General features: G+C 45.7%; 36 protein-coding genes and 2 pseudogenes. 10 read left to right on the forward strand and 28 right to left on the reverse strand.

What is annotated here, in order from left to right:
- Positions 1-134 (reverse strand): annotated as a pseudogene (locus DU53_RS12085) (IS256 family transposase); the annotation flags it as partial.
- Positions 135-849: 715 nt separating this feature from the next.
- Here DU53_RS12085 and DU53_RS00830 point away from each other — a divergent pair.
- From DU53_RS00830 to DU53_RS00845, 4 genes are all read left to right on the forward strand, one after another.
- Positions 850-2013 (forward strand): ATP-binding protein, encoded by a 1164-nt coding sequence (locus tag DU53_RS00830; RefSeq protein WP_063726988.1) that lies wholly within the window; start codon positions 850-852, stop codon positions 2011-2013.
- A gap of 313 nt (positions 2014-2326) precedes the next feature.
- Positions 2327-3061, forward strand: a complete 735-nt coding sequence (locus tag DU53_RS00835) for a cytochrome c biogenesis CcdA family protein (protein ID WP_012744708.1) — start codon at positions 2327-2329, stop codon at positions 3059-3061.
- Positions 3062-3073: 12 nt separating this feature from the next.
- Positions 3074-3751, forward strand: coding sequence for a thioredoxin fold domain-containing protein (locus tag DU53_RS00840; protein ID WP_063726990.1), 678 nt, complete (start codon positions 3074-3076; stop codon positions 3749-3751).
- Positions 3752-3972: 221 nt separating this feature from the next.
- The gene (locus DU53_RS00845; RefSeq protein WP_012744710.1) at positions 3973-4788 is read left to right on the forward strand and encodes a VIT1/CCC1 transporter family protein; all 816 of its coding nucleotides are present in this window, start codon (positions 3973-3975) and stop codon (positions 4786-4788) included.
- On the opposite strand, the gene DU53_RS00850 is transcribed toward DU53_RS00845, so the two are convergent.
- From DU53_RS00850 to DU53_RS00905, 12 genes and pseudogenes are all read right to left on the reverse strand, one after another.
- A complete protein-coding gene (locus tag DU53_RS00850; RefSeq protein WP_082853724.1) occupies positions 4772-5335 on the reverse strand; it encodes a macro domain-containing protein in 564 nt (187 codons plus the stop codon). The two genes, DU53_RS00845 and DU53_RS00850, sit on opposite strands and share 17 nt — an antisense overlap.
- A gap of 349 nt (positions 5336-5684) precedes the next feature.
- The gene (locus tag DU53_RS00855) at positions 5685-6509 is read right to left on the reverse strand and encodes a sulfite exporter TauE/SafE family protein (RefSeq protein ID WP_063727024.1); all 825 of its coding nucleotides are present in this window, start codon (positions 6507-6509) and stop codon (positions 5685-5687) included.
- Between the two features lie 952 nt (positions 6510-7461).
- The gene (locus DU53_RS00860; RefSeq protein ID WP_235599642.1) at positions 7462-8745 is read right to left on the reverse strand and encodes a replication-associated recombination protein A; all 1284 of its coding nucleotides are present in this window, start codon (positions 8743-8745) and stop codon (positions 7462-7464) included.
- Positions 8732-9674, reverse strand: a pseudogene (locus tag DU53_RS13290) (SDR family oxidoreductase). The gene DU53_RS00860 and the pseudogene DU53_RS13290 overlap by 14 nt, the downstream one beginning before the upstream one ends.
- A gap of 10 nt (positions 9675-9684) precedes the next feature.
- The gene (locus DU53_RS00870) at positions 9685-10308 is read right to left on the reverse strand and encodes a uracil-DNA glycosylase family protein (RefSeq protein WP_063726995.1); all 624 of its coding nucleotides are present in this window, start codon (positions 10306-10308) and stop codon (positions 9685-9687) included.
- Between the two features lie 18 nt (positions 10309-10326).
- Positions 10327-14745 carry an LptF/LptG family permease gene (locus DU53_RS00875; RefSeq protein ID WP_082853726.1) on the reverse strand — a complete coding sequence of 1473 codons (4419 nt, stop codon included), beginning with the start codon at positions 14743-14745 and terminating at the stop codon, positions 10327-10329.
- A 24-nt stretch (positions 14746-14769) separates the two neighbouring features.
- Positions 14770-15405, reverse strand: coding sequence for a phosphate uptake regulator PhoU (locus DU53_RS00880; RefSeq protein ID WP_082853727.1), 636 nt, complete (start codon positions 15403-15405; stop codon positions 14770-14772).
- A 46-nt stretch (positions 15406-15451) separates the two neighbouring features.
- Entirely contained in the window at positions 15452-16276 is an 825-nt protein-coding gene (locus DU53_RS00885; protein WP_063726997.1) for an NAD(+)/NADH kinase, read from the reverse strand.
- A 9-nt stretch (positions 16277-16285) separates the two neighbouring features.
- A complete protein-coding gene (locus tag DU53_RS00890; protein WP_063726999.1) occupies positions 16286-16603 on the reverse strand; it encodes a YggT family protein in 318 nt (105 codons plus the stop codon).
- A gap of 12 nt (positions 16604-16615) precedes the next feature.
- Positions 16616-17644 (reverse strand): Holliday junction branch migration DNA helicase RuvB, encoded by a 1029-nt coding sequence (gene ruvB / locus DU53_RS00895; protein WP_012744720.1) that lies wholly within the window; start codon positions 17642-17644, stop codon positions 16616-16618.
- 9 nt (positions 17645-17653) lie between these two features.
- On the reverse strand, positions 17654-18952 hold the full coding sequence (gene asnS, locus DU53_RS00900; RefSeq protein ID WP_063727001.1) for an asparagine--tRNA ligase: 1299 nt from the start codon (positions 18950-18952) through the stop codon (positions 17654-17656).
- A gap of 104 nt (positions 18953-19056) precedes the next feature.
- A complete protein-coding gene (locus DU53_RS00905; RefSeq protein ID WP_063727002.1) occupies positions 19057-20457 on the reverse strand; it encodes an S-layer homology domain-containing protein in 1401 nt (466 codons plus the stop codon).
- A 101-nt stretch (positions 20458-20558) separates the two neighbouring features.
- Here DU53_RS00905 and aspS point away from each other — a divergent pair, with 101 nt between their 5' ends.
- From aspS to plsY, 6 genes are read left to right on the forward strand one after another with little or no spacing between them, the layout of a single operon-like run.
- Positions 20559-22334 (forward strand): aspartate--tRNA ligase, encoded by a 1776-nt coding sequence (gene aspS, locus DU53_RS00910; protein WP_063727004.1) that lies wholly within the window; start codon positions 20559-20561, stop codon positions 22332-22334.
- A complete protein-coding gene (gene cmk / locus DU53_RS12365) occupies positions 22331-22981 on the forward strand; it encodes a (d)CMP kinase (protein WP_063727005.1) in 651 nt (216 codons plus the stop codon). The genes aspS and cmk overlap by 4 nt, the downstream gene beginning before the upstream one ends.
- Positions 22978-23874: a 4-hydroxy-3-methylbut-2-enyl diphosphate reductase gene (gene ispH, locus DU53_RS12370; protein WP_063727007.1), complete on the forward strand. Its 897-nt coding sequence runs from the start codon at positions 22978-22980 to the stop codon at positions 23872-23874. The genes cmk and ispH overlap by 4 nt, the downstream gene beginning before the upstream one ends.
- Positions 23858-25576 carry a S1 RNA-binding domain-containing protein gene (locus DU53_RS00925; protein WP_063727009.1) on the forward strand — a complete coding sequence of 573 codons (1719 nt, stop codon included), beginning with the start codon at positions 23858-23860 and terminating at the stop codon, positions 25574-25576. The genes ispH and DU53_RS00925 overlap by 17 nt, the downstream gene beginning before the upstream one ends.
- The gene (der, locus tag DU53_RS00930; RefSeq protein WP_012744727.1) at positions 25576-26904 is read left to right on the forward strand and encodes a ribosome biogenesis GTPase Der; all 1329 of its coding nucleotides are present in this window, start codon (positions 25576-25578) and stop codon (positions 26902-26904) included. The genes DU53_RS00925 and der overlap by 1 nt, the downstream gene beginning before the upstream one ends.
- The gene (gene plsY / locus DU53_RS00935) at positions 26901-27524 is read left to right on the forward strand and encodes a glycerol-3-phosphate 1-O-acyltransferase PlsY (protein WP_063727011.1); all 624 of its coding nucleotides are present in this window, start codon (positions 26901-26903) and stop codon (positions 27522-27524) included. Before der ends, plsY begins: the two co-directional genes overlap by 4 nt.
- 17 nt (positions 27525-27541) lie before the next feature.
- On the opposite strand, the gene atpC is transcribed toward plsY, so the two are convergent.
- The 15 genes from atpC to DU53_RS01010 form a co-directional block, all read right to left on the reverse strand.
- A complete protein-coding gene (atpC, locus tag DU53_RS00940) occupies positions 27542-27958 on the reverse strand; it encodes an ATP synthase F1 subunit epsilon (protein WP_012744729.1) in 417 nt (138 codons plus the stop codon).
- A gap of 5 nt (positions 27959-27963) precedes the next feature.
- Positions 27964-29367: a F0F1 ATP synthase subunit beta gene (atpD, locus tag DU53_RS00945; protein WP_063727027.1), complete on the reverse strand. Its 1404-nt coding sequence runs from the start codon at positions 29365-29367 to the stop codon at positions 27964-27966.
- A gap of 63 nt (positions 29368-29430) precedes the next feature.
- Complete coding sequence (gene atpG / locus DU53_RS00950) at positions 29431-30273, reverse strand: ATP synthase F1 subunit gamma (RefSeq protein ID WP_063727012.1); 843 nt, start codon at positions 30271-30273, stop codon at positions 29431-29433.
- Positions 30274-30283: 10 nt separating this feature from the next.
- Entirely contained in the window at positions 30284-31792 is a 1509-nt protein-coding gene (atpA, locus tag DU53_RS00955; protein WP_012744732.1) for a F0F1 ATP synthase subunit alpha, read from the reverse strand.
- A gap of 30 nt (positions 31793-31822) precedes the next feature.
- Positions 31823-32350 carry an ATP synthase F1 subunit delta gene (gene atpH / locus DU53_RS00960; protein WP_063727014.1) on the reverse strand — a complete coding sequence of 176 codons (528 nt, stop codon included), beginning with the start codon at positions 32348-32350 and terminating at the stop codon, positions 31823-31825.
- The gene (gene atpF, locus DU53_RS00965) at positions 32347-32832 is read right to left on the reverse strand and encodes a F0F1 ATP synthase subunit B (RefSeq protein WP_063727016.1); all 486 of its coding nucleotides are present in this window, start codon (positions 32830-32832) and stop codon (positions 32347-32349) included. Before atpF ends, atpH begins: the two co-directional genes overlap by 4 nt.
- 33 nt (positions 32833-32865) lie before the next feature.
- Positions 32866-33111 carry a F0F1 ATP synthase subunit C gene (locus tag DU53_RS00970; RefSeq protein ID WP_012744735.1) on the reverse strand — a complete coding sequence of 82 codons (246 nt, stop codon included), beginning with the start codon at positions 33109-33111 and terminating at the stop codon, positions 32866-32868.
- Positions 33112-33146: 35 nt separating this feature from the next.
- Complete coding sequence (gene atpB / locus DU53_RS00975) at positions 33147-33983, reverse strand: F0F1 ATP synthase subunit A (RefSeq protein ID WP_063727017.1); 837 nt, start codon at positions 33981-33983, stop codon at positions 33147-33149.
- Positions 33958-34320: an ATP synthase subunit I gene (locus DU53_RS00980; protein WP_153020787.1), complete on the reverse strand. Its 363-nt coding sequence runs from the start codon at positions 34318-34320 to the stop codon at positions 33958-33960. The genes atpB and DU53_RS00980 overlap by 26 nt, the downstream gene beginning before the upstream one ends.
- The gene (locus DU53_RS00985; RefSeq protein ID WP_012744737.1) at positions 34256-34543 is read right to left on the reverse strand and encodes an AtpZ/AtpI family protein; all 288 of its coding nucleotides are present in this window, start codon (positions 34541-34543) and stop codon (positions 34256-34258) included. The genes DU53_RS00980 and DU53_RS00985 overlap by 65 nt, the downstream gene beginning before the upstream one ends.
- Positions 34544-34560: 17 nt before the next feature.
- Positions 34561-37251, reverse strand: a complete 2691-nt coding sequence (polA, locus tag DU53_RS00990) for a DNA polymerase I (RefSeq protein ID WP_063727019.1) — start codon at positions 37249-37251, stop codon at positions 34561-34563.
- Positions 37252-37253: 2 nt separating this feature from the next.
- Positions 37254-37598: a carboxymuconolactone decarboxylase family protein gene (locus tag DU53_RS00995; RefSeq protein ID WP_063727020.1), complete on the reverse strand. Its 345-nt coding sequence runs from the start codon at positions 37596-37598 to the stop codon at positions 37254-37256.
- A gap of 14 nt (positions 37599-37612) precedes the next feature.
- Positions 37613-38422 carry a TatD family hydrolase gene (locus DU53_RS01000; RefSeq protein ID WP_235599644.1) on the reverse strand — a complete coding sequence of 270 codons (810 nt, stop codon included), beginning with the start codon at positions 38420-38422 and terminating at the stop codon, positions 37613-37615.
- A complete protein-coding gene (locus DU53_RS01005) occupies positions 38385-39464 on the reverse strand; it encodes a DUF933 domain-containing protein (RefSeq protein ID WP_063727021.1) in 1080 nt (359 codons plus the stop codon). Before DU53_RS01005 ends, DU53_RS01000 begins: the two co-directional genes overlap by 38 nt.
- Positions 39465-40996: 1532 nt before the next feature.
- Positions 40997-41779 carry an IS256 family transposase gene (locus DU53_RS01010; RefSeq protein ID WP_063727022.1) on the reverse strand — a complete coding sequence of 261 codons (783 nt, stop codon included), beginning with the start codon at positions 41777-41779 and terminating at the stop codon, positions 40997-40999.
- Between the last annotated feature and the right edge of the window lie 55 nt (positions 41780-41834).

Consider the following 41834-nt stretch of genomic DNA (forward strand, 5'->3'; position numbering starts at 1 on the left):
TCAAGTTCCGTTTCCAGCATCTCTTTAATGATGTCTCCAAATAATTCTTTTACAAGATTTTCCGCGTCTTCTGTTGTCTTTAATTTCCTCTCTCGTACCAATCTCTTCATTGCTTCTTTGTCAAAGTTTCCCACTGTTCTCCCTCCTTAGCTTTTTGTTATTTTCTCATATTTCGGAGGGAGTTTACACAAAATTGCTAACAGACCCTGTTTTTTTGCATTTTTGGTTGATGTTGACATCCTCAATCCTTCCCCCCTTCGCAAGTAACAGGCCCTTTCGGTTCCTGTTACCCCCATCGCTCAAGGCGATAGTCCCTACTCCTTTCAGAGAGGTTCAACACTACTACGGGTTCATCTGCCATCCTCCTCCGCTTCACCGGTCCTTGGGTCTCCCCTTGTTCCGGCTTACCCATCTTGGGACGAGTGAGGACTTCCCCGGGTAAGACATACAGCTTTCATCCGAATCCTGCCATCCCAACCTGTAGAGTTGGAGTTCGGGCTTCCCCATGTAAGGCAAGGTTACCCTCTCTACCGGCCAACACTGGTTCACTTTCGTTCAGTTCCGGATTTTGCCTTAGGCTTCCTTCAGATTCACCGTTACCAGTGACACCCTTGCCCTCAGCTAATGCTTATCTCGCTCCCCGCATTCGGGACTTTCACCCTATAGTTGTATGTCATGCCGGGCACACCTTACCCACGCGCAGCGTGCTCACCAGCCGCGTAGCGGCACTCTCGGATCTCGATTCTCGGCTCTCGGTTTTTATACAGCATGCTGTGCCCTCGTGTGGTTCCATCGTGGTAACATCTTATGTTATAATGGTATCATCATGACACCAGCGAGGTGAACTATATGGACAAAAACGAAATCGTTGAACGTCTGGAAAGTTTTCAACAAAGGTTATTACAGCTGCTTCCACAGAAATTCAGGCCTGTATTCGATTCAATTACCCTCGACGCAAGAGCTTATTTAATAACCGGACCAAGAGGTGTTGGAAAAACCACATTTTTGCTATCCAGTATAAAAAACGTTCATGGTTTATATTTTTCCGCAGACAACCCAATTACACTTTCTATTCCTCTCTTCGATCTTGTCGAAGCAATCTTTATGCTAGGATACGAACAGGTTTTTATCGATGAAATACACAACGCTAAAGACTGGAGCATACATGTAAAAGCATTGTACGATTCTTTTCCAAACAAAAAAATCGTTATAAGCGACAGCAGTAGCGTGCTTCTCAGAAGAGGATTAGGTGATCTCTCAAGAAGGTTCCTGATAAAACGAATCCCTTTAATGTCTTTAAGAGAATACATCTATCTGAAGACAAATGTAACCCTGCCATGTTTTGACCCCTTTAGCTCAACACCTTCGGAAATGCTCACAAGCGTAAAAAATATCAACATAATGAAGGCATACCGGGATTATCTGAAAGAAGGGTTCAGACCAATTTTCTTAGAAGACTCCTATCCTGAAAGGCTCTGGAATATAATCGAAAAAATCATCTACAAAGATATCCCCTTCTTTGTCCCTCAACTTGCCGAAAACCACCTCCGTTTCATGAATGCGGTCATTGGACATCTCGCAGTATCTAAAATACCGACAGTCAATGTCAACAGCCTGTGCAGCAAATGGGAACTCGGAAAGAGGAAACTATACCAACTGCTCACCGCTATGGAACATACAGGATTGATAAGGATCATAAGAAAGAAAAACGACACAAAGGTAAACTCAATCGGTGCAAAGATCTTTCTCGAAGAGCCATCGATTTATTACCTTTTCGATGGCGAAATCGGAAACATCCGTGAATGCTACGTAACCACTCTTCTGCAAGAAAGCGGTAAAGCGGTATACGCATCAGATAATGAACAAAATGCTGATTTCATCGTCGATGGAATAAAACTTGAAGTCGGAGGAAAAAACAAAAACATAAAGGAAGCAGACTTCGTTATAAAAGATGATATCGATGTTCCCGTAAGAAACACCTTGCCAATGTGGACCCTCGGTTTTATGTATTAAGATTCACTTCGCGAAGCCTGTGCTCTGCCTCTCATCCCTTCACCCCCTTTTCTTTCATACTATCACTTCGTTATCTCTTGTCCTATTTCTTTAGGGGGTGATTACGGAGACAACCACGTAGTGGTTCGGAACAACTCCGAAGGAGTTCGCGTCCGCTGCCCTGCAGCGCACAGCGTCCGCAAGCGTCAACGTCGTGAGCCTCCTGAGCGCTGCTCACACTTCCGCCGCGTAGCGGCACTCTCGGATCTCGGTTCTCAGATTCTCGGTTTTATGTAGTATAATAGATATAAACCATAATACCGGGGGTAGGTATATGAACGAATTTACTCTGGCTGCAACGGCATCAAACCTCTTGCAAAGCCCGGGAGGTATTTCACCACTCATAAGTGTGAGCGTCAGCTATAGCAGCGCGATTCTCGGTGGGCTGCTTTCCTTTTTCTCGCCGTGTGTTTTGCCGCTGATCCCCATTTTCTTCGGGGTTCTGATGGCAGGTGCAGAAAGCGCAAAAGTGCGGTTTTTTAGAGGTTTGTCGTTCACCATTGGAATGTCTCTCTTTTTCTTCCTGTTGGGTACAGGTGCCGGAGGCCTGGGACAATTCATAAGAAGAAACGAAACGCTGATGAACATCCTCTCTGGCTCGCTGTTCATCGCCTTTGCTTTTATGTACTTATTTGAGGTAGGATTTAAGGGAGTGAGGGTAAACGCGTGGAAATTCAGCGGCAGTGTCTTTAGCGGTTTTCTTTTAGGTTCAGTTCTCGGCCTGATCTGGGTTCCATGTGCTGGCCCGATACTCGGCTCAATCCTGGTACTTGCTGCCAATCAGGGAACAGCTGCTAAAGGCGGAATGCTTCTTCTCACTTACTCTCTTGGTTTGAGCATACCTTTTCTGACCCTGAGCGGCGTTGTAGCAAAAATAACGTCCAGATTAAGTTTTGGAGGGGAATCGAAAGCCAGAAGGATTGTGAGGATCATCGTTTTCATACTGCTATTCGGTGCAGGAATTTTGACTCTCTTTGGCAAATTGAATCTATTGCAGTTTACAGCTTAGGAGGTAGGTAGAATGAAAAGGATAATGGTTCTATTTTCAGTGCTGGTTATTGCAACACTATCGCTGGCATACATCGGAAAACTCGATGATTTCAATGTTGGTATGAAACTCGCAAAGCTTGAAAAAAAGCAATTGATTGTAATGTTCTCGGACCCTTCCTGCTTTTACTGCACGAAATTCCAGAAGGAAACGCTTGTGAACGATAAAGTACAAGAACTCCTCAAAGCCGGGTATATATTCGTGGAAATATACCCCGGAGAAGAAGAGGCTACCATAGAGGTTAACGGAAAGACCTATAACTTTTCGTACTCAGAACTCTATGCCGCTTTTGAGGTCAGAGGCACACCAACGTTCTGGTTCTTCGATGAAAACGGTACTCCTATAACAAACCTACCGGGTTACGCTCCAGCGGATATCTTTGTAAAGGTACTACAATATATGGGTGAAAAGGCGTATAAGAAAGGCATTACCTTCGATGCCTATACAAAGCAGAATAGCGACTATATTGGAGAAAGTAAATTGATCAAGCTCACAAAGAAAGAAGCGGATTTCGTTCTTGAAAATGATCCTTTAGCCAGGACGCACACCGGAGAGTTTGACAGATACACCATCTGGGTAACGGAAAATGAAGCGCTTGCCAGTGAACTCATATCCAAAGGAGCTTTCAGGGTTATCCTGGTAATTGAATAACAACTCAATACTGTACGGCTTTCCCTCGAAAAAACACCTATAACTAGCTATTACTCCTGAACACACAGCTGTTGTGTTATACTACATGTGTGAGAAAAATTGTTCTCACACTTTTATTGCTGTACATCAACAAAATTGACAAACACCGTATCCTGAAAATAACAGCAAAGATATTATGCAAAAAAATACGTCAATAGAAAATCCAAAGGGGGAGAAAACAAATGTCCTTCAAGAAAACCAGGATTCAACTTGCACGGGAAGCCTTCAAGAGAAGAGACCTTTCCTTACACCAGATGGCCCACGACCCCAAAAAGATCGGTCAGGAGCCCTGGCACAAAACGGAAGCGGGAAGATACATAGGATCCGCTGTATATGGTGCCAGTGATGGCATAGTGACTACCTTTGCAGTTGTCGCCGGTGTCGCCGGAGCTCAGCTTGACCCAAAAATAGTTCTCATAATGGGGTTCGCCAACCTCTTCGCTGATGGATTTTCCATGGCTGTTGGAGATTACCTGTCAGAAAAATCCGAACAGGACTATATAAAGAGTGAACGTGAGCGTGAAGCCTGGGAAGTGGATGTTAACCCGGAAGGTGAACGCGAAGAAATAAGAGAGATATACAAACGAAAAGGTTTGAAGGGTGAAAAGCTCGAACAGATGGTTGAATTGATCACATCGGACAAAGAATTGTGGATTGATACCATGATGAAGGAAGAGCTCGGGATCATGGAAGATGAAGGAAGTTCTCCACTGAAAAGCGCTATCGTAACCTTCCTCTCTTTCGTTATCGCGGGATTCATGCCTTTAGTGGCTTACGTCTTCGCTTCTCTCGTACCCTTTTTCTCTCAGAACATGTTTTTATCAGCGAGCTTAATAACGGCAGCAACTTTGTTTGTCGTTGGATCGCTGCGGCAGATGGTTACTGGAGTAAACTGGCTCATAGGCGGGCTTGAAATGTTGCTTGTGGGCGGACTTTCGGCAACGGTGGCTTACGGTATCGGGTATCTTTTAAGAACGGTATTCAACGTTGTAATTTGAAAAACTCCTCCGATACCTTTTCAAAAACCTCCGTCGTAGCTCTATCGATATTACAGACACGTATCAGCGATAAGGGCGTATCCCTGTAATTTTCAAAGTAATATTCGACAGCCCTGAAAAAGCATCGTGCGCAAAGATCCTTTGGAACACCAAATATACCTGAAGATACCGCTGGAACTGACAGGGTTTTGACACCGAGTTTTCCGGCGGTTTTAAACGCATTTAAAAAGCTCTCATAGAGAAGCTCTTCCACGTTCTCCTGTCCGTAACGGGGACCGTAAACGTGAATGATGTACTTAGGATGAAGACTCCCGGCACCGGTAACAGCCACCTCTGAAACCTCAAGAGGGCCGTTTTTTCTGATAATCCTATCACTCTCCTCCTGTATTATCTTCCCCCCAGCCCTTAAAATGGCGCCAGCAACCCCACCGCCATGCCTGAGATAACCGTTGGCGGCGTTCACTATGGCATCCACTTCCTCTTTAGTTATATCGCCCTGTACTATCTGAATTATTTTTCCATCCTCCAATACAATACTCTTCACCATCATCATCCCCCCAAAGAATCGATAAGTTCAGAAACGAGCTATCAGCCCGCCGCGGTAAAACACTGGTGCAATCCTCATTCGCTCTTTCTCCTGAGATTGCTAACCATCTTAAAATATATTATCCATCCAACTTTTCTTTTCGATTGCTTTCTTTTCCCTCATCTCAAGCCTTGTCTGTTCAATTCTTATTATAAGATATTCCGTTACATAAATGAACAGTAAAAACGTTCTCTATCTCAGGCGATGATGTGTTGTATCCTGCCAATGAAACCTCTACTTTTCGGCAACTAAAATAAAAAATCTGGCGAACCACTCTATGAGTGACTCGCCAGATATGTTCTACTCTCAATCATAGCGGTAAATGCAGCCAGCTGAACACCCCTATCATCTTTAAGCTCATGTAGATCATTACAACTATGAAAGCGTATTTCAACTGTTTGGCTGGCAGTTTATGGGCAGCCTTTACCCCAATTTGAGCCATGGGAACACTCGTTCCCGTTAACAGAATCCATTGCAGAAGGTTAACATACCCTATGGAGTATGCAGGCAATCCCGAAACGTTCAGGCCATTGATCACGTAAGATAAAATTCCACCGATCGAAGTAAATATCATTAAGGCTGTCGATGTTCCAACCGCCTGATGCATCTTGAATCTTAAAGCAATAACCATTACTGGTATCATCAATACACCGCCACCTATCCCGATAATCCCGGACACTATACCTAGTGGAAACCCCCATAGTATGTAAGTCAGAACACTGTCAACAGGTTTACTTTCCACCTTGATAGGTTTAGCCGTTAGCATCCTGATAGCACCCGCCAGGATCGCCAACCCAAAAGCTATTTTTAGGAAGTTACCGGGCACATGTGTGGCGATAAACCCGCCAACAAACGCTCCTGCTAGTCCCGTCAATCCAAGAACGATACCCGCTTTCCATAGAACCGCTTCTTTGCGGTGATGCCCAAATGCACCGCTGATCGCCGTAGGCAAAACAACCAAAAGATTCGTCCCGAAGGAAACTCGAATAGCTATTGTGGGATCAACTCCTATGGAGGTTAACACCCAGAACTGAACGGGTACCATGAGAAAGCAACCACCTACGCCAAGAAGCCCGGAAGCAAAGCCAACACCAGCCCCGGTAATCAGAAGAATCACAATATGTATCATTTGCATCTGCACAATTAGCTCCTCCTTTCAGTTATCTCATCAAATTCGTTGCCTTTTCAGCCAGACTCTTCGGAGGAGCTCATTCCCCAACCATCCCACCAGCATTTACACACACACGCATGCATTATCCTTATTCAGACTTCCTCCCTTTTTTCACAAGATGTTTATACTTATGGTGGTTTGCATCAAAAACATATATATGTTAATTTCACCCTTCTATATTTTATTCCCTCAATGTTTTCATTTTTGTTTTGATTTTTAGAACAAAAGAGAAAAAACAGCGAGAAGGCTGCTATGCAGCGACATAAAACGTTGTGGGTTGTAGGTTGTACGTAAAAAACGAGAATCCGAGAACCGATAGCTGCTGCGCAGCCGAGGCTTGCAACGCTGTCAGCTGGTAGAGCGACGCTTGCGAGGCTGAGGCTTGCGGACGCTGATTAAAAGCCGAGATTCGTTCGCGTGGGTAAGCCCTGCTATGCTGGGGTAAGCCTGACTACGTCAGGGGTGCGAACTGCTTCGCAGTTGAAAAAACCGTCATTCTGGAGATGTTCTATCCAGAATCTTGTTTTTCAAGTACAAGATCCTGAATCAAGTTCAGGATGACGGGTGTACGAAAAATCGTAGATTCGACCGGCTGCGCCGGTGCTTCGAACTCCTGGTAAGAATCGAGAGTCCGAGAGTCGGAGAACCGAGAGCTGCTGCGCCGCCGAGGCTTGCAACGCTGTCAGATGGTGGAGCGACGTTCGAAGACTGTAAAAAGCGAAAATGTTTGTCGTCTTTACCATCTCGGATTCTCGGTTCTCGGCTCTCGGTTTTTATACAGCATACTGTGCCTTTTATTATGCCAGATTTTCTGCAAACCTGATAATACAAGACGTTTGCGAAGGCTGGGCACTGCTACGCAGCTCTCGATCCTCACACGCAATCTACAACCCACAACGGTTCTATACCCTGTGCATCACTCGAATTTCTTCAACCCTTTCCATAGCTGTTCGAGACGGGCTTTTACGCTCTTTTCCCTGCCGTTTTCCGTGGGTTTGTAGAAAACCATGTTTTTTATTTTATCGGGAAGATACAGCTCCCGGGAAAAGCCACCGGAGTCGTGGGGATAGTTGTAGTCTTTCCCGTAGCCCATTTTTTTCATCATGTCTGTAACCGGGTTTCGCAGTTTCAAGGGAACCTCTAAGTTGGGATATTTTTTTATAACTTCCCGAGCGGCTTTCTGCGCGAGATATACTGAATTGCTCTTTGAAGCAACGGAAAGATAGATCGCAGCTTCTGAAAGATTCAGGGTACATTCCGGAAGCCCCACCCTCTCCACAGCCTGAAACGCCGATACAGCGACCAGCAGCGCCATGGGATCGGCCAATCCTATATCTTCGGAAGCGAGTATAACCATCCTTCGGGCTATGAATTTGGGATCCTCACCAGCTTCGATCATGCGCATCATGTAATAAACGGCAGCATCTGGATCGCTGCCGCGCATACTTTTTATGAATGCTGAAATAAGGTCATAATGTTCTTCTCCGGCTTTTCTGTAACGCTTATGGGAGATGATGGGCAGTTCGTCGAGTATGTCAACATCCAGTTCTTTGTACCCCATCGCGGCGGCGTTTTCATAGAGCGTTTCAAGGAAATTCAGTGCGACCCGCGCATCACCGCCAGCATTTTCTGCCAATATCCTAACAAGGTCTTCCGATATGGCTATGCCCAGCGATGAAAGCCTTTCGTCTTTCTCAAGGGCTCTGTGAAGGAGTTGAACCGTATCTTCCGGTGAAAGCTGCCTCAACACGAGCAGCCGGCACCGGGAAAGGAGCGCTGGATTGACTTCGAAACTCGGATTTTCCGTAGTAGCACCGATCAGGGTAACTGTTCCATCTTCAACCACTGGAAGGAAGACATCCTGCTGCGTTTTGTTGAGCCTGTGAATCTCATCTACGAAGAGGACGAGATGTTTACCGTATTTCCTTAGTTGCCTCGCCCTCTCGAAGATTTTCTTTAGATCCGCTGTTCCCTGCAGGCTTGCGCTGAAAGCGACGAACTCGTATTTGTCATCTGCCAACGACTCTTTAATGAGCCTCGCGATCGTTGTTTTACCCGATCCCGGAGGGCCAAACAGGATCATTGAGAACACATAGCCGCTTTCTACTGCCCGGCGGATTATCCCGTTTTTTCCGGTAAGGTGTTCCTGGCCAACCAGATCGTCAAAGTTGCGGGGCCTCAGGCGCTCACTCAGAGGCACCCATTTCTGTTCTGAAGAACTCAACTGTTTTCACCAGCCCATCTTCGAGTTTCACAGTGGGTTCCCAGCCCATGAGCTCTTTCGCTTTGTCCCACTTCAAAATGGATTTTCTCAAATCGCCGGGTCTCGGGTCAGCATACACCGGTTCTTTCTGGTAGCCTGTAATCTCTTTTAACAAAGCGAAGAGTTCGTTTACAGATGTTCCGATACCCGTGCCTATGTTTATCACTTCGTTTTCCACTTTCTCCATGGCGAGGACGTTCGCGTGTGCAACATCGCCGGCATAAACATAATCCCGGACATTTTCACCGTCACCGAAGACAATGACCTCGTCGTTAGCCAGCATCCTCTTTGAAAAGATCGCGACCACGCCAGCCTCGCCGTGAGGATCCTGCCTTTCGCCGTAAACGTTGGCGTATCTCAACGCAACGTATTTGAGCCCGTACTGCTCGCTGTAAAACCTCAGATAATTCTCAACGGAAAACTTGGCTATGCCGTACGGACGAAAAAGGCTTCGGGAATTCTTTCTCCGATGTGGGAATTTCCGAGACATCGTCTCCATAGATAGCGCCGCCGGTAGAAGAAAAGATGAATTTCTCGACACCGTACTTAACCGAAAGGTTGAGCAGGTTCAACGTCCCTAATATGTTGATCCTTGCATCTTCGATGGGATCTTTCACGGATTGCGATACGCTTATCTGTGCCGCCAGGTGAAAGACATAACGGGGCTTATGGAGCATGAAGACGCGTTCCATCATCTCGAGATCCGTTATATCCTGCTGGTAAAACAACGCTCTTGGGTCGAGATTTTCGATTTTTCCTGAGGAAAGATTATCGATAACGATGGGCCCCATATTCATCTCAATCAGCTCGTTAACAACGTGAGATCCTATAAAACCTGCACCGCCTGTAACCACAATATTTTCCATTTTAACCCTCCTAATCCTCCAAAGAAATCTCTCTTCCGTTTATCACCTGATCGTACATTTTTCTCACCTTCTGTATATCCTCCCAGGTAAGCCTTTTTGGGGAACCCGGTGCCGTGGACGGGTTCCTCAAAAGATAGCTGGGATGGAACATTCCAAAGACCTTTATGCCCCAATGCCAATCGAAGAGTTTTCCCCTGTATTTGGTAATCTGGACCTTTTCCGATTCGAGAAATGCTGCCAGAGCAGTCGCGCCAAGACACACGATGAGTTTGGGTTTTATCACCGCAAGCTGTGATAAAAGATAAGGCTCACAGGCCTTCATCTCCTGGAGGGTTGGTGTCCTGTTGTTTGGCGGTCTGCATTTCACTATATTGGTGATATAAACATCCTCTCTCGAAAGTCCCACTGATTCCAGTATTTTTGTGAGGAGTTTTCCCGCTCTACCAACAAAAGGGCGTCCGGTGGCATCTTCATCTGCTCCAGGGCCTTCTCCTACAAAGACCACCGGCGAATCCAAAGAGCCTTCACCCGGAACAACGTTCGTTCTGGTCAGATGGAGAGGGCACAAGTTGCACTCCTCGATTTTTCGTATTATTCCCATCATAAGTTCTTTCTTTTTCACATATTCGGTCATTATACTTCCACCTCTCGATCAGAACTTGAATTTAAAGAACGGTTTATAGCCTTGCGAAAGCCCAAAGACGAGGTATCTGTCGGGCATCGCTTTGATGTAATATTTTAACCCGAGGAAATTCAAAACATCCGCTAAAGAAGTAGGACTGAGGTTAAGTTCCAGAATTCCTTCTAAAGCCATACAATGCAAATCTATATACAGAGGTTTTTCTTTTCTGTAAAGCTCAGACCAGTCTAAATATGATCCCGGAGATAGCCCTATCTGGAGATAACTTTCTCCTTCTTTTAACTGCAATTTGATATGCCGGAGCAGGCTCTTTCCCAGTCGAAGATCGTTCATACTCAATATAAAGTAATTCTTCAGGGTTTCCTCTTTTCCAAAACTAACGCTAATACCGTAATCCTCAAAGGATTTGCCTGTACCGCTAACAAGGGTTTTGCCATCGAAAACAACCTTCTGAACGCCTATCGCATATTCGTATTCTCCTGTCGGCTCTCCCGTTGAGGAAGCTGAAGCGCTTGCCAGATAAAAACCTTCCAATTTCACATTGCTAAATTTGAGGCTCGCGATATCCGTATAGAAAAACTTTACGTACTTTGGCGTGGTGGTATATAACACCTCAAAGGTGCTGAAATACTTCGCAGGGAAGGCTTTATAATTGTCGTATTTGCTGAATCTCGCATACCCCGTCGTAAAATCTATAACGGCTTTATTTATCGAGAAAGCTGGCGTACTGAATTCACCCAGCTCCAACCTTATCCTATCAAAATAATTCTTTTTTCTGTACACGTATGGATAGGAAAACTTCAGGGATGTTTTGAAATCATCACCGATACGCAGTGTGGTATTCAGGGAGATCTTATTTTCATCTTCACCATCCTGATCGATATCAGCTGTCCAGCCAAGATTGAAGGTGAAACCATAAGATCCTTCTTTATATTCTATCTTCTCGTTTCCCTCAATATTTCCAAAACTTCCTGTTGACCAGTCGTAAACGGTCTTCATTTTGTGACTAAAGGATCCGGCGGCAAGGCTAAACTCCAAAGAGGTTTCCGTTGCACTCAATCCCTGCAATTCACTATCGGTCTTGTAACTTAATGAAACCGGATCTTTAGCTATTTTTCCTGATATCTCCAGTGTTCCCGTACCGAAGAAGGAAGCATCTCTTGTGGGGAAGAGTCCGCTGTAATCTACATTCATGTTGTAATTTACATCAACAATTCCTGTTTTGAGCTTTGCAGTTAACCTGCCTGGATGGGTCAACTCCATATCATTGAATATCCCGGAGAATAGATCCGATGGGCTCGCAACAGCGGTGGGATTGTACTCAATACCGGCAGAAAAGCCCTTCAACGGGGTTAAATTGAAAGAATTCTTCAGGCTCAATTCCATTCTATCTTCGCTGAGATAATCTGAAATACTGGAAAGATCAAAGCTAGCCGGTGCATCCTTTGTCAGTTTCCAGCTGAACTTCGGAACAATGGAACTGGAAAACCCTCCCCCTTTAAACTCGTAATCCAGCAGTTTAAGCGTTCTGGATAGAGCATTATCCGCTGTTAACGCCCAGCTGTTGTCTTGATACAGGGCATAGATTATACTGGAATTGAAGTCTAACCAGCCTTTGTAGCTTATCTTAAAGGGTTCTATCCAGAAGAGTTTTGGGTGTTCCTGTTGATAAGAGCTGTCTGTGGAATAGTCCAGAGCGTAGTTACCGCTGATCATTAATTTCGAGTCCTTCGACGTGTAACTGAATCTGTTCTTCCCTATGTTTTTCGTTGTATAAGGCATTTTGATATTCACGGTCATATCAGAAGCATCGAAGGTACTCTCAATATCACCGGTTGTGGTAAAACGCCCTAACTTCACCTCATAACGTTTGGCCTCGAAAATGAAGTCTTCGATGTTCTCTGGTGCTAAAATCTCTCCCCAACTTGAGGATGTTGACTCAAGCTTGAAATTGAATGACTGCAATTTTGTGGTTAATATATCTGTATCCAGTTTCAAACCGGTCAATGACAACGTCCCGGTGACAGTGTATGTTGGAGCCGGTATTGTTATCGATGTCGATACATCAGATGTTTGATCTTCTGTATATTCAATAAATCTTTTTGCATTCAGGGATCCAGAAAGCGTTTTCATGGCGAAAGAACCTGAACCGACTTTCATCGAAAAGTTCGCCGGTACCGAAAGTTTTGTCAGGGCTGCATTCCAGAGATAAAGTTCCGCATCTTCTCTTTCAAACAATGCTCCGGAGAATCCAAGGTAGTACTCAAGATCCTTTGAACGATTGCTACCGGTGATGTTAAAGAGATAAAGCTTATCCATTCCAAAATCGCCCTTCAAAGTGAAAGCGTCTGCAGCAACGGATTTGCTGCCCACTTTTTTATTTGCAAAAGAGATCCTCTTAAAAGGTTCTTTTAGTAGTTCTGAAGGTGTTCCAGATACGGCGAGAAGGTTCAGCCTGTAATTCGGAAGGAATCCAGGTTCATAAAGTGCGTATCCACCCCAGCTTGCCGGTGAGCCATCTCCGTACTGACCGAGTAATCTCAATGTTCCAAATTCTTGCGCCGGCTCAACCTTCGCGGAAAGAGTGAAGATATCATCAGTTGATTCCCAGTCCCTTTCCCAGGATAGAGCAAGAAGCAACCAATCGATATCGAGATAGCGCAGGGTTGTGATCGTTTTCTTTTCCTGAATCGAGCTCAAATCAACCTGAAACGGCCGTCTTTCAGGATCATCCAGAGGAAAATAGTACCACGGAAGATAAAAGACCGGCACATCGAGAATCTTCATAAGCAGGTTTTTCACGATCACGTATTTTCCCGGTTCAACCTCAGCAGAACTGACGACAAAGCGATAATGAGGATGATCTTTGAGGTCACATGTCGTTAGATAGCCTTCTTTGAGCATCAACGTAGGAGTGGGTTCCATGGTGGATTCGGCAAGTTCCCCATAAACAAAAAAAGGGATCTTCTCCTCACTTTTATCGGATATTTTGAATTCGGTACGGGTTCGTACCTTCATCACTTCGATGGTCTCTTTGGTAAGATCAATTATAAGCCTCTGAGCTTCTATTATCTTTTCATCGCTGTGCATCACGACATTTCCCCAGAAGGAAATGGAAAGAGGTGTTTCATCTTTGAGTAATATAGAAGCATTTGAAGCACTGACTGTAGCGTTGAAACCCTCTGAAGTATATGTGAATTCCACACCATTGGTAAGGTATATCTCCCTACCCGAACCACTGACATCCCCGGCGGTGATACTCACCTTAGCACTAAAAGCAACTGTAAAAGAGAATATGAAGAGAAGCAGTACACCGAATCTGAAAAACCTCGAGAGGAATTCCCCCAATCTGTAAGAAGCCCTTGTGTCTATCAACAAGTATGTGATGATGCCGGTGATGGCAAAGATTATATTCGGAATCCAGGGGGCAAAGGCTGGATTCAAAAGATCCTCTTTTCCCATGGCGCTCAACCACGCACCCGATCCTTGATAGATGACGATCAAAATAAAAGTCAGGATAACCGACCAGGACTTTGAACGAAGGTTGAAGATCAACGAAAGGGGAACACCTATCATGACTATGACGAGCGGAGCAAGGGATAGAGAGTATTTTTCCTGAAGTGCAACTATCAGCGATGATGTTCTAACACCCAGTCTTGAAAAGGACGCGATTTTCTTTTTCAGCTCCGCACTTGTCATTTCCCTGGGGGATTTCGATTGCCTTATGTATTCCTGTATATCTGAGCCAAAATCCAGTTCGAGGGATTCAAAGCTCATATCGAAAGTCAGAAATCCTTTGGAATCCAGCTCGAATACCCTTCCGTCGTGCATTATCCACTTATCGCCCTCTTTGGTCGCGCTTTTTGCACTGGTTACGCGCGTCTTTCCCCCGGAAAGGTCATAGAGCAATATTTTCTTCAGTTCGCCGGTTTCAGGATCTATCTTCTTTATATACAAATATCTCCCTTTACCGTCTTCCATGAAAGCGTTCTCCTTTAATGTAACCTCGGGTCTACGGTATATAAATCTCGCCTGCGCTTCGTAGGCTTTTCTGTTGGCGTAAGGTACAATATAGTCGTTAAAGAGATAAGTAATACCGCTCAAAAGAACCGCAAAAATGACAAAGGGCAAAACGACGGTTTTCAAGGTAATACCGTGGGTCTGAAGGGCAATCAATTCATTATCCGATTGCATCCTCGAAAGTGTCCAGAATATAGCAAGCAAAACACCAACCGGTATCCCGAGAACAATAAAGTAAGGGAGATTGTAGTATATAAGCAGAAAGAGTTTATCTATTCCAACCTTGTACCTGACAATTAAGTCTGAAAGCTGATAAAGGAGTTCCAGACTCACAAAAATCAGAAATCCCCCGAGACCTATAAAAAAAGCACCCATGGACTGCTTGAAAATATATTTGATGAGTATCCGCAAGATCCGTCCCCCTCTGAATCCAGCCTATACACTACCGTTTTCCGATACTTCTTCCAGCGTGTCGTTAGCGCAGTGGTAGTATTTTCCCTCTGCTACATACATACTGCTCTCTATGATTTCAGTGCAGAGATCTCCTATCTCTTCAAGAAGCCTGAATATAGTCAGCAATTCGATTGCCCTTGAAACAAGTTTGGGAGATTCTTCCATAACGATCTTGAGCTCTTTTTCAACCTTATCCAGCATTTTATCAACCCTGTCGTCCTGCTCGCAGATCATTTGAGCATCGCTGAGGGAAGGATTTATAAGGTTATCTACCGCGTCAGCCAGCATCTTGTCCACTGTATCTATCATCTTTTTCAGGGTTTCATAAAAACCGATTGGTGGGTGCTTCGTAAGAAGAAGTGATTTGTTCGCCAGCGTAATGCACTTCTCCCCGATCATCCTCAACGTACGGGTTATATTGGCAGCCATTACAAGAAACCTCAATTCCCTTCCCATGGGCGTCAGCGTTCCCACAAGCCCGACGACTTTATTCTCAACAGAAAAGGCATGCTGATCCAGTATCGAAATGGAGTATAGGACATCCCGCGCATGATGTTCATTTCTGCTTAAAATAGCCAGAGAACATTTAGAAAAGAGGTTCTGGACGTAACGCGCCATATTTATTATTTCATGCTTGGTTTCCTCGTATCTTTCTCAGCCCTTTTTAGAGATCATCTTTAAGCCTCCCGCCAAAGGCAAGCTTTCTCTTCAATACACGTACAAAATCAAAACCGGCATCCCTTAAGAGTTTCACTTTTTTACCGGAAATTCCCGCAACGATCTCATCGCCGTCCCGCAGCACGGCTGTCAGTATTCCATCAAGGTAGAGTTTCATCGGGGCATTCTTTCCGTCAATCACTGTAACCTTTGTTTTTCTTGTGGAATCCACTATTATCGACCCGACAAAGGGGTTGTGAGGGGCAACGGGTGTTACCTGATAAACCTTTGCCATCGGATCTACCAGAGCACCGCCAATAGAAAGGTTGTAAGCCGTTGAACCAGTACCCGTGGACAGAATCACGCCATCACCGACGATTTTGTAAGCTGAAAAACCTTCTATTTCTACCTCTAAAGAGGTTGTACGGCTCGGATCGCCCCTTTCCACGGCACAATCATTGAGAACCTTATAACGTTTCTCCTTAAAGCTCACCTCAAGGAGATAGCGCTCTTCCATATGAAGCCTGTTGTCAACGAACTTTCCTATGGCACTTTCCAGTTCTCCGAGCTCAAAAGCCGCTAAAAAGCCAACACTACCGACCTTAAAGCTCAAAATCGGGAGATCGCGCTCAACAGCAAAGGGAACGGCTCTCAAAACCGTTCCATCGCCACCAAAGGTCATGATCACTTCTGGTTCGTAATCGTGATTTTGTTTCCCGGAAAAGGTATCGCCGATGAAAACATCTATGTTGAAAGATCCCAGAAAGGAAATTATCTTCTGAATCATCTCTTCATCGAGTCGTTTGTGGTTGAAAAACACAATGGCTTTCAATTGATCACCTCACAAACCGGAAGCAGCACGGATAACATACGACAGGTCAAAGAGAGAACCCACCAGGAACTGATCTATAAAAACCAGCACGAGTATGGCAACAAGAGGCGTATAATCCACAATTCCACTTCTCAAAAAAGGAAAGACCTTTCTCAATGGTCTTTCAACAAGGTCACTCAAGGCCTGAAAAAACATTCTGAAATTGCCGTAGTAATTTGGATTCAACCAGCTGAACAGAGCTGAAGCGATAACCGCGAAGATCTCAAACTCCACGAGAATCCTCAACACAAGAGCAACAGCATAAACAAGATTCGCAAGGACGAACATTTTCCCTCCTCCTTAGTCCCCTGTACTATCCCATAATGGACCGATCCCGTTAAATCTCGCAATACCGAGATGGCGGTAAGCTTTTTTCGTTGCCATACGGCCTCTGTTCGTTCGAACTATGAAACCGCTTTGCAACAGGTACGGCTCATATACCTCGCTTATCGTATCAGCTTCGATACCCACCGAGGCCGCGATGGCTTTGAGACCAGCAGGTCCACCTTCGTAATTCTCAATAAGAACCCTCAAGATCTTCCTGTCCATATCGTCGAGGCCTTCAGCGTCGATCCCCATGATCTTCATGGCATCCTCTACGGTCTTAGAGAGAATCTTCCCCGTACCGTCAACGGTGGCCAGATCCCTGACTCGTCTCAAAAGCCTGTTGGCGATTCTCGGCGTGCCTCTGGACCGGGAAGCGAGAAGCTCGGCAGCTTCGTCATCTATCTTCACTTCAAGCAGTCGCGCCGATCTCTTTATTATCTGCTTCAGCTCATCCGGGGTATAAAACTCGAGTTCGAGAACCATGCCGAACCTGTTCCTGAGCGGTGCGCCGATCAAACCTGAACGCGTTGTTGCCCCTACGAGCGTGAAAGGAGCGAGATCGAGCCTTATGGAACGCGCACTGGGGCCTTTCCCGATCATAATATCCAGCTTAAAATCTTCCATCGCAGAGTAAAGGATCTCCTCGATAGCACGGCCAAGGCGATGTATCTCATCGATAAACAACACATCGCCTTCCTCAAGGCTGGTAAGTATGGCAGCGAGATCGCCCTGCTTTTCTATGACGGGCCCGCTGGTAACGTAGATGTTCGTTCCCATCTCGTTGGCGATGATGTGGGCTAAGGTAGTTTTACCGAGCCCGGGCGGCCCCGCGAGCAAAACATGATCCAGGGCTTCGTTCCTGACTTTCGCTGCCTCTATGGAAATCTTCAGCCTCTGTTTGACGTTCCTTTGGCCTATATATTCATCCAGCCTCTGAGGCCTTAATGTCCGCGTTAACTGTTCCTCACCAATATCTTTTGGAGTAAGAAATCGTTCTTCCATTTTATCTCCTCACGGATGAATTCTGTAAAGTGTTCTTGCAAAGGGGATCGCTTCCCTTACATGTTCCAGCCCGGCTATCCAGGCCACGACCCTCTCGATCCCCATGCCGAATCCGCTGTGCGGCACAGAGCCGTATTCACGCAAATCGAGATACCAGCTGTAGGATTCCACATCAAGGCCAAACTCCTTGATGCGCTCTATAAGCAGTTCTTTATCCCAAATCCTCTCAGAAGCGCCGATTATCTCGCCGTAGCCTTCCGGAGCCAGCATATCGTCACAGAGAACCACGTCGGGATTCTCAGGATCGGGCTGCATGTAAAAGGCCTTCATCTTTCTCGGGTAGCGCTCGACTATAACAGGCTTATCGAATTCCTCAGCTATTGCCGTTTCCTCGTCACCGCCGATGTCGTCTCCCCAATCAACGTTAAATCCCTTCTTCTGAAGGAGCTTTATCGCGTCGGTGTAGGTGATTCTGGGGAACGGCGCTTCGATCTTCTCGAGTTTAGAGATATCCCTTCCAATGGCGTGCAGATGATTAGCAGCACGTTCGATGGTCTTCTGGACAACGTACGAAACGAGTTCTTCCTGAAGTTTCATGTTGTCCTCATGCTGGTAGTAGGCAACCTCCGCTTCGTTCATCCAGAATTCTATAAGATGCCTTCTCGTTTTTGACTTCTCCGCCCTAAAGGTCGGTCCAAGGTTATAAACCTTCCCGAGAGCCATACAGGCGGCCTCAAGGTAAAGCTGCCCCGTCTGGGCGAGGTACGCCTTGCCGTAGTCGAAATAATCGATTTCGAAACAGTTTCCCGCACTTTCACCGATAGATCCGGTGAATATTGGTGTGTCGATGAGCACAAAACCGCGCTCGTTATAGAAATCCCTCACGGCCCTGATTATCTCATGCCTGATGTGCAGGATGTGGAATTGCCTCTTTGATCTCAACCAGAGATGTCGATGGTCCATGAGATAATCGATCCCGTGGTCGGGCTTGTTTATCGGGAAATCCTTTTCAGGCTGGTGAACCACTTCTATTTCATCAATGAGCAGTTCAACACCTTCGGGAGCCCTGGGATCTTCCCTGACGATTCCGCGAACGATTATGCTCGACTCCATCTTCAGCTTTTTCGCCAGTTTGAAGAGTTCCTCGGATACCGAAGAGCGTTCGACAATTCCCTGAACGAACCCGGAACCGTCTCTCAAAGCGAGAAAGTGTATCTTACCACTCGAACGTTTTCTCCTGAGCCAGCCGCGTATCTCGACCCTTTCGCCGATGTGGTCTTTCAGATCACGTATATAAACCCAGTTCATTCAAACACCTCCAGATCCGCGTTCTTTTCCCGTTCCTTTCTTAGATTATAACAAAAATCCCCGGGACATTTCCCGGGGATTTTTGTAGTATGAAAATCTTGTGATTATGGAATAGCGTTAAAAGCTTTCAAAGCAGCCACAATACCAATAAGAGTTCCTAAAATTCCAAACCCAAAAGCCCACTGCGCCATGCTTTCGGCATTATTTACCCTTACGTTCGACGGTACGTCCTTTTCAAGAGCCTTAAGCTCACTGTCAAGCTGTTCAATTTTGCTGTTCAATTCGGCAACGGCTTTGTTCAAAGCCGCAACGTCAGCCTTTGATCCATTAAGGGTGGTAACGCTGGCTTTCAGGTTTTCAACCTCATCTTTTAGAGCAGCAAGATCTGCTATTTTACCTTCGAGATCCTTTATTTTCTCTCCCTGATTCGCAACATCTTCGTTTAGACTGTCAAAGTACGCGTAGCCGTCACCGAAGGTTTCTTCAAGGGTTGCTATAAGATTATTAAGCTTTCCTTCAATCTTGTTTACAGAAGAGAGCATTTCTTCGGAAGCTAAGGATTTCTCCATATCATCCAGGCGCTTCTTTAATCCCAGAACCTCCATCTGAAGCCCTGAAATGCTCGTGTTCATTTCTTCAAGATCTTTGACTGTGGCGTAGTCTTCGAGTTTGCTGCCAAGATCCTTCCAGGTGACAAACTCAGAGAGCTTAGCCTCTACCCCGGCCATCCTGTCTTCAAGGGCCTTGAACTCTTCTGTTTTAACAAAACTGCCCGTTAAATTCCAGAGCGACTCAACCTTGTTTTCCAGGGTTGCGACTCTATTTCCAGCAGCTGTGATTCTTTTGGAAAGCCCACTGATCTCATTGGAGTGGCCGAGAACGCTTTCATTCAGCGTTTTCAGATTGACCTCGATCTCTGATAACGTGGCATTCAGTGTCTTTTCGAGAACATTGACGTTTTCAGACAATTCACTGAATTTCCCCTCCAGATCGCGCTTTAGCTCGGCAACGCTTTCACCAAAACTCTGGAGTTTATCAAAAAATTTCTTTAAATCGGTTCCTTCTCCCAGAGCCGGTATAATCCCTTTGCTCTGAAGATCAGCAACCTCTTTTTCGAGTTTTTCCAGCCTGCCGAGAATATCGGCAAGATCGATGTATTCGCCTTTCTGGTCTTTGAGAATCGTTTCGAAAATACCGAGCTGTTCTCTGATCTTTTCGAACGCTTCACCTGAAACCGCTTCGGTTGTACCGGAAGCGATCTTTTCATCCAGATAGGTAAGAAATTTGTCAAGAAGAACTGCCGCCTGGTAACGCGTCAGCGGATCGTTCCCTTTGAAGTAGTACAGTCCTCCCTCAGATATACCGCTCAAAATACCGAGATCCGTCAGCCTGACGATGGAATCATAGGCCCAATGACTCGGTGAAACATCCGTATAAACGGCCGCAAAGGCAAATCCTGCAAGCAGCACGAAAATCATAAAGGGAGCCAGGATCTTCAATTTCATACATTCACCTCCCAATGGCATATTCGCTTAAAATTCTACCATAAAATGTCATGCCTATTGTGGTCAATCGTGGTAATATTTAAAATCAGGAGGTGGCAACATTGAAGAAGAGAACACATACCTGCGGAGAGTTGAGAAGTGAACACGCTGGAAGAACCGTCGTACTGAACGGCTGGGTTGACAGGATCAGAGACCTCGGCGGCATAAAGTTCATTTTGCTCAGGGACCGTTACGGTTTCACTCAGGTCGTTTTTGATCCATCAAACGAGGATGTCTATAAGACGGCGCTGCAACTCGGTATCGAATATACCATATCTGTAACGGGCATCGTCCGCGAGAGACCGAAGGATGCTGTTAACCTGAAAATGCCAACAGGCGAGATAGAGGTTCTGGCTACCGAAGTCGAGATCCTTTCAGAATCAGATACACCACCCATATACATTAATATCGATGATGACTCATCTGAAGAGCTGAAACTTAAATACCGATATCTTAATTTGAGAAAGCCGAAGATGCAGAGAAATATAATCTTCAGGCATAAAGTGGTTCAGGCGGTCCGAAATTACCTCAACAAGAGGGATTTCCTTGAAATAGAAACGCCTGTCCTGACGAAATCGACTCCGGAAGGCGCAAGGGATTTTCTGGTCCCTTCGAGGTTAAGGCCCGGCAAATTCTATGCTTTACCCCAATCACCCCAACTTTTCAAACAACTCCTGATGGTTGCGGGTTTTGACAGATATTACCAGATTGCTAAATGTTACCGCGATGAGGATTTCAGAGCTGACAGGCAACCGGAATTCACCCAGATAGATCTTGAGATGTCCTTTGCCGACAGCGAAGACGTCTTTGCCATCGTTGAAGGTATGCTTTCCCACGCCTTCAAAGAAACTCTGAATGTCGAATTAACGACGCCTTTCCCCAGGTTAACGTATGAAGAAGCCATGGAAAGGTACGGCTCCGATAGACCCGACAGGCGTTACGGAATGGAGCTTCACGATGTGTCTGAAGCCTTTGTCGGAACCGGGTTCAGGGTTGTGTCCGAAGCCCTGGGACGCGGCGAGGTCGTCAAAGGCTTTCTCGCAAAGGGACTTTCATCGAAGTTCTCGCGAAAGCGGCTTGACGAATACACGGCTTTTGTAAAAGAAAACGGACTCGGCGGATTGATATGGATAAAGGTTGAAGATGAACTGAGATCGAGCATATTAAAACACTGCCCCGATGAAATAAAGAAAGTTGTTGAGTATCTCAATGCTGAAGCCAGCGACATAATATTCCTTGCTGTTGGAAATAGAGAAACTGTGTCCAAAGCGCTGGGCAAGCTGCGGGAAAAACTGATAGCCGAGGAGAAACCGGAGGTTACCGGGTTCGATGTGCTCTGGGTAACCGATTTCCCCATGTTCTCTTATAATGAAGAAGAAGGCAGGATAGAAGCAGAGCACCACCCCTTTACAATGCCGAATCTTGAAGATCTGGACAAATTCGGTGAAACCGAGCCATTGAAGGTCAGGTCTCACGCTTACGACCTGGTGATAAACGGTTACGAACTGGCAAGCGGAAGCGTCAGAATTCATCGCAGGGATATCCAGAACAGGATATTTGAGATGATCGGCCTAACCCAGGAAGAAGCTCAGGAAAAATTTGGATTCCTCCTTGAGGCCTTCAAGTACGGACCACCACCACACGCAGGCATCGCGTTCGGTCTGGACAGGTTGGTGGCTATAATGGTGGGAACCAGTTCAATACGCGATGTTATTGCTTTCCCGAAAGCGGCAAGCGGCAATGACCCCATGACGGGAGCCCCATCAGAGGTATCAGCACGCCAGCTCGAGGAATTGAAGATCAAGATAATCGATGAAAAGGATGGGAAGAAAAGATGAAGATCGCCATTGATGGACCCGCTGGTTCAGGAAAATCAACTGTTGCAAAGATGCTCGCTGAACGGTTGGGATTCACCTATGTGGATACGGGCGCTATGTACAGAGCCGTTGCCTGGAAGCTAAAGCAACACGACATTGATCCTGATAATACCGACGCCCTTCGTGAATTGTTAGAGAATACGCAATTTTCCATCTCTGACAGCGTTCTCTGTATGGACGGAAGGAAAATCGGCGACGAGATCCGTACGCCGGAGATCTCCAGACTCTCCTCGGATGTCGCTAAAATAGCGGAAGTAAGGCGTTTCCTAACCGCCGAACAGCGCCGGATAGCTGAGAAGGGTAATGTTATAATGGAAGGGCGCGATATCGGAACGGTGGTTATACCGGATGCGGATCTGAAGTTCTTCATTACAGCTTCTCCGGAAGAGCGCGCCAGGAGAAGATACGAACAGCTGAAAAGACTTGGAATCGAGGCAAATTATGATAGAATCCTGAACGAGTTGATCCAGAGAGATCGAAATGATTCTTCCCGGGAAATAGCGCCTTTAAAACCCGCGGAAGACGCTATCATAATCGACACAACGAATATGACAATAGACGAGGTTCTCGATCTGCTTGTTAGAAAGGTCAGGGATAAAGGTACATGAAGATCGTTCTCGCTGAATCACTGGGTTTTTGTTACGGCGTGAATAGAGCCGTTGAAGCGACGAAAAGGCTTTTGAAGGAAAAACGCGATGCCCGGGTAATCGGTGATATTGTTCACAACGAAATTGTGATGAAAAAACTTAAAGATATGGGATTGAAGGTTTACCCGGATCTTTCTTCAATCGATTTCTCTGATACAGCTGAGAATTCCGTGGCGATAATCAGGGCTCACGGCGCTTCACCCGATGTTGAGGATTTTCTAAAAAGGCGTTTTGGGTATGTTGTGGATTTAACCTGCCCGATAGTGTACAATGTATTTAGTTTGGCGAAAGACCTTGAAAAAAAAGGTTATTTTATAGTTATATTCGGAAAAAAAGACCACGCAGAGGTTAAAGCCCTGTGTGGAAGGCTAAATGATTACCTGATCGTTGAACCGGGTTATGATTTTGAAACCATAAAGGCTTTTTTAAGAGAAAAAAAGCCCAAGAAAGTTGCCCTGATTTCCCAAACAACCATGAACAGCGAGAGTTTTGAAAAATTGGCAGAAAAGCTGTTAAAATTGGAAGGCATCGAAGTTTCTGTGAACAACACCATCTGCAATGTAACCATAAACCGCGAAAAGATGGCGATTCACTTAGCACAAACCTGTGATGCTGTGGTGGTTGTTGGTGGTAAAAGAAGTTCAAATACAGGGAAGCTCGCGAAGATTGTCGAAAGCCATGGCAAAAGGGCTTTTCATGTTCAGAATCCGGAGCAGCTTCCGGATTTGTCTGTTTATGGAAAAGTCGGTATCATAAGCGGAACATCAACACCGAAGGAACAAATCCTGAAAATTTTGGATTACATAAAATTTACCTATGAAGGGGAGGTTATCCGTAATGGAGGAGAAGTATAACGGACAGAACGAAGAAAACCTCAGCATGGAAGATATTCTGAAACAGATGGATGAGGTTGATGAAAGAAGGGGAAGAAGCAAAACCGCTGAAGTTCATTCAATTCAACCAGACGGGTTGCTGGTGATCCTCGAAGGAAAGTTAGATGGATTCGCTCCTGAAAGCGAACTTGTAAAACCTCTAAAAGAGTACAACATCGGTGATAAAATAGAGGTCCAGATAATGAAAGTCGACGAAGATGAAGGGAGAAGCGTCGTCTCCGAAAAGCGTATCTACTTCCGAACTGCTCTAAAAAAGGTAGAAAACGCATACAAAAGCGGCGAACCGGTTACAGGAACCATCCTTGGTGAAACCAAAGGCGGTTACAATGTAAAGCTACTTAATGTCGTTCCGGCTTTCCTTCCGGGCTCTCAGTCTGGAATCAGACGCGGCAGACCGATTCCCGAAGGCGAACAGGAATTCAAGGTCATAAACTTCAGAAAGAAGAAACGCGGCACCAATATCGTGGTTTCTTTAACCGCATTCAAGGAAGAAAAAGTGAAGGCTTTCTTTGAAACCCTTGAGACGGGTTCAACCGTCGAAGGAACCATTGAAAGCATCAAAGATTTCGGTGCCTTTGTTAAATTAACGAACGAGGTTGTCGGTTTGATCCCCGCGTCTGAGGTGAGCTGGGATCCATCGCAAAAGGTTCATGACGTTCTTAAAGTTGGTGATAAGGTAACAGTCAAGGTTATCGACGTTGACCCCGAGAAAAAGAAGATTTCTCTGAGTTTGAAACAGTTGCAGGAAGATCCATGGAACACCGTTGAAGAGAAATATCCCGTTGGTTCCGTCGTTGAAGGTGTTGTAAAATCCATCGTTCCCTTTGGCTTCTTTGTCATGCTTGAACCCGGTGTCGAAGGATTGGTACATATCTCCGAGGTTTTCTGGGGTAATGTTAGAAGAGATCTCAAAGAACTTATAAGAGAAGGAGACAGGGTCAAGGTTAAAATTAAGGATATAGACAAAGAGAAGCGAACTCTTTCCCTGAGCTACCGCGAAGCACTGGGAGACCCCTGGGACAACATCGAGGAAAAATACAAAGTCGGGGAAATCGTCGATGGTAAAGTCGTTAAGGTTCTCCCAACGGGTGCCATCGTGGAGCTTGAGGAATACGTTTCTGGCTTTGTCCCCGTTTCCGAAATGTCCTGGAATTTTGTTGACAGGGTCGAAGACGTTGTCAAGGAATCCAGCGAAGTGAAAACAAAGATCCTGAGCATAGACAAAGAAAATCGACGCATGAGATTGAGTCTAAAACAGGCTACGGAAGATCCGTGGCAAAAGGTACACACTGAACTTAAGGTTGGCGATTACGTAGAAGGAAAAATCACACGGTTGATAAAATCCGGTGCTGTCGTAATGGTTGATGGTTATGGTGTCGAAGCCTTCCTCCCTGCTTCTCAGGTAGCGATGAAGCGAGTTGAAAACCTGGAAGAAGCCATAAAGATCGGAGAACACAGGCGTTTCAAGATCATTCGCCTCGTTTATGATCCAGAAAAGGATGTAAGGAACATGGTTGTCTCCATAAAGCAGCTGTTGCTGGATAAGGAAAAAGAGGAGACTCAAAAAGCTTTAGAAGAGCTTTCAGGCGAAGAGAGTTCCACGCTTTCCTTTGGTGAGAAGTTGAAGGAACATCTTGAGAAAAACTCGGAGGGAGAAAAGTAGTGGCAACAGTCCTCATCGTCGGAAGACCAAATGTCGGAAAATCCACGCTTTTCAACCGCCTTGTTGGTGGAAGGCGTGCCATAATTGACGACCAGCCTGGTGTTACGCGCGACTTTGTGTTTGGCAGGGTTTTCTGGCAGCATAAGTCTTTCGAGGTTGTTGATACCTGCGGTTTGTTCGATTCTCCCAAAGATATAATCGAAGAAAAGATGAAAGAAGTCACTCTCGCGCTGCTGAGCGAGGGTGACCTCTTGCTTTTTGTAGTCGATGGCAGAAAGGGTCTTACATCGGCGGATATGGATATCGCAGAAACGCTCAGAAAATCGAAAAAACGGGTCATTCTGGTGGCAAACAAAGTCGAAAACGTTGACAAATTTACTCTTGAGGTTCTCCCGGAGCTGTACAGCCTGGGGTTCGGAGAACCTATCCCGATTTCGGCCGAACACGGTTTGAATATCGATGTCCTGCTGGAGAAAATAATTAAAACCCTGGAGGAAGCCGGGCATCTGCTGGATTACGAACCCGAAAAGGAAGAAGATAACCTGAAGGTTGCTATCATAGGAAAACCGAACGCAGGAAAATCTTCACTTTTCAATTCGATAGTGGGAAGTGACCGCAGCCTCGTCACCGAGATACCTGGTACCACCCGCGATATGGTTGATGAAACCATCGAAATAGATGGAATGCCTGTCACTTTTATAGACACAGCCGGCATGAGAAGAAAGTCGAAGGTAGGCGTCAAGAACGTCGAGTATTACAGCGTCATGAGAGCTGTGGATGCAATAGAGCGTTCCGATATCTGCATACTCGTCATAGATGCGACACTAGGGATAAGCAATCAGGATCAGAGAATTGCCGGGCTTGTCGAAAAACGCGGTAAAGGGATAATTACCGTTTTCAATAAGAGTGATCTGTTAAACGAGAAACATAAGGAATCACTACTTTCTTCATTCGAACGGGAGCTGTATTTCATTGATTATAGCCCTGTTGTTTTTACTTCCGCAACGGAAGGTTTTGGTATCGATGAACTACTGGATAAGCTCTTTCTTGTCGCTGAAAAGATCGATCTCAGGATCCCAACCGGGTTGCTGAACAACCTGATCAGCAGGTACACCTTATCAACACCGCCTGTCGGGCGGAAAAACAAAAAGGCCAAAATCTATTACGCGGCACAAATTGATACAAGACCCCCTCTGATAATGCTGAAGGTAAACGATCCAGCATTGTTTACGGAGCCATACCTGAGAGGGATAAGATCAACAATAAGAATGAATATTGATCCCTTCGAGGGAACACCAATATTTATAAAGTTGAGGCGTAAAAAATGAGGTTTATCTGGTTGGCTATTATAGGTTACCTTTTTGGTTCAATACCATGGAGCTATATAATTCCAAGGCTCAGGGGCATAGACATAAGAAAGGTCGGCAGCGGAAATGTCGGCGGTACTAATGTGCTGAGAAATCTTGGAGGGTTCTGGGGAGCCATAACGATGGTTCTCGACGGTTTCAAACCCTTCATTCCTATAATGATTGCCAAACATACCTTCGGGGTAAGTGTGTCCGATGCAATGATGATAGGTTTCTTTGCCGGCATCGGTCACTGTTATCCGATCTGGTTGAAGTTTAAGGGAGGAAAATCTGTTGCCGTAAGCGTGGGAACGATTTCCGGAACAAAAGCCAGCCTCGTTCCAGTGTTTTTTGCAGTCTGGTTACCAATCGTCCTGATCACCCAGTACGTTTCTCTGGGATCTATTTTGAGCCTCGCTGTTATAACCATCCTGTATTTTCTCACAGATAGCTGGCAAACCGGTATCTGGATGCTGGCACTATTCTTGCTTACGACGTATCGTCACAGGGGAAATATTGTGAGGCTCATACGGGGCGAAGAACGGAAAACGGATCTGATAGCGGCTTTTACAAAAAGAAACAAAAATAAAAAGGAGGGCTAAAAGCCCTCCTTTATTTATTATTTATGTTCAGTTTGTGTATGTTCTTTATACACCCGTATTCTTAAAAGATGTCTCTGCATTTTTGCGTTTGCACGTGCGCGTTTTCTCGCGTCCCTTTCCACTTTCAAAATCTCTTCTGCACGTTTTACGCGTTCTTCTGCTCTATGAATATCAATATCTTCCGGACGTTCGGCAGCGTCAGCCACTATAAGCGTCTTCTCACGCGTGTTCAGAATGTAACCGCCGTGAACGGCGAAAAGGAGTCTTTCTCCTTTGCTTTTGATCTCTATTACATCGACCGCCAGCTGTGCAACGATGGGAGCGCGTTGTGGCAAAAATCCCATCTCTCCAAAAGGTGTCCTGAAAGAAAGATATTCAGCTTCGCCTTCCCATACTTTGGCATAGGGCGTCACAATCGAAACATTCAGGGACATGCGCCTCAGCCTCCGTAGCCGAGTTTCCTGGCTTTTTCTACGGCCTCGTCGATGGTTCCCACCATCATGAAGGCCTGTTCGGGAAGGTCGTCATGTTTTCCGTCGAGGATTTCTTTGAACCCACGAACGGTTTCCTTTATTGGAACATATCTACCCGGTATATTGCTGAAACGCTCGGCAACGAAGAACGGCTGGGTCAGGAATCTCTGAATTCTTCTGGCACGTCTCACGATGAGCTTGTCTTCCTCTGAAAGCTCTTCCATTCCAAGGATGGCTATGATGTCCTGCAAATCTTTATATCTCTGAAGAACCTCCTGAACCCTTCTTGCAACCACATAGTGTTCCATTCCAACGATCTCCGGCGCGAGGTTTTTGGAAGATGAGTCAAGAGGGTCAACCGCCGGATAGAGTCCCTGCTCGGCGATGGACCTTGACAGGTTAACCGTGGCGTCCAGATGGCTGAATGTCGTCGCTGGAGCCGGGTCTGTAAAGTCGTCGGCTGGAACGTAGATGGCCTGAACGGATGTTATAGAACCGTTTTTCGTTGATGTGATTCGTTCCTGAAGCTGCCCCATTTCAGTGGCAAGTGTCGGCTGATAGCCAACGGCAGACGGCATTCTTCCTAGCAGTGCCGAAACCTCGGAACCAGCCTGAACGAATCGGAAGATATTGTCGATAAAGACCAGCACATCCTTTTTCTGGACGTCCCTGAAATATTCCGCCATGGTGATGGCAGAAAGGGCTACCCTGAACCTCGCTCCGGGTGGCTCGTTCATCTGTCCGAATACGAGAGCTGTGTTTCCTATAACCCCTGCCTCCTGCATTTCGAGCCAGAGGTCATTTCCTTCCCTGGTCCTTTCACCAACACCGGCGAATATCGAGAGTCCCTTATGCTCAATTGCTATGTTTCTGATAAGCTCCATAACGAGAACGGTTTTGCCGACACCGGCACCCCCGAAAAATCCGATTTTTCCACCCTTGTTGAAGGGAGCAAGGAGATCGATAACCTTTATACCGGTTTCCAGAATCTCAACGTCTGTTTTCTGCTCGGTAACTCCCGGTGGTTCGCGGTGAATGTCCCAGAACTCTTCAGCCTCAACGGGACCTCTTTCATCTATCGGCTCTCCCAGGAGATTGAACATTCTTCCAAGTATTTTATCTCCAACAGGCACAGCGATCTGCCTGCCTGTATCAATAACCTCCTGGCCCCTTACCAGACCATCGGTGGAGTCAAGGGCTATCGTTCTGACCACGTTGTCTCCAATAACCTGAGCTACCTCAAGCACTATCTTTTTACCCAGAAATTTATTATAAACCTCCAGAGCGTTGAGAATATCGGGAAGCTCAGCTCCTTCAAAGCTAACGTCAATTACAGGTCCTATAATTGCAACTATTTTTCCTTTGTTGATACTCTTTTGCTCCTTTTTGTTCTTCTTTTCTTCGGTTTTCTTGGCCACATTCACACCTCCAGATTACCCTTTTAAGGCCTCGGCGCTGTTCACAATTTCGATAATCTCCTGCGTGATGGTTGCCTGTCTTACTTTGTTTCTCTCCAGCGTCAATCTTTCGATAAGCTTTTGAGCGTTTTCTGTTGCACTCTTCATCGCATTTTGTCTGGAGAACAGCTCACCGACTTTTGTTTCGTAGGTGGCCCTCAGGATTTCAGAAACGATCCATGAATTCAGCAATTCAGGGAAAATCACCGATACTTCAGGCTCAAAGTCGTACATATCTTTATCTTCTTTTTCTTCCTCAGCTACCGATTCCAGAGGCAGGATTCTCAGGGTTTTGGGTAGCTGAACAATCGGGTTCTTGAATTCGCTGTAAACCACTTTGAATCCCGAAGCGTTTAGCTCTTCTTTGATTGCCAGGACCTCATCGGCAATTATTGCAGCCTCATCAACATCGGGAACATCGTAGAAACGCGTAAAAGCCTTTTTAAACAGTTTGTGCTTTTTATAATGCAATTCAGCCTTCAAGCCAACCGTGACTATGGCTTTTATGTTCCCTTTGGATATCTCGATATCCGCATGTCTCAGGATCTCACTGTTGAAAGCCCCACACAATCCCATATCCGTGGAAACGACAAGCAGCACATCGCCTTCACCGGGAAATTTGGGGAATGTGTCGAGATTTCTTATAACACGCTTCAGAATTTCTTTCATGCTGTCAGCATAATTCCGTGTATATGCCAGTCCCTTCTCAACTTTCTTCAGCTTAGCACGGGCGACCATCTCCATCGCCCTGGTGATCTGCATCGTTGATTCAGTAGCATCTATTCTCTTTTTTATGGCACGTAGTTTACCTTTGCTCATGATACCACCTTCACGAGACGAACGCCTGACGCACGTCTTCTACCGCCTTTTTCAATCCTGCTTCTATCTCTTCGGTCATATCCTTTTTCTCTCTGATGGCTTTGAGCACGTCGGCATATTTTTGCCTCATGGTTTGCAACAGCTGTTTCTCGAACTGCCTGATTTTATCGGTTGGCAGATCATCCAGGTATCCCCTTGTACCTGCATAAAGAACCGCTATCTGTTCTTCAACCGGCATTGGGGAATACTGTTCCTGCTTCAAGAGCTCCGTGAGTTTTTCACCACGTATGAGCTGCGCCTGCGTGGCTTTGTCCAATTCAGTTGAGAACTGGGCAAAGGCGAGGAGCTCACGGTACTGGGCAAGATCAAGCCTCAAGCTACCGGCTATCTTTTTCATGGCCTTTATCTGAGCGGAACCACCGACACGGGATACTGAAAGCCCTACGTTTATAGCAGGTCTGTTACCGGCATAGAAGAGGTTCGGGTCCAGATAAATCTGACCGTCGGTAATGGAAATAACGTTTGTCGGGATATAGGCACTAACGTCGTTTGCCAGAGTCTCAATAATCGGCAACGCCGTTAACGATCCGCCACCGTGTTCCTCGTTGAGCCTTGCCGCTCTCTCCAAAAGTCTCGAATGGAGATAGAAAACATCTCCAGGATACGCTTCACGTCCTGGCGGCCTTCTTAAGAGAAGCGATAGTTCACGATACGCCGCCGCGTGTTTTGAAAGGTCGTCGTAAATAACAAGGGCATCTTTCCCGCTGTACATGAAATACTCACCCATAGCGGCTCCGGCGTAAGGGGCGAGGTAAGCCAATGTTGCAGGATCATTAGCCGTGGCTGCAACGATTGTGGTGTATTCCATTGCGCCGGTCTCTTCGAGTTTATCTATTATCCTGGCCAGGACTGCCGTTTTCTGTCCTATCGCAACGTAAATACAATAAACACCCTGATCTTTCTGGTTTATGATTGTATCGATGGCTATTGCCGTTTTTCCTGTCTGCCTATCTCCGATGATCAGCTCACGCTGACCCCTACCGATAGGAATCATCGCATCGATGGCTTTAATACCCGTTTGCAAAGGCGTATCAACGGGTTTTCTCATAACGACACCGGGCGCTTTGATTTCTACCGGCCGGTGTTCCGAAGCCTCAATGGGACCCTTCCCATCGAGAGGAATCCCGAGTGGATTGACGACCCTGCCGAGAAGCGCTTCACCGGCGGGAACCTCGATGATTCTTCCGGTGCGCTTCACCAGATCGCCTTCCTTTATCTCGCGGTAATCACCAAGAACAACGATACCAACGTTATCTTCTTCCAGGTTCAACGCGAGGCCGTACTCACCGTTTTCGAACTGGACAAGTTCGTTGGACATTACTCCTTTAAGGCCGTAGGCACGCGCAATACCATCTCCAACCTGGATGATCCGCCCGGCCTCAAAATAATCTATTTCCCGGTCGGAACGCTTCAATTGCTCTTCAATTATCTTCGTTATCTCTGAAGGACTGATCTTCACTTAACCACCTCCAAAAAGTGGCTGCCATACTTATTTAAGCCCATACTCTAAACGTTTTAGCCTTCCAGAAGCACTCAAATCAAGGACTCTATCCTGAAAATGTACCACCATTCCCGCTATCAGCTCCGGCTTGATCTGGATCTGGAATAATGGTCTCATCCCCGATTCTCTCTCTATGAAATCCTCAAGGAGCTTCAACTCTTCATTCGATAGTTCAACGGCAGTTTCCACAAGGACCTTTATCTTGCTACGGGACTCATCTAAGATCTGTTCATAAGCGTTTGTAATGGTGGGCAGATACAGCAATCTTTTCTTTTCAGCCAGAACAACCACGAAGTTTTTGAATATCTCAGGAAAGTCTCCCAGAAACTCAAGAATCAATTTCACAGCCTCAGAGCGCGGAAACGTCGGATCCTGAAGGAATTCCCGGGCTTTCTTATCAGAGAACATCTCGCTGGAGGCTTTCAGAAGCTCAAGTATCCTGTCCCTTTCAGATTCATCTGTCATCAGGAACAGCGCCTTCGCGTATTTATAAGCGACAGTCAGTGAACGTTTCACTTCTCATCACCTAAACTCCTGAGAATCCTCTGAGCGTACTGCCTCTTCATGGCTTCATCCATCTCTTTACCAAGAAACTTAGCGGCAATTTCAACCGCCGTTGTAATGACCGTTGCCTGAAGCTGTTTCAACGCTTTTTGCTTTTCCTGTGCGATCTGCGCTTCGGCTGATTCCATGATCCTGACCGTTTCTCTCTGTGCGTTCTCTTTAGCTGTTTTTATTATTTCTTCGGCCTGTCTCTCAGCATTAGCAATGATTTCCTGAGACTTTTTCCGGGCGTTTTCCATCTCTATGCGGTATTTTTCCCGATAGGCTTCTGCCTCTTTCCTCAGCTTTTCAGCTTCAGTTAGTTCTGACTTTATCATGTTCTGCCTTTCTTCGATGATGTCGAAGAACTTATCAAAAAGCAGTTTTTTCAACACAAAGAGAAGCACAAGAAAATTCAAAAGCTGAATGAGTGATGTCAGGTTGAGTTCTATCATGCCTTAAACCCCCTTTTCGGTGGGGACTCTTCGTTAGCCCACCAAAAGGATCATAAACGCTATAACAAGTGAATAAAGACCGGTAGATTCGGTAACAGCCATGGCGAGAAGCATTCTCGTCGTGAGCGTACCTATCATCTCGGGCTGTCTGGACATGGCTTCCATAGCCTTCGCACCGATGTTACCTTCACCGATACCCGGCCCGATAGCACCAATACCCATTGCAAGACCAGCACCTATAAACTTTCCGAGCTGAACCAAAGCATTTCCGAGTTCCATCTAACACTACCTCCTTTATCAACAATTGTAATCGATCACTCTAACAGGGCCCCTATATACGCTATCGCGAGAATAGTAAACACAAGCGCCTGAATAGATCCCACGAACATACCGAAAAATCCCCACAGGAATGTCGGCAAAATGAGGTATTTTACAAGATAACTTATGATGAGCACCAGAAGACCTCCGCCCATTATATTTCCAAAAAGCCTCAAGGAATGGGATACCGGTTTGGCCAGTTCGCCGACAATGTTCATGGGGAACATGATTGGATTTGGCTCAAAAAAGCTTTTCAACCATGTGGAAAAACCCTTTGCCTTTATCGCGAAAGCGTGGCTTATCATCAATACCAGAACCGCAAAGGTGGCATTGGTATTGAGATCCGATGTGGGTGTGTACCATGTGTCCTCAAAAAGGGTTATCTTTATCCCGGAATCCGTCGGTACCACCTGAACTCCCGGAATACCGCTGAGGATATTTGCGATCAGAATAAAAAGAAACAGCGTCGCAGCGATGTTAAATGTAGGCCTGACGAATTCTTTCTTTGGGATCGCGTCTTTTGTCATATCTAAAATGAATTCCAGCGCAAGTTCGAGAAGAGTTTGTTTCTTTCCAGGGATCACCTCGAAAACTTTCACAGTTGAAACAAATATGATCAATCCGGCCATTATAACCCAGGTCATTATAACCGTCATGGGGTTGATCCTGCTCAAAGGACCCGTTCCGAAGGGAAGCTGATAAATCCAGCGTTCACCCACTCCCTCAAGGGAAAAAGTGTACCCGGTGGCAACCATATATATCAACACCGCTATATATCCCAGCGCTATAAACGTCAGAAAAATCTTGTCACCCTTTGTCAGCTGAATTTTCACCCAACCACCTCCCGAAAAGGAAAAGCGATATTTTCAAATTCAAGATACCCACTGCTGCCCCTATAAAAAAGAATCTACCATAAAAAGTCGCTGTCCACAAAGCAACAGCAGCCAAACCATATCTTATCAAAAAGCCGTACCTTGAAAACCTTTCTTTTCTACACATAAGGTAAACATCTCTCGTCATCAACCAGAACATTAAAACGGCAAAAAAAGAACCATACAAAATGCCTGGAGCCATTTGTGATTTAAATAACAAACTTACTCCAGTTTCAATTATCGCCAGAATACTTATCGCTATCGTTTCTTTTAGTGCTATCTTTGTTAAGTCTTTCATACTTTTCGGCTTCCTTCATCAGATATCTTATCCCCTGATATATTCCGGAGATTGTCCCAAGAAACAAAAAGATTACCAGCCATATCTTGTTATGAAAAAGATATTTGTCTGTCAAATAGCCTAGCAATCCACCGACAAGGATGTTGGAGATTACAACGATTCCAAATTGAAATACCATGTTTATAGCGTTTAATTGTCTGAAATCGATCCTTTTCTTTTTCACTAAGCCCACCTCTGGAGTTATTTACCCCAGTAACTGTTAACCGCCACTTCTACCTCAAGCGGAACCTTCAGTTCAACGACCCCGGACATACCCCTGGTGAGTATATCACAAACTCTGTCAACCTCTGTTGCGGGAGCTTCAAAAACCAGTTCATCGTGCACCTGCAAAATTGGGAAAGCTTCCAATCCCTCTTCCTTAACCATCTTATGTATCTTGATCATGGCAAGCTTCATGATATCCGCCGCCGTTCCCTGAATCGGGGTGTTGATCGCGATTCTTTCCCCTTCCTGGATCTTCATCTTGTTACGCGTCCTGAAGTGAGGTATCTCCCTTTTCCTACCGAACAACGTCCTCACGTATCCCTTTTCTTTGGCTTCGTGTATAACTTCATTTATGAACTTTCTGACCCCCGGATAAGCGTTGAAATAATTCGATATCATATTCTCAGCTATGTGGGTTTTTATCTTGAGTCTTCTTGCAAGACCGTAAGGAGATATCCCGTAAATAATCGAAAAGTTAACCATCTTTCCGACCTGTCTCATCTCCGGTGTCACATCTTTAACAGAAACTCCGTACAAACGTGACGCGGTAAGGGCATGCACGTCTTCGCCGTTTTTGAATGCCGAAATCAATCTTTCGTCCTCGCTGAAATGTGCCAGAACCCTGAGTTCAATCTGGGAATAATCGGCACTTATGATCTTCCAGCCACTCTTCTGAGGGACAACACATTTTCTGATTTCCTTGCCCTCTTCACCCTTTATCGGTAAATTCTGCATGTTTGGGTTGCTGCTTGAAAGACGGCCTGTACCGGTTCCCGTCTGATGATAACTGGCGTGAATCCTTCCCGTAACCAGATTTACCAGGGTCGGAAGCGTATCGAGATACGTGGATTTGAGTTTCTGGTACTTCCTGTAATCCAGGAGTTTCTGAATAATAGGATGCTCATTCACAAGCTCTTCTAGAACAGCTGCGCTCGTAGAATAAGCACCATGCTTGGTCTTTTTCGGCGGATTCAATCCGAGTTTCTCAAAAAGTATCTTTGAAACCTGAGTGGGAGAATTTGGATTAAAAGGCTCACCAGCAAGTTCAAAGAGTTCTTCTCTTATCCTCTCTAGCCTCTTCTCGTATTCTTCTGAAAGATTTTTCAAAGATTCCACGTTCATGTACACGCCGTTGAGTTCGAGTTCCGCCAAAACGGGTATGAGTTTCATCTCGATTTTATGAAAAATGTTGTCGAGATCAGATTCATATAATTTCTTAGAAAGCACTCGATAGAGCCTGAGCGCTATATCGGCATCTTCGACAGAGTATTTTGCAGCTTCCTCAACGGAAACTTTTTCAAACTGGTCTTTCAATTGATTCTTATTCATCAACTCGCTAAAAGAAGTGGTGCGATATCCCAGGAACTTCAAAGCCAGGTCATCAAGGTTGAAACGTCTTGAATCCGGGTTCAAAAGATAAGCTGCGATCATTGTATCGAAATGAGGCACAACTGGTTCTATACCATGCTTTTCGAGTATTTCGTAATCGAATTTAAGGTTCTGGCCAACGATCTTCGTGCCGGAATCTTCCAGAAGCTCTTTGAGTCTCTGAAGAACCTGTTTTTCGTCTGCCTGCCAATCGCTGCTTTCGTGATTAACAGGAATATAAAAACCCTCTCCATCCTTTATCGCTACCGAGATACCGACAATCTTCGCTTCGTGAGGGTCAAGGGAGCTGGTTTCGAGATCAATCGAAATCACATCGCTTTTCTTGAGGGTTTCAAAAAGGTTATCAAGTTCTTGCTGGGAGCTTACCGGCCTGTAACCATTGTCTTCGTTATTCTCAGAGCCCGAATTGGTAAGATCGAATTCTCTTAAAAGCGAGGCAAACTCCAGCTTCAGGAAAAGCTTTCTGAGTTTTTCTTTGTCCAATCCTCTGTATCTGAGCTCTTCAAGTTCTATGTGTAAATCCGCATCCGTAACCAGGCGAACGAGCTTTTTCGACATCTCCAGCGCTGTTTTGCCGTCCATCAGCTTCTTTCTGAGCCCGGGGCTCAGTTTACGGATATTCTTGTATATCTCATCAATGGAACCATACTCTTTCAATAACTTCAATGCCGTTTTTATTCCAATACCCGGAACACCGGGAATATTGTCAGAGGTATCACCACAAAGTGATAGCAGTTCGTATATCTTTTCCGGTGGAACTCCGAATTTTTCCTCAACCTTTCTTCGGTCGTATTCTTCCAGATCTGTGAGGCCGGAAACAAAGCGCAGAACCTTGACCTTTTCGTCAACGAGTTGAAGGATATCCTTATCACCGGATACTATAACTATCTCATCGAACTTATCCCTGTACTTCGTAACGACAGTAGCAATTATATCGTCGGCTTCAAGGGTAGCTACGGAATGGAATTTTATTCCAAAGCCTTCTACAAGGCCCGGAATATATTTGAGTTGTGCTACGAGGGCCTCCGGCATCTCCGCGCGAGTCGCTTTATATCCTTCGAAGAGGTCGTGGCGGTGTGTGGCTTCTTTGCGGTCAAAGGCAAAAAGTGCGTAGTCTCCTTCTTCTATGTAGTTTTTAATGAATCTGGAAAGCATCCTCGCGGTGCCGTAAACCGCGTTGGTGGGTTCTCCTCTCGAGTTGGTCAGAGAAACATCTATCGCGAAGTATGCCCTGTAAACAATGGCCGTTCCGTCAAAAAGAAAAAGCCTGTTAGTCATTTTCAATCCTCTCCTTCCAGTTCATCGAGGAGAGCAACCGCGCGTCTGAAATGGGGTATAACTATCGAACCTCCCACTACAAGCGCGACGTTAAAGGCTTCCATAAACTCTTCCCTGGTGACTCCAAGGGATTTACACTGCAGAATGTGATATGTAATGCAGTCATCACATCTCAATACCATGGACGCAACGAGACCGAGCAATTCTTTCGTTTTGGAGTCAAGGGCACCTTCTCTATACACGGCCGAATCGAGTGAAAAGAATCTTTTCGTGTTTATATCGCCTGTCTCCAGGATCCTCGTGTTCATTTTTTCCCTGAATTCCCTGAACTTTTCAATCTCACCCACGAAGTAACCCCCTCCTAAAGCTCCAGGTTAAAAAGAGCGACCGCATTCTTACAAAGAATATCAGCACAGGTCTCAACTGGAAGACCCTTCAACTCGGAAATCTTTTCCACAACAAAACGGACATAAGACGGTTCATTTCTTTTCCCTCTATATGGCTGTGGCGGAAGGTAGGGACAGTCCGTTTCCGGTACAAAGGTCTCTATCGGCAAAACCTTTACAATCTCTCTGAGTCCTTTGTTTTTTGGATAGGTTACCGGTCCCCCTATGCCAAGCTTAAATCCAAGTCCTTTGAATCTGAGCGCGTCTTCCTGTGTACCTGAAAAAGCGTGGATAACGCCTTTGAGTTTTCCTTTGCACTCTCTCAACATCTCATAAGCCTCGTTATAAGCATCTCTGACATGAACGATCACCGGCATATCGAGCTCCTGTGCAAGCAAAAGCTGTTCGCGAAAAACCTTCCTCTGAACATCTTTGGGCGATAAATCCCGATAAAAATCCAGGCCGATCTCACCTAAGGCCACTACCTTCTTTTCAGCAGCCAATTCCTTCAGTATATCTATGTAATCCGAAGGCACTTCATCGCTATCATGCGGATGAACCCCGACTGACGCAAAGATATGACGGTTGGTTTTTGCAAGTTCGACAGCAGCTTTAGAATCGTCCATATTCGTACCAACTTCTATGGTGAAAACAATTTTTCCCGAATCTATCTCTTCAAGGATACGTTTACGGTCCCTGTTGAAATGGGGAAAATTCAGATGGGCATGCGTATCACAGATTTTGAGTTCACGCGTTTGCCCTGATGTGTACGATGTCTCCGTCATGTATGATCTCATCCTTTCCTACGAGTTTAACAAGCCCCTTATTTTTCGCTTCGTGCATATCTCCAATCTCTATAAAGGTCTGGTAGGGAATGACCTCCGCACGGATGAAGTTTTTGGCAAGATCCGTGTGTATCTTCCCCGCAGCTTCCCTGGCGGTTGACCCTTTCTTTATAGTCCAGGCACGAACCTCATCCTCACCAACAGTCAAAAAGGACATCAAGCCGATATGCTCGTAAACAATTCTGGAAAGCCTTTGTATCCCGCTTTCTTTTATACCAAGCTCTTCCATAAAGGCTTCCTTTTCCTCATCCTCAAGTTCGTTGATCTCCATCTCTATCTTTCCAGAGAGTTCCATGTAGGCAAATCCGTTCTCTTCACAGGTGGCTTTTATATCCTCTTTGCCGTCATAGGTCCCTTCTGTGAACTGTTCATCATCGGTGTTAGCCACTATGATCAGCGGCTTCGCAGTGAACAGCGAAAGCGAGCCAAGAAGCTTGAGAACATCTGCTTCCAGCCCAAGTTGCGAAACAAATTTCTCTTCCTCGAGTGCGTTTTTTATCTCTCCTAAAACCTCGAGTTCTTTCTCTTCTTCCTTCGTCAGTTTCTTTTTCTTTAAACTTTCATTGAGCCGTTGGATCCTGTTTTCCACCACTTCCATATCCCTGAGCAAAAGCTCCGTTATGATCGCATCGAGCTGCTGTTTTGGGGTTTCAGCCCCAACAGGCCACGGAACAGTGGGATCCCTGAAGGTTCGGACCACAGCCAGCAAAGCATCCGCATTCTGTATGAACTGGAAGATACGATTCTTCTCCTTGCGGTTCGCAGATGGATCAAAACTGGGAATATCGATGAAGCTCAGGGTAGCGTATGTGGTCTTCTTTGGTTTGAATATCTCTGAAAGCTTCGCAACTCGTTCATCGTATATTTTTGCAACACCCGTGTGAGATTCTGTTCTATGTGAACCGGAAGTATCCACTCCTGTCAGAAGAGAAAAAATCGTCGTTTTGCCGCTCAAAGGTAAACCGAAAATACCGATTTCCATAAAATTGCCTCCCTCGTTTTAGTACCGAATAGACATACACTTATATCTTACCAGAATTGGCGATTTTACAAAAGACGGGAGCAATTACGTTACTGAAGTGCGGAGCTACGCTCCGGACGCTTGCAAAGGCTGTCAGCTGGTAGAGCGACGCTTGCGAGGCTGAGGCTTGCGGACGCTGTGCGCTGCAAAGCAGCGGCTATGGTGTGCCCGGCATGACATACAACTATAGGGTGAAAGTCCCGAATGCGGGGAGCGAAATAAGCATTAGCTGAGGGCAAGGGTGTCACTGGTAACGGTGAATCTGAAGGAAGCCTAAGGCAAAATCCGGAACTGAACGAACGTGAACCAGCGTTGGCCGGTAGAGAGGGTAACCTTGCCATAGATGGGGAAGCCCGAGCTCCAACTCTACAGGTTGGGATGGCAGGATTCGGTTGAAAGCTGTATGTCTTACCCGGGGAAGTCCTCACTCGTCCCAAAATGGGTAAGCCGGAACAAGGGGAGACCCAAGGACCGGTGAAGCGGAGGAGGATGGCAGATGAACCCGTAGTAGTGTTGAACCTCCCTGAAAGGAGAAGGGACTATCGCCTTGAGCGATGGGGGTAACAGGAACCGAAAGGGCCTGTTACTTGCGAAGGGGTGAAGGATTGAGGAAATGGCACAAAGGGAAGCGAGTATAACAGGAGCCCGTAACGGAGGCTGAAATGCCGACGGTGGTCTTAAATGGCTGGGGCAGGCAAGTAATCCATTATAGGGTTGGGTATATTCCTCGAAAGGGGTAGAAAACCGATGCCTGTGTGGAAGAAGAAACCGATTCTGTTATATGCGACTTATTCTGAAGGCCATGCGGAGGTAGTATGATGGTACTTAACCACCGTTGGAGAATCCGATACTCAATCCATGAGCCGTGTACGTTGGCCCGTATGCACGGTTCTGTGAGAGGACGGGGGGATTCCCCCCTCCTACTCGATCTGAGCTAAAGCTCAGGCTATGCGTGACTCCGTCACGGCTATGGTGTGCCCGGCATGACATACAACTATAGGGTGAAAGTCCCGAATGCGGGGAGCGAAATAAGCATTAGCTGAGGGCAAGGGTGTCACTGGTAACGGTGAATCTGAAGGAAGCCTAAGGCAAAATCCGGAACTGAACGAAAGTGAACCAGCGTTGGCCGGTAGAGAGGGTAACCTTGCCATAGATGGGGAAGCCCGAGCTCCAACTCTACAGGTTGGGATGGCAGGATTCGGATGAAAGCTGTATGTCTTACCCGGGGAAGTCCTCACTCGTCCCAAAATGGGTAAGCCGGAACAAGGGGAGACCCAAGGACCGGTGAAGCGGAGGAGGATGGCAGATGAACCCGTAGTAGTGAAGAACCTCTCTGAAAGGAGAAGGGACTATCGCCTTGAGCGATGGGGGTAACAGGAACCGAAAGGGCCTGTTACTTGCGAAGGGGTGAAGGATTGAGGAAATGGCACAAAGGGAAGCGAGTATAACAGGAGCCCGTAACGGAGGCTGAAATGCCGACGGTGGGAGACATGTCAAGAATTTTGTGTCTGGAGATGGAAATATCTAATATTAAACATTTGGGTAATTTCATATTGAGAAGCTCTAATCATAGCGATGGGATTTTTCCACTTTCGAGACTTCAAACGTTCGTAAGAGAGAAGGATATTTATCTCAGCAATTTCAACAGATTGAAAGAATCCGCCAATACGAGTTCTTCTAGCCTCTATCATGCTATTAAAGCTTTCAACGGCATTAGTAGTATAGATGTATTTTCTCACATCCTCAGGATATTTTAAAAAGACTAAATATTTTTCTTTTCGTTGGAGTAGATGATCCATAAATGTACGGTATTTTCCAGCGTATTTCTGGCACAACTCTTCGAATTTTTCAAGAGCATCATCGAAGGAATCCTGGTTTTTAATGGTTGAGAGCTTCTTATTAAATTCGCTAGCGTCTTTCTTAGCCATATTTTTTCTCACATTTCTTTGCAAATGGACAAAGCAAAGCTGGTGATCAGCAAAGGGGTAGCATGCTTTAATGGCTTCACCAATACCGGTTAAATCATCGCTTACTACTATCATTACCCTTTTTAGTCCTCTTTCTATCAAATCGTTGAAAACCTTCAACCAATCAAATCTATTCTCAGAACCGAAGAAGGTGTAGAAGCCATAGAGGTCTTTCTTTCCTTCCATATCTATCCCTAGAACAACATATATGCATGCTTTCTTCACTTTAGAGCTTGCTTTTATCTCGCAATGATAGCCGTCTATTAAAAGGGCAAAGCAATCCTTTGGTAATTCACGTGATTTGAACATATCGTAGTTTTTCCTTTATTTCTTCCCTAATCTTCATGAGTTCTTTTTCTTGAAA

The sequence above is a fragment of the Kosmotoga sp. DU53 genome (assembly GCF_001639905.1).
In the GTDB taxonomy this organism is placed as follows: domain Bacteria; phylum Thermotogota; class Thermotogae; order Petrotogales; family Kosmotogaceae; genus Kosmotoga; species Kosmotoga olearia.

Excerpts from the sequence above, each read along its gene's own strand:
- atpG (WP_063727012.1), bottom strand. The coding sequence starts at position 30,273 with ATGAGCAAAGGTAAACTACGTGCCATAAAAAAGAGAATAGATGCTACT.
- DU53_RS00905 (WP_063727002.1), bottom strand. The coding sequence starts at position 20,457 with ATGAAATTGAAGATCCTGGCTCCCTTTATGATTTTCGTGCTGCTTGCA.
- atpF (WP_063727016.1), bottom strand. The coding sequence starts at position 32,832 with ATGATAGAACTCAACCTGACATCACTCATTCAGCTTTTGAATTTTCTT.
- DU53_RS00925 (WP_063727009.1), top strand. The coding sequence starts at position 23,858 with ATGGAGGAGAAGTATAACGGACAGAACGAAGAAAACCTCAGCATGGAA.
- ruvB (WP_012744720.1), bottom strand. The coding sequence starts at position 17,644 with ATGGAAGAACGATTTCTTACTCCAAAAGATATTGGTGAGGAACAGTTA.
- asnS (WP_063727001.1), bottom strand. The coding sequence starts at position 18,952 with ATGAACTGGGTTTATATACGTGATCTGAAAGACCACATCGGCGAAAGG.
- DU53_RS01000 (WP_235599644.1), bottom strand. The coding sequence starts at position 38,422 with ATGACGGAGACATCGTACACATCAGGGCAAACGCGTGAACTCAAAATC.
- DU53_RS00870 (WP_063726995.1), bottom strand. The coding sequence starts at position 10,308 with ATGACCGAATATGTGAAAAAGAAAGAACTTATGATGGGAATAATACGA.
- cmk (WP_063727005.1), top strand. The coding sequence starts at position 22,331 with ATGAAGATCGCCATTGATGGACCCGCTGGTTCAGGAAAATCAACTGTT.
- DU53_RS00890 (WP_063726999.1), bottom strand. The coding sequence starts at position 16,603 with ATGTTCGTCCTTGCGAATCTTGTTTATGCTGTTGCTCTTGTGTTGAGG.
- DU53_RS00835 (WP_012744708.1), top strand. The coding sequence starts at position 2,327 with ATGAACGAATTTACTCTGGCTGCAACGGCATCAAACCTCTTGCAAAGC.
- DU53_RS01010 (WP_063727022.1), bottom strand. The coding sequence starts at position 41,779 with ATGTTCAAATCACGTGAATTACCAAAGGATTGCTTTGCCCTTTTAATA.
- DU53_RS01005 (WP_063727021.1), bottom strand. The coding sequence starts at position 39,464 with ATGGAAATCGGTATTTTCGGTTTACCTTTGAGCGGCAAAACGACGATT.
- DU53_RS00845 (WP_012744710.1), top strand. The coding sequence starts at position 3,973 with ATGTCCTTCAAGAAAACCAGGATTCAACTTGCACGGGAAGCCTTCAAG.
- DU53_RS00855 (WP_063727024.1), bottom strand. The coding sequence starts at position 6,509 with ATGCAAATGATACATATTGTGATTCTTCTGATTACCGGGGCTGGTGTT.
- ispH (WP_063727007.1), top strand. The coding sequence starts at position 22,978 with ATGAAGATCGTTCTCGCTGAATCACTGGGTTTTTGTTACGGCGTGAAT.
- polA (WP_063727019.1), bottom strand. The coding sequence starts at position 37,251 with ATGACTAACAGGCTTTTTCTTTTTGACGGAACGGCCATTGTTTACAGG.
- DU53_RS00970 (WP_012744735.1), bottom strand. The coding sequence starts at position 33,111 with ATGGAACTCGGAAATGCTTTGGTTCAGCTCGGAAAGTTTATAGGTGCT.
- DU53_RS00980 (WP_153020787.1), bottom strand. The coding sequence starts at position 34,320 with ATGAAAGACTTAACAAAGATAGCACTAAAAGAAACGATAGCGATAAGT.
- atpC (WP_012744729.1), bottom strand. The coding sequence starts at position 27,958 with ATGTCCCTGAATGTTTCGATTGTGACGCCCTATGCCAAAGTATGGGAA.
- DU53_RS00880 (WP_082853727.1), bottom strand. The coding sequence starts at position 15,405 with ATGGCGCGTTACGTCCAGAACCTCTTTTCTAAATGTTCTCTGGCTATT.
- plsY (WP_063727011.1), top strand. The coding sequence starts at position 26,901 with ATGAGGTTTATCTGGTTGGCTATTATAGGTTACCTTTTTGGTTCAATA.
- DU53_RS00830 (WP_063726988.1), top strand. The coding sequence starts at position 850 with ATGGACAAAAACGAAATCGTTGAACGTCTGGAAAGTTTTCAACAAAGG.
- DU53_RS00840 (WP_063726990.1), top strand. The coding sequence starts at position 3,074 with ATGAAAAGGATAATGGTTCTATTTTCAGTGCTGGTTATTGCAACACTA.
- DU53_RS00850 (WP_082853724.1), bottom strand. The coding sequence starts at position 5,335 with ATGGTGAAGAGTATTGTATTGGAGGATGGAAAAATAATTCAGATAGTA.